A 45,799-nucleotide genomic window follows, 5' to 3' on the forward strand; every position below is an offset into this window, starting at 1 on the left:
GGGCATGGGGCGTGGGGAAGAAGTAATAAAGGTGTACTGAATTTTTTTCAAAAATCAAATATTAGTCCTATAGAGAAATGGTATTAACTATTCAATCCAGTATAAAAATTTTAGATTGCTTAAGGGGACGAAGTACTTTATTAAATCTGTGTCTCATTTTTATTTATGATTTATTTTACCGCGATCGCAGTGAAACAAATCACGGTGTTATACAAATTATGCAAAGCGTCTTCCTAGTTTTTTCGACCCTGCGACAGCACATCTAAAGTCAATATGAAAATTGCATATCTAGTTAATCAGTATCCCAAAGTCAGCCACAGCTTTATCCGGCGCGAAATTGCTGCGATTGAAGCTTGTGGTCTTTCAGTAGCACGCTTTTCAATTCGCTCGTGTGAATCTGAACTGATTGACCCAGAAGACAAACTGGAATTTCAGAAAACTCAAATAGTTTTGAGTGTAGGCTTATTAGGTTTACTGTTTAACCTATTAAGCGTTGCTATTACCAGACTCATTCCTTGGCTAAAAGGTTTACTGTTAGCGATCAAACTTGGCAGATCTTCAGAACAAGGCGTTCTCTACCATATTATCTACTTAGCTGAAGCTTGCATTCTGCTGAATTGGTTTCGTCAATCAGGCGTAACTCACCTACATGCTCACTTTGGAACCAATCCCACTACCGTGGCGATGTTATGTCAGGCCATAGGTGGCCCTCCCTATAGTTTTACAGTTCATGGCCCATACGAATTTGATCGAGCCGAGAGTTTAGCCCTGGCGGAAAAAATCAATCGTGCTGCGTTTGTTGTTACTGTTAGCAACTTCAGCAGAGGTCAGCTTTATCGCTGGTGTAGCTACCAACAGTGGGACAAGATTCATGTAATTCGTTGTGGTCTAGACAATAACTTTTTCAATCAACCAATAGTAGCAATCACATCCGAACCAAATTTAGTCTGTGTTGGCCGCCTTTGTGAAGAAAAAGGTCAACTGCTATTACTAAAAGCAGTTAAGCAACTCAGTTCGGAAAACTTACAGTGTAACTTAACTCTAGTAGGTGACGGGCCTTTGAGACAGACAATAGAAACTCTTATTAAAGACTACGGTTTGGAACAGCAAGTAAAGATTACTGGTTGGGCTAGTGGTGCTGAGGTTCAAAAACATATTATGAATTCTCGTGCTTTAATTCTAGCTAGCTTTGCAGAGGGGCTACCTGTAGTCATCATGGAAGCATTAGCATTAGAGCGTCCGGTAGTTAGTACATATATTGCTGGAATTCCAGAATTGGTAAAACCGGGAGTCAACGGCTGGCTTGTACCATCCGGTTCCGTTGAATCTTTAGCAGCAGCAATACGTGAAGTACTGCAACTTCCAACAGAAAAACTTGAGCAAATGGGTAAAGCCGGAATCACTGCTGTTAAAAAACAGCACAATATTGCACAAGAAGCAAGCCAATTAGCAAATCTATTTCAACATAGCTAAGTTAAATTTTTCATCAATTATGACATCTGTAAAAAAGCTTGCTGTTCGTGGTGCAATCTGGACAATTGCGGGTTATGGAACTGCTCAAATCTTAAGATTTGGGAGTAATTTGATTCTGACTCGCCTGCTAGTACCAGAGTATTTTGGTTTGATGGCTGTGGTTAATACTTTGAGAGCAGGTATTGATCTATTCTCAGACATCGGTATTCCTCAAAGCATCATTCATAATAAACGGGGTGATGAACCAACTTTTCTGAATACTGCTTGGACACTGCAAGTAATACGTGGCTGGGTACTCTGGTTGATCTTTCTATTAATTACCTTGCCTATTGCAAACTTATACAATGACCAACGTCTGCTTTGGCTAATTCCCTTTGTCGGACTGTCGTCAGTTTTTGATGGATTCGGTTCTAATGCCATACATACTCTCTACCGACGCATAGATTTGGGTAAGTTAACCAAATTTGATCTGTGCATACAGGTATTGAGTCTGGCTACTTTAATTTTTTGTGCTTGGTTAAGTCCAAGTATGTTGGCTTTAGCTATTGGAGTAGTAGCAGGATCAATATACAGAATGGTGGGTAGCCATTGGTTGATACCAGGATATTCCAATCGATTCGCTTGGGATCGAGATGCTGTTAAAGAGATAGTATCCTTTGGGAGATGGATGTTTGTCGCCACAGGGGTGACATTTTTGAATGAGCAAGCCGATCGCTTAATTCTTGCTAAGCTGCTAGCTTTTCGACTTTTAGGTGTATACACCATAGCTTATAGTCTGGCAGCGATACCTAGAGAAATTGTGAAAAATCTCAGCTATAAAGTTATTTTTCCGACGATTTCCCAACAAATTGACCTACCACGAGCAAGCTTGCTAAGCAAAATTCTCCGCCAACGTCAGATCATATTGCTTGGGTTTGCGATGTTATTAGCTACTTTGGTGACTGTTGGTGATTTAGTTATTGGAGTACTTTATGACCAAAGGTATGTCGAAGCAACGTGGATGATGCCAATTTTGTGCTGCGGCATTTGGTTTTCAGTATTATATTACACCATCAGTCCGGCTTTATTGGCGATCGGGAAGCCTTTGTATTCAGCCCAAAGTAATCTAGCTGGGTTTGTGATGATTGGCTTGGGATTACCCATAGCATTTTTCCATTTTGGCACCGTTGGAGCAATTGTTGTAATTGCAGTCAGCGATTTGCCTTTGTATCTAGTCAATCTTTATGCGCTTTGGCGAGAACAACTGTTTTGTCTAGTTCAGGATATTCAAAGTACTGCCTTTTTTATCATCATATTGACTCTACTTCTTAGCATCAGGAACCATCTGGGATTTGGGCTACCAATTCAAGCACTCTTTTAGCTAAAGACTTCCCAGTAATCAATTATCCTAAACGATTCATTGATGATTTTATTGATAGCGATCGCCATCAAACAGTTATCAGTTTTAAATATTCACTGAGTTATTGATTATTGAGATGATAAATGTTATTATCTGATTGATGATAAAATCGTTAAAATACCCAAAAAACTTAATACTTACAACGAAATATATGCAGACTCTAAAGCGATCAGTAAAACAACTGTTAGGTCAGTCTTTAGTTAACAATTTTAGGCTCTGGAGGCAAAAACAAACCCACAAAGAGCTAGTTGGTAAGTCTTCAAAAGAAATATTTACTTCATTCTATGAAAAGGATCATTGGGGTGATAGGGAATCAAAATCAGGGCCCGGTTCATCAGAGTTTGAAACTAGACAAATTCGCCGGATTTTACCTGAACTAATACAAGAGCTTAATATTAATGTCCTCTTGGATGTACCCTGTGGGGATTTCAACTGGATGAAATCCATTGATTTGGGAAATTGTAACTATATTGGTGGAGACATTGTTAAAGAACTAATCAAAAACAATCAAAATCAATTTGAAAGTTCAAAACGAGTTTTTTTTGAATGTGACATCACAAAGGATGAACTTCCTAACGCTGATTTGATTCTTTGCCGAGACTGTCTTTTTCACCTGTCATTTGAGGATATCTTCGCAGCAATAGGAAATTTTAAAACAAGTAAATCGAAATACTTACTTACTACCACTCATCCTGACACTGTAGAAAACTTTCCTATACTAACAGGTGGTTATCGTGGTCTTAATATGTGCCTTGAACCCTTTAATTTTCCGACACCATTAAAACTCATTTATGAGAGACGTGATGCAGGTTTTGCCGACATAGATAAATGCTTGGGTCTTTGGAAGCTGAGTGATTTGTGACTTGTACAATAACAAGAGTAGAGACGTAGCAATGCTACGTCTCTACTCTTGTTAGTGCCATTTACGACAGTCGTAATCTGAATTGACGTTACTAAATTACTTTACAGGCTCTCATATAAGCCAACTCTTGCCGTGACCTCTTGAAATCGATGACTTTTTTCACAGCACGAAACGCAGGCGGGGCCTCATTTTTCATCGAACCAATAGAAACGAGCCAATCAGCCACAGGTGGATGAGTTTGAGAGAGACATTCGATAAATGTATCCCAGAATGCAGGCCACATAGCATCATGGTAGTGAACTATCTTGGCTGCTTTGAGTTTTTCTTCAGTGTACCAATCCTTGTGTGTCTTACTACCCATCCCATAGTTGTGAGAATAAGGCAACCCCCGCCAAGGAATTCCCATCTTGACCATAGTCAAACCAAGAGCAACTTGGTCGTTGAAAAAGAACCCACTTTTGTGGGAAGCTAGACAAGCATCAAATAATTGCAGACATGTTTGCAAATAATGCTGAGCAAAATTTGTTGAACGCCGATAAACAAAAATCCCACTATTCCAATATAGACGGATTAGTATGCCTTCCTCCTCTGTTTTAATCCAGGGGAGAGTTTCAATATCAATACCTACACATTTGCAAATCTCTTGCCAATAAGCTTCATAAGGGTCTTGTAGACCTGTAGTGCCAATATTTTTATCGGAAGCACAAGCCAGAAAACTTTCCTCTTGGTTGAGAGTGAGTTGGTCTGGTTCATCTACAATCAGTAAATCGCTATCTAGCCAGCCTATACATTCAGTTTGAGCAAGCTCCTCTACAGCAACTAGAGCTGAAGGTTTATTCAAAAATTTGTTCCAAGCATATTTGTCATTTTTTTGAAAATAGAGATATTTCACTTGGAATTGCTCAAAAATTTGATGTGTCTGCTTCGCAAGAGGAGGGCCAAAGCGAGGAGTTACGGCATATATAGGTGCATCAGCAAACTTTCCTCCCCACCGACGCAGGCTTTCTATCATACGCACTGTTTGCGTCTCCAGCGAGCCTGACTCAACACAGCACACAAAAGTAGTTTGTAAATTTTTAGTCATCATTTTTGTTCTCAATTTTGGTATAGTAAAATCTAATGCCACATAGACTTCGGCTATTATTTGTTAATGGCGATCGCCTAGCTCAATCTATAATTAACTAATGTTACTCACTTAAGTTTTTCGGATTTGTTTATTTTTTCGCAAATTCCATTTACCTACCAAATTACTAGCTGGTCTTGTTTGCTGCACAGAAAGAACAACTGTGATAAATAATGTCCAATATATATTGCTTAAACGCAGCAAATAACTCTCTGTCATGTTATTCATCGCTAAAAAAATTAGAAATCCCAGAGGCCACATATCCTCTGGGTTATTTGTAGCATAAGCTTGTTTTATTGACCTCATAAATGCTGTAAAATAAATAATTATAAAAATGAATAAACCTATGTAACCAACATCAAGTGTTATATCTATGAAACCATTGTGAGCATGAGGTAAAATCAGACCATAGCCAAGTGTTTGACCTGCTTCTGCTGCGTACTTACTTTGATGTGACCAAAATGCGCTACGTCCATAACCTAACCAAGGTTTATCCTCAAGTTTCATAAAAATAAAATTCCAAATTAATGTCCGTCCTGTTAAAGTCGGATCTCTTCCCAAGCTAGTTATGAGAGTTGCCCAATTACTAATAACTAATGTGCCCACACATCCCAGAATTAGAATGCCTATATCTAAAAAAAGTACAGTTACCTTTCCTCGCCAACGAAATTTTCGATAAAAAGACAGAATCAACACCAGAATTGAACAAACAACTAGAGATGTTTTAGACGTACAAAGTAGGATCATTGCTAATGCTATAGCAATACCAATTTTCTGATAAATGCGAGATCTTGGGTTATCAATAGGCAGGAGAAAAAGCGCTAATGAATTTATAATCATCATCGAACCAAAAGTATTTTTATAATCGTATATTCCTCGCCAAGCTCCATTATGATCTCTTTCATGTATGGCGATAGCAGGTATGAATAGAGCAAAAAAAATACTTAATAAGGCTCCGATACTAAAGGTCAATGCTACTAGTTTTACTTGCTCTTTTAAACTAAATCGTGTAGCAAAATATAAGCCAAATGAGGTCATTTGTAAAACCTCGCGGTTATTGCTCAACGTTTCTGAGTAAACATCTGACCAAAGAAACGATAAAAGGATAATTGCTGTCAATATCCAGAGTAACTTTTCTCTGTTGGCTGTACGTAAAGCGCTTTTCCAATCGAGGCAAATTATTAAAAGTGAAGTTACCCAGATAAAATATCTGATTGCTGTTCTAATAAAACTTGGAAGTAACGCTCCGGTGAATAATGTTAAGCCAATGTCAAAAGCTCCTGTAAAAAAAGTTAACCCTACAATTACAAACACCTTTTCAGCAATTTTCCAAAACTGTTTTTTAATCAATTTAGTTTTTAAATTAGTGGTTGAATTATACACAATAAATTCTCTAAAATTTATGTTTTTTTGCCCTTATTTCTATAGTAATACTCTTTTAGTTATGAACACTTCGCAGAGGCTATTAACTGTTTACTGTCAATCCCTAATAGTCAAAGACCAAAACAAAGCACTGACGAATTATTTAGGATTGCTAAAGATATAAAAAATATAAATATTCTGACCAAAATGAGCCAAATAACATGATTATATAAAGGATACTCACACATCTTAACTAGTAGTTATCGTTTTTTTTTAAGAATAAGGTTATTGTTCATCATTCTACGCCTATTCTCTTGATGTTAGATAATTATAGATTCCTGAACTCAATCGGTGTTCAGATAACCAATACTGATTTTCAGGTGAATCATTGAGCCAACGATTAATGAGTTCAGCCCATTTTACAGGAATTTGCAATTGATTCCAAGCATCGTAAGAAGCCTGGGAAAGGCTTTGATAAAGTTGGGGGCTGGAAATAAGTTTTTCAACAGATGCTGCCAATGCTGTTGAGTCGCCAGCAGGAAAAATCATGGCGTTAATACCGTTTTGTAAATTACCTTTAAACATGGGATGATTAGAAGCAACTATAGGCGTATGAACGCAAAAAGCCTCATAAATTGTAAAAGGACATGCCTCTGGATATTCATGTCTGCTTGGTACTATAACAATATCTGCTTCTCTCATCAAGTTCATCACTGTATGATTCGGAATTAACCCGATAAATTTAACACTCTCTTCAATATTTAATTGTTTAGCTCGCTTAGTAAAATAATCAATTTCTCCGCTACCGGCTACTTGCAAATTTACTAATAAATTTCTAGTTTTCAATTTAGCTACGGCTTCTAAAAGGTCGCCAACACCTTTAACTTCAGTAACGGCACCAACATAAACTAAATTCCATGTCTCTACATTTTTTCTAATTTTCTTTAGTGAAAAACAATCAGGTGTGATCTGATGAATCCAATCATAAGGAATAATTTTATCAGGATTTACTCCTATTTCTTTAAGTGATAAACAAGCATTAGTACCGTGATTAGCAACCCATTCAATTTGCTGATTATTTAATAAACTAGCCAATAAATAGTTTTTAACTTTTCGGCGTAATGTGTTATTTAAAAAAGAATCTGCAAACAAACAAATAGTTCGGATTTTATTTTTAATTGCCCAATTAATTATGGCTGGAATTGGTGTATGAATAACCAAATGTGTAGGCTTTTGTTCTTCAATTAATTTTAAAATATCTTGTTTATGTTTATATGGATCAAGTCCTGCTCCAACTGCACGTAATCCATCTTGAAGAACCTCGTTGTAAAAAGTTTTTGTTTGGCAGCATAATAAGGTAGCCTCTCCAATTTGCTTACCAATTTCAGCCATAGAATCAATTACATACTTTTGAGCATGATAGGTTTCAAATCCATTTCTCTCGATACGCTGAAAAGCTTCACGATAATCGCCACCATACTGTACAATCAATAAGCGCATTTAAACATACCTCAATATTGGGGATATCCAAATTAAAAAATGTCCTGATATCTCATAAATATTTTGGGCAAAGCGAAGATATATTGGCGCTGTCATCCTTAGTTTGGGGTAAGAGCTACGGCGGGACTTTTTTTGCCTGTGCATTGGATGGAAAAAGCAAGTTAAGACACAGATTTAAGGATGCGACGTTTTTGGTTAGAACCTGTGATTTTTAAAGCGAAAACTTCAAGTTTTTGGTAAAAAGATTGTGGCAAAACTAACAGAGAATAAGCAGCAGCCAAAGTAATCAGTGTACGACGTGGTTCTTCTAGCAGGATGCGCCAATGAGTTGATAAGGCTTGGTGGATAAGTTCTACAGCTGTTGAACCTGCTTTTAAAGTGACTGCCCTTCTAGCTAAATGGCGTAGTTGATAAGCCATAGCGATGTCTCTCAAATTAGCCATTTCTGTAGGAGCATATTCAGAGGCTTTTTCTAGCATCTTTACCCAGGAATTTAACTTTTTGACTAGTTGTGCTGAATACCCCTGTGAATTTACCCGATAGAGCGTCAGAGGTTCAGGAATACCCTCAATCTTCCATTTTGTTTTAACAGCAATACGTAGCCAACACTCCACATCTTCTGATGGATGTAGTAGCCTATCGTCATCAAAATAAAAGTCTTCTACAACACCATAAAGATTGTCTAAAAATTTAATTTCATCAAAAACTTCCCGCCGAATCACTGCCACCGAGCCATTACCAATTGGGGTGCGACAAAGTAAATCAACTAGACTAATTCCTTCAAGTTTAGTAATTTGATATATACCCAAAGGATTATCAGCCTCATCAATGAATGCAGAGCGACAAAAACTAACTCCTACAGATGGTGAACTATCTAGATGCCAAACATGTTTTGCGAGCTTTTCTGGCAACCACAAGTCATCTGAATCCAAAAAAGCTAAATATTCTCCTGTAGCGTGACGGATGCCAGTGTTTCTAGCCGCTGCAACTCCTAAATTGCTCTGACGAATAATCTGAATTCTGGGGTCTGTAAATTGCTGACAAATTTCAATACTTTTATCAGGAGAGCCGTCATCAATTAGTAAAAGTTGAAAATTTGTATAGGTCTGAGCGAGAACAGATTGCACCGTAGCCGCTATATATTTCTCAACTTTGTAAACGGGAATAATAACAGATACTTTTTTCATTGTAAAAATCTCTAATTATCAAAAGTATTCTTATATTTAATCAAGTTCACCTCTTTTAACATTGATTATTTTTGCAGGTATCCCAACTGCTGTTGCTCTTACTGGAACATCGCATAGTACCACAGCATTAGCACCAATATTTGCACCATCCCCAATAGTGACGTTGCCAAATATTTTCGCACCAGCACCAACATTGACACGTTTACCTAAATTCGGTGCATCAAAAGGACGATTGAGATAACGGTTTCCTAAAGTAACACCTTGGCGAATAATGCAATCATCACCAATCAAACAGTTTCCATGAATTACAATCGCTCCTTGGTGTTCAATAATCACGCGGCGACCAAGTTGGACGGTGTAAGGTAATTCAATACCATAAGTGTTGCGAACTTTACGAAATAACATTCTATAGAGGATGCTGAAGGGTGCGCGAAGAAGTTTAGGTTGAATCTTCATCCTCCATACTCCAAAACGCTGAATCGCTACCGCTCTGAACCCTGGCTTAGTCCAATCCCGTCCATGAGCAATCCAGTCTTCTTTGATTTGTTGCCAAAGACTTAAAGCCGGAACTTCCTCTGCGCTTGCATTTATTTTTAACTCCAGTTGTGTATCCATCACAAGGTTCCTATTTCAGTTTCTTTTGATTAGCTATGCCAACCGAAGTTGTTTAGCAAACTTACGAATTTTTTAAGTTGACATTAGTTAACTGTTACCTATATTTAATATTAAGTAATTAGATAAAGTTTACGATAATGGTGCAGTATCTACCTTTTCAACACTGTTTTCTGATCGCGGACTATTGTAATAAAAATAATTATCAGGTTCCTGCTTGATATTGACAGCATTGGTAACAATGCCTAAGATATTAGCCTCAGAAAGTGACAGCAGAGACTTGGCGGCTGCAACACTAGTTGAATCTACAACACCAGGTCTGACGACAACTAAAACTCCATCCGCCATCTTACCTAAAACTGCTGCTTCAGCAGTTCCCATTAGATGAGGGGTATCAAAAATAATGTAATCATATTGTTGAGACAACTGGTCAATCAGAGTAGTCAGACGCTCTGAGTCAATCAATGCCAAAGGATTAGGTGGTATAACTCCAGCTGTAAGGACAGATAAACAAGGTGTGATTTGTTGCACAATCTGAGAGAATTCATTCTGACCAACCATAACATTGCTCAAACCCACGGAGTTGATTAAACCCCAAAAGTGATGTTGAGATGGCTGACGCATATCTGCATCAACTAACAGTACTCGTCGTCCTGCTTGAGCCATTACCATAGCTAAGTTAGCCGAAATTTCTGATTTTCCCTCTCCAGCCACAGAACTAGTAACAACAATTGTGCGAACTTTTTTATCTAAACTAATAAACTTGAGATTTGCCTGAAGCATTTGGTATGCTTCGTGAATTACTGAGCGAGGAGATGTTGCAACAATAATTCTGCGGGAAAATCTTTCACAGGTTATATCTTCAGTCTCCGATGTATTATTGCTTTCAAAAGCGGGAATGAGCCCCAACAAAGTATAACCAAAAAGCTCCTCTGCTTCCTTAGATGTTTTCACACTCCTATCAATTAAATCAACAAAAAATGCGGCTGCTATACCTAATAATAAACCTACAAATCCCCCGCCTATTAAAATCAGCATCTTACTTTTTGTAGCTGCTGGATTTCTACCAGCTTCAGCATATTGCAACACACGCGCATTACCGATAGTTTGATTTTCTGCTACTTTAATTTCTTGCAATCTTGTCAAGAGATTTTCATAGCTTTTTTGAGATACTAACAGATTACGGCTAAGTTCTCCTTCCTTTTTTTCTAAGTTTGGCATGACATCTGCTCTCTGAGCATACGATTGCCTAATGCTAGAAATAGATGCTATTTTGTTTTCTAATCCCAAGCGTTGTGACTGTAGTTTCACAAAATCTGATGCTAAATCTTGCTTGAGTTTTCCCATTTGTAATTTAGTAGGAGCAAGCTTGATTGGATATCCTAAAGACTCGGTAGTACGCTGCTGTAATAAAGCTTTTAAAGCTACTTCTTGGGTTTTTAGGTTAATTATAGATGGATTTATTTCTGTGTAACGCGCTCTTTGATTTGCTAGCTGTGTTTGAACTTTTTGCAGTTCGGACAGTACTTCTTGTACACCAGATGCTTGACTTAAAGAGGTAATATTTACAGCTTGTCCTTCATCAAGATTTAGTTGACGACGTATTTGTTTCTCCTGAGTACTTAAATCTGCGAGTTGAGAGCGAGCACTATTTAATTCCTCATCAAGAGCAAGAATAGCTTTAACTGTGCCACTCGTTTCTTCTTGCAAATCAATAACTTGATTTTGAGTCTTAAACCGACGCAAAGCTTCAGCAGCCATATCTAACTCTGTTTTCGCCCGTGGTAACTGTTTTTGAATAAATGTACCCGCTGCGATCGCCTCTGAACGGTTAGTTATAATATTATTGGCAATATAAGATTTCATCACCTCATTAACTATCTCTGTGGCCATTTTAGGGTCTTCAGATATATGAGAAATATCAAATCCATCAGTACCGATAATTCTCTCAACCTTGATGACAAGTGACTCAGGCTTAAGAGGATTACCTGTTTGATCTTCAAGCTTGAGAGTATTTATTACCTCTTTCTTAATGGTTTCAGACTGCACTAGCAAGGCTTGTGTGTCTAAAGGATTAGATGCATTATTAGACCCAATTGATTCTAGATGCCCTATTTTTTCTCCAACTCCTGTCAGAGATGAGGTGCGATTTAATTGAAACATCAACTTCCCACTTGCTTCATACGTGGTTGGTTGCATGAAGAAATTAGCCCCACCCAATGCAGCAAAAGCCACAAATACTCCTGAAACTATCAACCAGTGACGTTTAAAAACGAGTAAATATTTTTGAATATTTATTTCATCAGGATAGTTTGTATTATCCATATCAGTTACTTATTTGTAGATGAATGGGTAGTTGGAGCTATTTATAATCTTTGGATATAAATGGCTTAACTTATATGAAGTTATTACAAAAATGAGGGGCAATTTTAGGAACACAGGCAAACAAGAAAATTAACTCTAAAGTTAGAGGATACATAATAGAAGACAGAAGGAATTTATCCTCTTGCTTGAGGCTCAAATTATCTAGTGATTAGTAGAGAGCAAAAGTTTAAGTATATCACTTATTTCAAGTGGTTTCAATTCAGTAAGGATCAAATCTCCTTCGTAATTGTTCTTTTTACTTTTGCTTTCTACTTCCTGCAAGATGCTTTCTTCAATTATTTTCACCTTTACCCAGCTCGTGAAAAGGATTTTTATAAAGCTGCAACTTTTGCTGCATTATTAAAAATAAAAATGGAATGGCATCAAACAGATATCTTTTCCAAAGTCGCTTAGGTTCACTTAAAAGCCGATAGAGCCACTCAAGTCCAACTTCACTCATCCATTTTGGCGATCGCTTGCAATTCTCTGCTTCAAAGTTAATGGTCGCACCAATTGCCAAGAATATTCTAATTTTCTTTAATTGCTTTCTATATTTAGCAATCCACATTTCTTGCTTGGGAGCGCCTACGCCAATTGCCAGAACTGTGGCCTCAGAAGAGTTAATAAGGTTGACAATTTCCTGACACTCTTTCTCACTATTCTCAAATCCAAATGAGGGTGAGTGGGTAGCAACAACTATATCCCGACCAACCTTTGCATTAATTTTCTGCTGAGCAGTATTAACCACTTTTGTTTCAGATCCTAGCAAAAATATTTTTATACTCTTATCATGTTTATAACGATTATAAAAAGCTGGAAATAAATCCGAACCTGAAATTTTTTCCTTAACTCGTATATTGAGAAAACGAGCTACATACATTAATATCTTGCTATCACATACTACATAGTCTGCTTGTTTATACACGTGGTAAAAGTCTTGATTCTTTTGCAATTGCATAATGTGATTCACATTGGGCGTAAATACAACACCACTGTCTTGCAAATTTTCCAATAATTCAGCCATTGTGATGTTATTAATGGCCACATTCAACACTTTTACTTGTCTCATAATCACTGTTAAAACAACCACGCCATAATCAAAAATGTTATTAAAAACTAGCCAAATCAGTGATTTTGTTGAGGGAAAGACACACATCAGGCATAAATAAAAACAGAAAAACTGTTTTTACTTCAATAACTCAGGGAATTTAAAAAGTATAAACTTTAGTCAATTACTTAATCACATACGTGTATTTGCTAGCTTACTTAAGCATATTATACCTTTTTCTTAAAATCACAAATAGTTAATATAAAGTTAATATGTGGAAATATCAGCTTTTGCTGAAGAAAAAGTAAAGTTTATTAGCACAATTGACCAATTAGGCCAAGCGACCTTACGGGTAATCTGAGTTTTAGCGTCAATACACAAAATGTTGTCATTCCTAGCTGCTTCTCACAAAATCTCAGTAATTTTGCTGTATACAGCTATGCCATCTATGTTTATTCTTTCCTTGTAGGATTCCACAAAGTTCCCTTGTTTTGCCCTGTTAATATGACTACCAAGAAAAATCTTAACTTCTGTAACCCTTCCTCGGTTCTTCTTTTAATTTCGACCCTTTTATCTACTCTCTTCTTAAAATCTTGTTGGGTAGACTCTAAATTTTTTGGCACATCCGCTAGTGTAAATGCGGTAGAGGTTTCAGGTAAACTAGCTCTTAATTCAGGAACTAGCTACTACGTTTCACCAAATGGTAGTGATAATAATCCAGGTACAAAAGATAAACCCTGGAAAACCATTAGCTATGCAGTCAGCGAAAAATCTCCTGTCAAGCCAGGTTACACTGTTTTAGTTCAGCCTGGGACTTACACTGAGCTAATCACCCTTGATAAATCGGGTAATAGTGAGTCGGGTAATATTACACTCAAAGCCAACGGTAAGGTTATATTGCGTGACCCTGACTCCATTAATGGTGGCTTTGGGGAAGGAGTTATTCAGTCAAATGGCAAGGGTTATTGGGTTATTGATGGCTTCCGCATTGAAAAGACATCCTGGGCTGGAATCTCTTTGCGTAATGCCAACAACATAACTGTTAAAAACAACTATACTTATGAGACTGGTGCTTCGGGCATTATTATTCTGCCTGGAAACTACTATGGTGGTGGAGATCTCGAAGTCAGCAGTAAAGATATCAAGGTGTTGAATAACACTGTTGAAAGAGCCAATTGGAGATGGCAGGGTAACAGTTCTACAGTTGGTACACAGGAAGCATTGAGTATCTGGGGAGTTAATGGCTTTGAAGTAGGAAATAATACCCTAAAAGAAAGTAATCGCGAAGGGATTGACATCAAAGTGGGTTCTCGGAATGGCTCAGTCCACAACAATAAAGTCAGTGGCGCAGCAAAAATTTCTGGTACACCTAAAGGCTATAAAGGTGGTGCTGCCATTTACATTGATGGCAACCGTGCTGATATCTTTAACATTGATATCTACAACAACACTGTCTTCGGAAATACTGCTGATGCAATTGTCATTGCAGATGAGGTTCCTAATCAAGGCGATGTATCTAATATCCGAGTTTACAACAATGTTATCCATGGGAATGGACGTATGGGAGTGAATGGTGGTCACGGAATTCTCATTGGTCGAAATGTTCGTAACCTTGAGATTGTCAATAATACTATTGCTAAGAATGTTCAAGCCATTTCTATTGATGGTGCGTATTATACTGGCGGCTATAAGCCTCATGACATTTTAGTTCGCAACAATGTTTTTGCCGATAGTACCTATCGAAATGGGTATATTCAAGATGTTAAAAGCCTGAGATGGGATCACAATTTATTCACAAATAAGTTTGCAAATCTTTATGAAGGGGGTAGTAGAATTGAGAACTCGACAGTTTGGAATAATACTAAGGTTCAGTCGATTGGATTTGTCAACTTAAATACAAATGATTTCCGTCTTGCATCTGGTTCATTAGCAATTGATATTGGTTCCTCAGAACTTGGCGTATATGCACAGTTTGATAAGAACGGTGTGCAACGAAATAAAGGTACTGGAATTGATATAGGTGCTTATGAATATTAAAATTCTTCCGTAAGTAAGGGCACAGCAATGCTGTGCCCCTTGTGGTCTATTTACCTGAAAATAGCTGTAAATATAAGATGAACAGAGGACTTTCAGATTCAAGGTGTAACTATCAGAATGGAGTTTGGTAATTTCCTGATAACCTTTATCAGCTCATAAGCTTGTTGATAAAGCTCTCGTTTCCCTGGTAATCTGAATGCTCTTGAGCGAATGAGGATATTTTCTACTTTCCGTACTGTTCGACTACAAAGTCAACAGCACATCTGAGGGGGAACAGCCTAGTGTGGGCGTCACCAACTTGAGAAGCTTTAACATGATTTGCTTGTTCAAAAGCTGCCCCAATTTCAACAAAACAGTCTGTGTCAAACTCAATGTCGCTGTATTGTTTCCACTTTCGCTGCTTTGCTTCCAGAATAGGTGCTCCTTTTAGAACTTGCGTTGCGCCAACAGTGCGGTACTCCGCTAAATGAAAGCAGGTGTTTTGATCATAGGCGACTCCCAATAACAACACCCAAGCGTTCAAGTCATACAGGCGAGCTAAGGGAGATCCTTCACCCAATGAGTTGTCTAGGGAGTGACCTTGGACAATTACGTCTGCGTACTGTCCCCATGCGGCAAACGAAACCGTGGGATGGGAACTCCGCAGCACATCAGGCCAATCGCCTTCATTTTCTTTCCATGCTTTTGGCACTCAAGTAACTACGCCATTTGCCGAGCCATTAACTGGGCAAATAAACCTTCAACAGCAGCTAGTTCCTGAAAAGTTCCCTGTTGTACAACCCTCCCAGCCTCGAATACGTAGATGCGGTGAGCGTTACGGATGGTACTTAGTCTATGGGCGATCGCTATTCTGGTAACTTGTAATTTATCTAAACTTTCACTAACAATCGCCTGAGTTCGATTATCTAGCGCACTAGTAGCCTCATCGAATAATAAAATTCGGGGTTTTAATGCCAAAGCGCGAGCAATCAGCAGTCGCTGGCGTTGTCCCCCAGAAATATTTCCCCCGCCTTCACTAACTACGGTGTGCATTTGCATGGGCATGGCAGTGATATCATCAGCAAAACCGGCAGAACGAGATGCTTCCCAGGCCTCTTCTAGGGTAATCTGTGCGCCTGCGGCTATATTCTCGAAGATGGAAGCTGAAGTCAATTGGCTATTTTGTAAAACCACGCCAAATTGTCGGCGGACTGCATCCACATCTAATCCAGATAGGTCTTGACCATCGTAGTAAATTGCACCTGATTCTGGAGTCTCAAAGCCTAACAGCAACCTTAACATAGTCGATTTACCGCTACCCGAACTACCAACTAGGGCAATAAATTCTCCTGGTTCTGCATAGAGACTAATATCATCCAGTGTGATTTGTCCATCTTGACGGTAGCGGAAAGTAACATGGTCTACAACAATTCGCCCTTGGAGTTTGCCAGGATCAGCTTTGCTAAGGTTGACTTCTGGGATGCTGGCTAAAATTGGCTGGGTACGTTTCCACTGGGGGATGACTTGTAAAACTTCGGTAACTGTGTTGCTGAGGTTTGTAGCGCCTTGAATAAAACTACCAAAAGCCGCATTGAAGGCTAAAAAAGTACCCAATGATAAGCCGATAGTCCCTGCACTTTTGGAATCTTCCAGTAGTTGACTCGTAAACCAGAATAGTACTCCATTGGTAAGTAACGGCATCACTGCGTTAAACAGTGCGACAGCATCTTCTACTTGTTGTGTCTTTAATTCCAGCTTGATTTGTTGACTGTAGTTTTTACTCCAAAAGGCAAAAGCCCGTTCCTGTGCGCCTGCGATATGCAGTTTAGAAATACCGTTGATTAGCTGTACTGTCTGTCCAAAAATATTTCCCCTCACTTCCAGTAGGGGGCGTACCTGACGCAGCAGCAGCAACCCAGAAATTGTGGTAACGGCGATCGCAATTATTGCCACGGCAACGGCAACTAAGGCGAGTTTGGAATTGTAGTAAAATAATTGACCAAGATAAAACAGTGTAAACAAACTGCTGAATAAATTGATCAGGGTTCTACCACCCAACTGGCGGCGAATTGCACTCACGGAAGTCACACGAGAAAGTAAGTCTCCTGTGGTGTATTGACGGAAAAATGATACTGGTAAATTCAGCAGTCTGTCCCAGGTTGCAGCTTGGGTAGAAGCATCGCCAGCACTTTCTATCCGCAGCAACGCAAACCCCTGGGTTATCTGAAATAAACCTGTACCGCCAGCTGCAACCAGTAGCCCTAAGCCAATTTGCATTAATAAGCCGCGATCGCTATCTGGTATAGCATTGTCCATGATCATCGCCGTGGCTTGGGGGGTAAACATTCCTAACAATGTCACCGCAATACCCGTAAACAAAATTGTCAATACATCCTTAGCCCGTCCTTTCAGGGCAAATTGGACTAAAGTTAAAGCTTTAAATGCCTGTTCGGGCAAAGACCGATAAAACATATAAGCTATGGGAGAGACGGTTGAGGCTATGCGCTCATCCACTTGCACACGCGTCTGTGCCACTGGGTCGAATATTTCATAAGCAGTAGCAGAAACTGGTAGTAGTGCTACTGGTTGATTGTCTTGAGTGTAAGCGATCAAAGACCCGCAATCCTTCTCCCACCAATTATCTCGCAACAGCACTTGCCGCATCCGAATTCGGGAGGCGCGGACAATGGCTTCCAATGGTTCTTTGACTCGCTTGAGATTTTCCGAACGCGCCGGCGGACGAATTTTTACTCCCATAGTTCGGCCCACTGCACCAGCCGCTACTAGTAAAGGCGTACCATCTTGGAAAACATCGATCGCTTGCTGATTCAGGGTTGATGCTAGTTCGCCGAGAGCCTCCACTGTAACTTGACGGTTGAGATTTTGGCGATCGCGCCAGCGAATTAGTTCTGCTGCCGTTTCTTGCTGGTCTAAAATATCAATACAGTGTAAAATTTGAATATTAAACTGGGATATTCCTCTGCAAATAATATCTGCGTTGTCAAGATCACAAGTAGTAATAGTGGCAAATTGCACAGTATCTACAGCTTCTAGCCAGATTTGATCGCTGACTGGGAAAGTAGCTGTGGAACTACTTAGGGTAACTTGCTCAAACCCCAGAAAGTTAAGAGTTCCCGCTTTGATTTGTAACCAACTGACAACACCGGCTTCCGGTTGACAAGTTTGACCATTGGAGAGGGAAAATCTTCCACTTGCGCCTGTTTTAATTTGAATTGCAGGGGTGGGGACTTGGGAGAATGTACTACTAACTTGCCTGACCCAAGATTCTACCAAAGCGTTAGTAATTACATCACCGAAAGATTCTCGATGTAGCTGTAGCAACTCTGTCGCACCTATTGGCACTGCTAAAATCTGACGAACAGAACTAGCATCTGTCCCAAACAGTGCTTCACCTGGATGTATACTACACAGATAACGGCGAGTACCTGCAATCACCCCATTGCACAGTGTGACTGCAAACAATGCCACAGAGCCAGACTGAACCACCCAAACCCGAAAAGGGTCATTTAAAAGTATTGGTTCATTACCGTTAACTTGGTAGAGTTGCCCACCCATCGTTCCCTCACTCTGATTAAAAATCAAAAATAGTTATTTGGAATTGTGAATTATAAAAAGGCGTTGCACAAACAAAGTTACCCAGAACCCTTGTAGAGACGTAGCACTGCTACGTCTCTACGTCTCTACTGCTACGTCTCTACTTTTTCGGAGATGTCTAATGCGGGTATTGAAATCTCAAAACCCTCAATCCCTCTGCGACTCTGGGTGAGAAAAATCATCTGACAGATATGCAGCACCTATAAAATCGCCTCCCCTTCTGTCCGAATTAACCGCGAGTAAGCCCCCTCAATCTGCCACAATTGTTGATGAGTACCGCGTTGTACCACCTTTCCGCGCTCTAAAACAATGATTTCATCGCAGTCACGGATAGTACTTAAACGGTGTGCCACAATAATACAAGTGCAACCCCGCCGCCGCAGATTCTCATCAATGATTTTCTCCGTCTCTGCGTCTAAGGCACTAGTAGCTTCATCCATTACCAGGATTGAGGGGTTGTTCACCAAAGCACGAGCAATTTCTAACCTTTGTCGCTGTCCGCCGCTTAAATTGGCTGCACCCTCGATTAATTCGGCATCAAAACCTCCAGACATAGAAAGAACGACATCTTCAATAGCTGCATCTTTACAAGCTTTCATCAAGCTATTGTCTGGGACGGTAGAATCCCAAAGGGTTAAATTGTCTCTCACCGTTCCGCCAAATAGCAGGATATCTTGCTCTACCATAGCGACAGAGTTGGTCAGCAAATGCTGGGGAATCTGTTCTCTAGATGTACCATCAAACAGAATTTCCCCCGTCCATGGTTGGTAGAGTCCACTAATGAGTTTGGCGATGGTAGACTTACCAGAACCACTCCCACCTACCAAAGCAACTCGCTGTCCTGGCTTAATAGATAGGTGAAAGTTTTCTATCAGTGGAGATTCTAGGCGACTGTAGCCAAAGGTAATATCTCGCAATTCCACATACCCCTGCAATTTGCATTGAGAATTGGGGGTTGGGAAAGAATCCTTTTCTCCATTTCCCCTAATCTCCTCAATCGGGTGGTTTAGTACATCATCCAAGCGGACTAAATTACCTTCCAACTCTTGCAGAGTTGTCCCGAAGTTGACAAGATTGTTGACTGGTTCTTGAAAACTGTGGGTTAAAGCTTGAAAGGCTATTAACATACCGATACTCAGATGTCCATCCATCACCCGCAATCCACCAACTACTAATAACAACATTGAGGAAACGGCTGATAAAAGTACGGGTAAGACAGAAAATATTTGGTTTGTTGTCCCCAGTTCCTGCTGGGAATTAATTGCTTTGGTATAATAACCAGACCAGCGAGCAAAGAAATCTGATTCTAAACCAGATGCTTTGATAGTTTCTATACTTTGCAAAGCACCTATAGAAACACCAGCAGCTTTACCATATTCCTGCATGAGTCGCTGATTCGCATCGACGCGCTGGCGGGAAATTGACTGTAGGGTGAGGACGTTGATGGCAGCAAAAATCACCATGATTAAGGTTAGTACCCAGTCATATTGCACCATGACTAAGGCATAAAAAATTACCATGATGGCATCAATGATCGTAGTTGCCAATTTTCCTGAAAGCACATTAGCAACTTCGTCATTGAGATGAGTGCGATCGCTAATTTCTCCAGCAAAGCGTTGGGCGTAGAAACTCGCAGGTAGGCGGAGAATATGCCAGAGAAAGCGGCTAGACATCCCAATAGCCAGCTTAATCTTCAGCCGTCGCAGATACTTTAACCGCAGTAATGTGAGCGCTCCTTGGAGTACAGTTGTAATTGCCATTACTAACAGCAACGGACGTAACCATTGCTGCCTTTGCTGCACTAGAATATCATCTACAAACACCTGGGTTAACACTGGCACTGCCAATCCGACCAGTGTTAAGAGAAAACCCGCAATTAGACAGTAAACTAAAGCACCAAAAGCTCCTCGCAACCGTTCCCACAGAGATACAGCAATACTAGTTTTGCGTCCACCTTTGACGAACTCTTTACCGGGTTCCATGACTAGAACTACCCCAGTGTACCCCTCGTCAAATTCTTGGTGTGACACGGTACGCGGCCCAGTTCCAGGGTCATTGAGATAAACTCGTTTTTTGCCAAATCCTTCTACAACGATGAAGTGGTTGAAATGCCAAAAAACAATATAGGGAGGGCGCAAGGCTTGTAACTGCTTGAGTTCCCTTTTCAAGCCTTTACCTTCGAGTCCGTACCTTCTGGCTGCTTTGATCATATTGGATGCTTTGCTGCCATCGCGGGAGACACCACACTCTCGACGCAGTTCAGTTAAGGGTACAATGCGATCGTAGTAACCAAGAATAATCCCCAAAGCCGCTGCACCGCATTCCACAGCTTCCATTTGCAAAACCGTGGGCGTTTTAAATCGGATATCCCTACTAGGCAGTAGTTTTACTAAGTACTGCCAAGCAGAAATCGGTGTTGCTAAGGTAAAATCAATAGACACCAGTAAAAGACCTCAGAATAGGAAAGACATAGGTGATGGGAGCGCGTTCTTCCACCTTGACCCGCACAACGGTAGTAGTTCCAGAAGAGATTTCCATTCGGGGGCCAGTGGAAGAAGACCACTTGTAGCCGCTAAAAGTTTGAGAATCTAGTTCTAGGTCAGCGTATACTTGGATAACTCCGTCTTGCTTATCGGATACCAAGCCTGATACTAGTTCTGCATTACCCACAACGCTAGCAGCAGCCTCTTTAGTGGTAGGAAATCCAGAGACGCTAGTTGTAGTACCGACAATGCCGCCAAAGCGTTCCCGTTTGACCGTTTGCGGGGTAACTTGCAGGCTCATCCCCGTTTGAATCTTCTTTCCTTCAGCCACTGGAAAATAGGTGATGCTAACTAACTTTCCGGCTGAATTTTCCGCATCGATATTCCCTAAGCGGATACCGGCGTTGATTACTTGTCCAGGAGTCACAGTTATTTCCAGAATTCTTCCTGAATATGGACTGATAATCTCACTGTTATTGCTAAGTTCTAGTTGTAGTCTGGCAATTTCTCGTTTCACTTCTTGAATTTCGTTTTTTCTGCCAGTTGAATCTTGCAAGTTTTGTTTAGCAAGATTTGCTTCTCGGCTATCCAAATCTTTTAAGCTAGCACGCTGTTGGGAAATTTCATTCAGGTTTTTCAGATAAGATTCTTGAGCATTAGTTTCTTCCACTTCTAGTTTTGTTAATTCAGCAATATTGGTCGCGATTTCATTTTGAGTATTGATATATCTTTCTTGTGTATCGCTGTCTTTGACTTTTAGTTCTTTACGCTCAGTTTCTAATTGAGCAATTTCCTCAACTTTTTTGAAATATTCATTTTGAAAATCATAAAATTGGTATTGTGTAATTACTTTTTCTTGTAATAAACCTTTATAAGCTTCTACTTTTTCTTTGAGAACTTTCAATTGAGCTTGAGCCGCTTGAATACGTTTAGTCAGACTTTGAGATTGCTGAGTGAGCGATTCTTGACTTCTTTGTTTGAGTACAGGAGTTAAAGCTTGCAATTCTCTAATTCTTTGCTGAACTTGCAGGCGTTGTTTTTGAATTGATTCTTGACTTCTTTTCCTGAGTACAGGAGTCAAAGCTTGTAGCTCTTGTATGCGTGTAATAGCATTTTGGCGTTGTTGCTGAATAGTATTTTTCTCACTCGCGCTTCCCTGCCCTTGAAGTAAGCTGACTGCTTGGTCTTGTGTCGTCAGTTCTGTAAATTTAGTCTGCTGTTGTTGCAGTTGCTTGCGGAGTTGCGCTTGGTCAAGGGTTCCTAGTATTTGTCCTTTTTTAACTACATCCCCAACTTTAATATTGAGAGCAACTAACTGTCCTGAACTTTTTGATTCTAAGGGTACAACTTTCCGCGGAAAAATGAGTACCCCTTTACCCTCAATAGTCATGGGGATGCGTCCATAAATACTCCAAACCAGACCGATGACGACAAAAGAACCCATAGCAACTAAAGGTAGCCAGCTTCTGGGGCTGACTACCTGCATGAGTTGGTCTAGTCTTTCAGGAGAAGATAGACGTTCTACGGATTCTTTGCGGAAAAGGGCGCGTTTTTGGTCTAACATTATGAGTGCAGTAATGATAGTTTTTGAATCTTTTCAGGCATAGTAATAATTATTTTCATAAGCAGCTTTAAAATATCGGAATCAACATATTTATTACAGTTTTTCCTAAAATAGTAGCGTTTTCAAATGCACATATACACAAATTTTTGCCAACTTAAATTTGCTATGAATTAAGAAAATGCTGTACTTAGTTTTTATTGCAATAATTTAAAAGTTCCTCTTGTTTCAGTAACAGAAATTAAATAAGGAGCCAACCGATGCTTAACAAATTTAACCATAGACTCATGTTCTAGGGGAACAGTCCAGATTCCATTAGGAATATTAGCTTGGAATTGACGTTTAGATGCCTCAGCATATAAGGAAATAATCCGCCCCATTTTTTGCAAATCCTTCCTCACAAAACTACAGGTATAGAGAATGGTGTCTGGAGAAATTCGATGGTTAATAACCCATCCCACTACGTGCGCTTGGTAACGCAAACCTAAGCTGTTTATCGGTTCCAAATTTTCTTCATGTAGAAATGGAATCAAATCCTTCGGAATCCACGGTTCAATTTTTTGTTGTTCTTGGATTGCTTGTCTCTCTTGTGGAGTGATTTCTATCCAAGGAAAGATGCTGTATTCAGAAGGCAAGCGGCTGTATTTTTTCATCCAAGGCGCTTGTATTATTGTCTCTGCTTTCCCTTTGCACACCAACATTCGGGTTTCAGGAGTTGTCCAGTGGCGTTTCTGGAGCATATGTTCCAAAGCCGGTGTTGTGGTTTTTCCACTCATGTACACCAACTCAGCTTGTTTACAACCCCTGACTTGTAACTCTTGTTCTAAACGGGTAAGTAAAGTTGTTCCAATACCAGCACCACGGTGTGGAGGTGCAACAAATATCGAGAGTACCTCAACAAATTCACCTCCTGGAAAAACCTTACCTAAAGCCAAACCAATAGGCTTTTCTTCTTCGCAAGCACCGATAGCAACTAGAGAGTTATTTGAGTTTAAATTATGCAGATTGGGGCGTAGTTTTGGAAAAGTAAATTGCTCATAAGTCAATGCGTTTGAGTCATTTAAAATATCGACTGTATACATAGATACTTAACTCCTAGCTATCTGATTCACCAATATAGTTGCCAAGTTTGACCGCACAAAACACCATGTCCTTGAAGCGTAATTCTTTGATCATCCGATTGAAGATTTTTTCCTGGAGCCATTTGATGAGCTATATGCCCAGAATGCAAAGCAAGCCAACCTAATTTGTAGGGATTAAAAGTTTTTTGGCGAGAGTGAATTAATTGACTCATTGCTGCCGGAGAAAGTCCTATTATTTCTTCATGCCTTATATCCCATACATTCAAACCACCGCCATTCTTCGGCAGTGCAATAGCCAGAGTGAAAGAAATTGGTTGGGATAAATTGATAACTTCCGTTGTTTCCCAATCGACTTCCTGGTACTGCAAATCAAAGTGAATGGGGGCAATTGGCTGTTCAAACATTTTGTGAGATAAGAAAATATGAAAACCCGGTATTGCCAAATTTTTTTGGTAGTTTATGAATGCTTTCAATTGTTCAGCTAGGGCAGATGATAACCGCTCATAAAGCCATCTAAACCGACTGTAAAGTATCAGATTATAGTGCTTCGCCTTGTCATAATAGTCTGCTTTAGATAAGACTGCATCTATATAACTGGCTGCACCTAGCTTATAGGCGGGCATATTCAATTGTGGTTGCAGCCACAACTCTTTCATTTCATGAATTCCTGCTTGTACTTCTAAGCATTCCTGTTCTGTGAGCAATTCAATCTCAGTAATCATAATAATACCTTTTCAATATCACCGATATAGTTTCCAAGAACTTTGGCAGAATAACCCATGTTCTTGTAATGTAATTCATTCTTCATCTGGCTGAATATTTGTTCAAAAAATAACTTATTGAGGTCTATGTCCTCGATACAAAATAATTCTGCCCAGCTTTTATGGGGAAAATATCTTGTTTTGATAACTAAGAAGCTAGGTAGTTTTTAGTTAGAATTAGTCAGGTATTATATCTGAGTAATTTCTGACAAATACCTTTCTTCAAAAGAATTTACAACGTTGGTGTTTTTGAAATCAATTAGTAAGACTATTCTCGGAAAATTACTCTTATTCCAGGCTTCATGCTCAACGGTATCATCAAAAATTAAACATTTACCTTCCTGCCAGTTTAGCGTTTGATTACCTACTCGAATGCCACAGTTATCGGGCACAATTAGACCTAAATGAGAGCGGAGTACAGCTTTTGAGTATCCTATGTGAGGAAGAATATGAGTTCCTGGTGCTAAACAGGAAAAACCTGCTGTAGTCATTCCTGGAATAGACTCTACTAACTCGGCTGTTTCTGGACATAAGTGGCAGTTCCCTTCCAATTTCTTCTCGAAAGCATACAGCCCAAAAACTTCCCAGCCTTTGTTATACAAAAACTTCTCATGCCAAGGAGTAAAATGGTTTTGTTGCAATCGATTTAACTCTTCTTTAATGAGCAGCCAATTTGACTCTAGAGCATCTAGAAATTTAAAATCTGTGGTCTTATAAAACATGATTTCTGAGATTATTTTATTCTCGCGCTTCGACTGTCCTTTGTTCAATAGTCTAGAGTCCAAGCTAACCTTTGACTCTGGACTATTGACAACCTAAGAGCGAAATATACAATTTAAATGCATAACAGCTTATCAGAGCGGGAGAAAAGCCTAGTATAGTGACTTTAACTAGAGATATTCACCCGCTATGATATGCAAATTAGGGAGACTAGTATTTACGACCTACTAACAAATACTACCCCAGCATTTTTTGGTTGCTACACAAACAGTAAAGCCACTAGCTTGACCTCCAGCTACGGCTTCTAATTCAGCGTCATTTAACTCCGATTCTGATTCTTGACGTCTTTGATTAATCAACGCTTCAACCTCATCAGCAGTGAAGCTGTAGCCATTTTCTTGACCTATTCTTACTGCCATTTCACTAAAGTTATCTTTGTTTTCACTAGACCCTAACTGCTGTTGCAGTTGCTCGTTATTTTGAACAAAAATGTAAAACTGCTCTAAATTTTGCTTACTCATGATTCCTCAATCCTCATTGTGAATAATGTCATTTTATAGCTGTGCAGACACCAATATTTTTGAAGCTTGCCTCGCTGTATTTGTTCTGTAAGCTATGTTCAAAGAGTAACTTAGTATAGTTATTTAGTTCAATCACATTTTTTTAGATACAACTAACAATTTTTTAGTTTTTACTTACTAAGTGCGATGAAAAAAATATGTAAATACATTGATATTTATACTAAAGTTTTTATATAGTTAGTTATTTTAAATGACTGCCAAAATCAGATATTTAATCAGCAAAAAATTGGTGGCAAAGCCATATATACCAGACTTATTTTAGAAATCGGGTATCTTACTCTAAGTTAAACAAACAAATAATAACCTTGCGAATAAAATTCACGGTTATTTTACTCAATTGAAAACTGCTATTTTATTCCCAAAGCAGCATGGAAGGCATGGTTTCTGGGTAGGCTAACCGTAGCATCTGGTAGCCAATACCAGCAGTACCTTGGAAGAAACACGGTCTAAACACAGATTTAGGCAAATTATCAAATAGTTCATAACCTCCTGTTTGCACCGCCCGTTGCACTGTCATAGCTGCTAGTTCTTGAGCAGGTTGATACCATTGGGGATTATTAAGCTTTTGTGCCGCTACCAACATGACTTCCACACGCCCCAAATTACCGCAGCAGAGTTGGTCTATATTTTGCCAACCATTATTGACAGTAGTCTGCAATGCTACTTCTATGTCTTTGAGAATTTCTTCTGTCTGATAAATTGGCAAACTACCCAATCGTCCTAAAGCGATACCAGGGGAGCCATGACACCAAGTTGTCCAAAAAACAGGTGGTGAGCCAGGGTTATAAATGGGAGTGATTTCGCGCCAGTTACCAGAGGTAGGGTAGAAAAATTTGTTTTCATAGGCGATCGCATCACGAGCTGCATCTAAATAAGCATTATTCTGCGTCACTGCATAAAGTCGCAACAGTGAATAGGCGATACCAGCCGCACCATGAGAGTAACCAGTCAAAGGTTTAGAAGTTGTAGTTTTTAGGGTATAGGCTTCGTGACAATACTTTAGCAAGTGCTGACCGCAATCCACTGATCGCTGCAAAACTGCTGTATTTTCTGTTTTTTGATACAGTGCTAATAGTCCTAAAATTGCTCCTGCTGCTCCCCCTATAATGTCAAACTTGCGATCAGATGCGATCGTTGTGGATGTCATCAGGCTAGCAACTCGCTCCGCATCTTCACACAGCTGCGGTAACTTCAAGAATTGGCTGATTTTCACCAGACAATAAATGATAGAACCTAGTCCTGTAGCGCCACCAATGCCAATATCTAAAGCAAACTTTTGGGCAGTCACGGCATCAGATGTTTGTAACGATGTTTGTAACGATTGTATGGCTCTCAAGCTTAAATCGCGGAAGTGACTGTTGCCTGTGAGATGAGCTAAAGCTGCTAAAAATAAAGCAATACCGCAATTGCCATCATAAAAAGTATTACCTAAAGGTTGAAGTTGAAACCGCTCGGCGCTGAGAATATAAGTTAAACTAATCCAACTCAGGCTGCCATCAGCGCCACTGATAGCTTGTTTCTGAATTTCGCTGGCTATATTCTGTGCTTGTTGTAGCAACTGTTCAGATGTCAACAAGGAAGCTGGATAGTCTCCCAATTCCTCCAATTCCGAGTTACCCAGAGCAGTTTGCAGAGTCCGCGCCTCTCTGGCATAAAATGCTAACTGGATAATCCCCACTTGTTGTGCCAAGTCTGCGTCATCTAACTTTTGCAGCCTAGCCTGAACTTGACACAAGCAGGAATCCTGAAAATACTCAGGTATAACTTGCCCTTGCCCAATAGGGAGAGCATCACCACTAATAGGAGCGCTAAAGTAGGGAATATCTAACTGCCCCATTGCCCTTAATTCTGCTGACAAAATTGCCCAAGCTAATGGCTTTTCATCTGTCCTTAGAAAATACTTACTTAAAATGTCTATTTTTATGCTCCAGGAAAGCCCGTTTTGCAGACATTCTGGAGTCGTAGCCTTTTCAAGAACCATACCATAAATTTTTGTGGTGCGGAAGATGAATCGCACCTGCTGGGAACCAAATGCAGCTAGAGGATTATCGCTTGTTAGTAGCGCTTCTCTTTGTCTGATGAGGAAGCGATACATTTGCTCAAACCCCATGACTAACTCATCAATGTAGTTATTGGGCGACAAAGTTACCCCGTCCAAAATAGGTATATTTGCTGCAAGAGGTCTGTTACTTTTCTCGTATCCTTTGTGCATATCATCGGTGTTGATAAATCTCCACACTGGCATCGGTACTGGTATAGGTTGAATATCAACACTGCCCAGCCCACTAAGATCGTAGGCAACAGAATTATCGTTAGCAAATTCCCACATCGGCAGTAGCCCTGTGCGAAGGACTGAATCAAAGAGTTGATTTGTTGCCACTGAAGCAGCTGTTTCGTCTGTAATATTTGCCATCAATTTTGCTTCGTGGTGCATGACAGTTTCCATATCAATCAGCACCAAATGTTCGCCACAGGCAATTAAATTTTCATGGTGACAATCATTTCCTCCCAAAACATATAGCAGACATAACAACATCCCTGCCCGTATATAAAAACGCTGTGCTGCTGCCTCATCCTCGCAGGGCAAATGTTCAGCATATTCCACCCACCCGTAGCTTTCTCGATTCAAGATTTTCAGGACTTTAAAGGGTAAGTGAGGATTGTCAATACCCTGTTCTCTTGCAAAGGTGAATTGTTGATTACACCATTCTAAAAAATCACAAAACTTTACTTCAAATCCTAAACTTTTTGGTTTGTATATTAGCTTGAAACCAAATTCAAAAATTAGAGCAATAACTGAGCGGTTTTGATTATGTGGATCAGATAAATTAAATTCAATTTCTACTACGTTGCCTAGTTGATTACTTGAAATAGCTTGTGTTTCTAGAGATTGTATATCCGAAAACACATGATTAATTTTTAATAAATCATTATTTAATCTCTCTATGAATTCTCCAGACGCTTCTACCCAGAAATCAATAATTGTGGTTATAAATCTAGCTAATACAGGATATTTTTGGAAAAATTCTAGTAATCCATCAGACAAGAGCTTATCTACAAAAGCATTGTATTGGGATTTGCTAGATGTGCCTGTTTTCTTTTTTATGACTAAGTTTAGTAAGTTTTGTCCCAAAGGACGAGAATGAGAAAATTCAAACTCTAAAGTTTTCGCAGTAATATTAAACAGTCTATCCAGTAAAGCTTTCTCTAAATTGAGATAGGCTGATTCACTGAGTTGGTATAATAATAAATTTTCAGCAGATATTGAGGATAAACCCAGAAGTTTGAGTAATTTCTGTCGCGCTACAGAAACCAGAGGGAGTAGTATATCTTCAAAAGGATAAGGATTTGCTACATCAATCGGACTTGGTGATATATTTTCGCAGTTAAATGATGATGCAGTTTGGATAATTTCAGTTAAAGTACTTGCCCATTTTGGTAAAGATTCTTCATCCAAATTTGGTTCTGTTCCGAGTATCTGACGCACCTTTTGAAGAGTTAAATCATCCCACTCTAGACGCTGCTGAAATTTTTCCCAATCGCCCTGTGCAATAACTTTACACCAATCGGACAAACGTTTGTCTACTTCCTGTTCATTGACTGGATGTGTATGACTTATATGGTTATCGCTGAGTCGTTCAAATATAAACGTGGCTTTGTTAACAATTTCCTTGACATCAGCTTCTGTTACTGCTTTTTGAGATTGAGTTGCTATCATGTTATCAATTTCCATCAAATATTTTACTACAACTCGAAAGATACAAAAATGCGCCACTTACCGTCAGCGATCGCTTCTAATTCAGCGTCGTTGAGTTCCTCTTATATAGAAATTGTTTCTAAAATCTCAGCAGTAGTAGCTTCCGATTATTCTTGAGTGAAAGAATATCTTGCTGTTGGTAATAAAGTTCCACATTCTTCAATCGGACAGCTTGATCTGTAGTTACTTGCTAAGAGAAATCTCTGGCGCTTTTAAGAGACATATAATTTTATCCGATTAATACCTAATACATTAGGCTAAACCAGCGCCAACTACACTGCACTATTTTTGTGTTAGACTCACAAATTTTTAGTTGCTTGCTTGAGCAGTCTATGAGAAAGTAGAGTGACTAGCCCTTTCAAGGTGATTCGTAAAATAAGATTGTTTTTTCTCAGCGCTCTCCGTGTCTGGGGCGGTTCAAAGTAATTTATCTAACCGCAGAGGCGCAGAGAACACAGAGGTAAGAAATAAAAAGGGGATTTTTTGAGCCATATTTAGCTTCAGGAATTTCAATTTCTATTTTGTTTGCTGGTAAAATTTTGGTCGTGATGTGTAAAGCTGATTGCATTATTTTTCATCTTATGCTGTTAGTACATCTTCATAAATATCTGACATTGTGAGGGTTAACCCTACGGAATTTAGTTCTAGATAATCCCCCTTACCTAAAGTTTGCATTGACCAATTTTCTTGATTATCTTGATGATAAACTTCTACTTTGATTTCATCTTGGGAAACTAATACATATTCCTGTAAAGTTTCTAAAGTTCGGTAATTAACAAGTTTTTCTCGTCTGTCTGTTGTTTCTGTACTGGGTGATAGTACCTCTACAATTAAGCAAGGATAATTTAATAAAAAGCGGTCTTGGTCTTGGGGGTTGCAGGTGACAATGACATCAGGATAGTAAAATATATTCTTGGCTTGATTAGCTAGTTCTATCCTCACTTTCATGTCAGCCATGAAGGCGCTACAGGAACCACCCCGCAAATGAGAACGTAAGCGTGAGTAAATATTCCCAGCTATCAAATTGTGTTCCTTACTACCACCGGACATTGCGAAAATTTGACCACTGAGGTATTCATGGCGAATCTCACTCTTATTTTCTAATTGGAGGTATTCTTCAATAGTGAGAAAGTTTACAGGGGATTGCATGATTTTTCCCTCAACAATTATTAATACTAAGAGCGAGATTTGTTCTCTTCTCTATTCTCCTATAGTCCATAAAGGGCGGTGAGGCGATCGCCTATGTTTTTTACCTTATGCAAAGGCGAAGAGACGCAAATTCTAACATGCAATCAAATCTCTTTAATAGCGATCGCCACCCCATCTAAAACGCTATCATTTAACTCACCGTCATATTCCGCTCTCTCAGCCAACAGAGAATTCCTTGTAGTCTATGAGAAATTAAAATAGCGATCGCTCCACTATCTAAAACCTTATATTAAGAATACAACCCCGTGCCCGCCAAAGACCTCTATCACGATGCTGTAAAAAATGCTCTGATTAAAGACGGGTGGCTGATAATTGCTGACCCTTACATAATTAAATATGAAGACGCTCAACTGTATGCTGATTTAGCCGCAGAAAAACCAATCGCCGCAGAACGCCAGGGGGATAAAATTGTTGTAGAAATTAAAAGCTTCGTTGGTAAATCTCAGATGTACGACTTCCACAACGCCCTCGGACAGTACATCGTCTATCGCAACCTCATCCAAGCCAGCGAACCTGAATATAATTTGTACCTAGCAATTGACGACATTGTTTATTTAAACTTTTTTCAACGTCCATCAGTTCAACTCATTGTCAATCACAATAATCTGCAATTAATTATCGTAGATATGCAACAGGAGCAAATCGTGCAATGGATACACTAACTCACTATCGCCATACTGTCCAAGAAACTATTAAAAAATACTATAACTTGACCAATTCTCAACCCACTAATACCACAGACACTACAACTAGCGATCGCGTTCCGCCCAGCATAGCTGATCGCCTGATTTTAGACGAACAACGTGACCAATATCTGTGGTTGCGGTGCGGTTGGGATGGTAAAAAACGAGTGCAGCACATTATTTTATATATCCAGATTCAAAATGGTAAAATCTGGGTGGAAGAAGACAATACTGACTTGGGGATTGTTGATGACCTGTTGACAGCAGGTATCCCCAAAACCGATATGATTTTAGGCTTTCATCACCCTAGTAAAAGGGCATTAACTGAATTCGCCATTGCGTAAAACATTATAACCAGCGATTTAACTCACACTTAACCGCCTCAATATCTAATCTTTTACCCTGCGATCGCCACACCATCTAAAACGCTATCATTCAATTCATCGTCATATTTCGCCCTCTCAACCAACAGATAATTCGTTGTAGTATATGAGAAATTAAAATAGCGATCGCACCATAAAAAACGAGATAAAAATCCTATATCTTGGTGTAACTTTGCCGCATAATGGCGATCGCTTTTCTTGTTCTAGTCTTTCTTTGCCCTTGCAATGAACCAACTGCTAGGAAACAAAGCATTACAATGCTATTTCTTGGGTTTTAGAAGTAGCTTCCTTAATTGGCGGTAGACCAACAAGGGGACATGCTAGTGCAGCAGGGTCAAGGGTTTCTATACCACGTACCCAAGGAGCAAGACGACCTGGTATTAACTTGAGTGTTCCATCTGAGTGTAGAGTAGCGATTTTATTACGTTCATCGTTAAGAGCAACTGTACACTTTGCTACATCACCATTCGAGCGAATTACTAAAGAATTGGGCTTTGAAGCATAACAGACATCATCCACCTGAGATAAACTTGATGATGATTCAATACTTTCGCCACATAATTTTATTTTTAGTAATTTAATTGCCTCTATTTTCTCTATGTCAGATAATATTTTTATTGATTCATCGTTCAGTCCACCTAGACGTTCAATCGCCTTGAATAAAACAGAAAACCTTGAATCATGAATAAATTCTTTTTTTATATCCTCAAGAAGCGGATCAATAAGTTTAAGAGTATCGGCGGTAAAGTGGATACGCAACATAACCGATACTGGTAAGGAACTATCACGAATTGCTAGCAAATTATTCCAAATTCGGTCATATGTGTCGCTACCATTTGCACGAATTCGGCTTTTGTTATGAACATCACGGGGACCATCAAGGGAAATTTGATAATGTTTAACCCCAACATCTGCTAAGTCCGCAGCAACATTATAATCTAGCAAGTATCCATTTGTAGTTATATCTCCTTTATAATGCAATTTAGGATACTTACTAACTAGTGTACTAGCATATTCAGAAATTTCCAAAACAATATCTTTAGCAGTTAGAGGTTCACCACCAAACCATGAAATCTGCAAAACATCTAAAGAAGGACTACGTTTATCAAGTAATGCTTTAATGCCGATAATTGTCTCTTTATTCATACGTCCTGCTAAAAAATCTTCGTAGCAGTAAGTACAGCGTAAATTACATCGCTCTGTTGGCAAAATCATAAGCTGGAAGTACTTATTTGTTACTATTCTTGCACGGCGAATATTATCGTTGTAATTTTTTGTCTGGTTAGCAATTGTTACAATCATGGAATCAATCTCCAAAATTTATCAGTAAGAATTCATGTGTTATTTTAAGGCAAAAAATATAGCTAAAATTCACAACAGATAGGTTCTAATATCAAAGTTCGACTGAAAAATTAGTGAAAGTTCTATTAAGTGAAAAATATTCTCAAATTTGTCAAGAGAGTAGAACTAGCCTTTTTAATTAGTATACTCGTGTCTTACTGGTAAAAAATTGACTTTTAACCAGAAACATAACAAAGGTACTAAGGTGAAGTTAAAAGCTCAGAAATAAGCAGAGTTTTTCAGAATTTTTCCTTCCCTTTAAAGGGCTAGTTCTACAGAGTATGATAGCTACTGAGCCAAAACTTTATTATGACTAAGATTAGCAATCACTATTCAACTTTATTTTGGAAAAAATAAATTATTCTAGCGTATCTTCAGCTAGCCTTCCACAATTACAGTTACCACAATTGCCGTTCCCTCCAGCTATTGCATCAAGTTCTTCCGGGCTTAACTCCAGGAGTACCTCTGCTAGTTTTGGATCTTTAATTACTACTTCTCCGTTTTCATTAATGGAAATAGCATCATTAACTTGTTGATTTTCATTTTCGGGGTTTTCATTTGGATTTGACATTATTTACTCCTTATCTGTTGGCTAAACTCAGTTTTACTAGAGTCAAGAAACTCAAATCGTTATCTGCATTAATTAAGAAAAACCTAATTTTGACTATAAATCTGCCTACCATAACCAAGCTAACTCAGCAGCATTCCCCATAGTCTATGAGAAAGCATAATTGCGATCGCTCAATAAAAGCGCGATGCAAAACTTAGTTACTATAAGTAGTTTGCTGGAAAACCTCTTTTGAACACAATGCACAATTTTTAGGTAAGACTATGATTTTTTTAGTTAAAACTCATCGACTTTTTCTCTTCACAAAAAAACGGTTATGTAATTAGATATCAAAATATGAATTGTCTAATTAAAATTATTGTCGATAGCATGATTTTGCAATTTTATCAATATATAAGTCCTAGGAGCAAAATCAATAGTAATAGTTATGAATAAGCCAATTCCTGAGAAATTATCTAGCCAAATCGATGCAGGGGTTAAACTTGCTATTGCTAAAGCTATCGAAAGACACCGCCGTTTAGGAGAATCTATTAGTATTTGGCAAGATGGTCAAGTTGTTACATTAACCGCCGAACAAATTCCTCCTCTCAAATCAGATGACTAGAAATAGGAGGGGTGATCTTCCTAAAAGACCTCTTAAATCCACTACTGAATGGCACTAAGAAAAGCCCAAAGGCTTGTGTCGTCTCGTTCCCAGCCTGGGGGCTGGGAATGTGTTTAAAGAGGCTCTGCCTCTTGTCAAGCTAGTGGAGGCGGAGCCTCCCAGAATGGTTTCCCAGCCCCCAGGCTGGGAACCAGTCAGAGCAAGGGCTGTATCTTTTCTTAGTGCCATTAAATCCACTACTCCAAACAACTTCCATCATCATCTCCTAGTAAATCAGCGATCGCACCATAAAAAACGAGATACAAATCCTATCTCTTGGTGTAACTTTGCCGCATAATGGCGATCGCTTTTCTTGTTCTAGTCTTTGTCCTTGTAGTGAACCCACCGCTTGGTGTTGTGACTCTAGTTGCGTGAGTTTCGCTTGTTGCTGTTGTGGTTGCTTGCGGAGTTCAGCTTGGTCAATAGTTGCGAGTACTTGCCCTTTTTTGATGACACCCCCAACTTTTTTTTAGATTTTTTATCAAGTTTTACAAAAGACATGACGTAAAACAGCTTTGACATTTTATATTAAAATTAGAAAATATAGATACAGCTACTTTGACAAAATTTAGTCCTCCAGCGAATAACAGCACATCCACTATGAAAGAGATCATCGCTGGCAACCTGATTCGCTACCGCAAAAGTCTAGGCTTGTCTCAAGAGCAACTTGCTGCAACTACTGGCGTAACTCGCCAGAGCATCAATAACTACGAGAACGCCAAAACTTTACCAGACAGCAAAATCCTCTCTGCTCTGGCGAATGTTTTGGGCATTACACTCGATGACTTGCTACGCTCACAAGGTGAAGGACTACCCAACTTCCGGTTCCGCGCTCATGTAACATTGGACACGGCAGTTGCTACAACTTTGGGAACTAAAGCAACGCACTGCCTCAAAAATGCCCAGTTTGCAGCCCACGTGCTACGAATGCTGCAAACTTATAACGCTCTAGAACAAGCCATTGGCTTACCAAGCTACACGCCAGAAAGTACACCTTGCCATCAAATAGAAGGCAATGAAAAGCACATTCAGACAATAGCTGCTTTGTTTCGTCATCGCCTGGGCTTGGGAGATGCTCCCATTGCCAACCTGTTTCAGTCTGTAGAAGAAATCGGTTTAAAAGTTTTACGCTCCTCCATTCCCATTAAAGATTTCTTTGGTTTGAGTGCTTGTAGTGATGTTGAAGGTGCTTTTGTCTTGGTAAATACCCATAACATCACCATTGAACGTCAATTGTTTACCCTTGCACATGAAATTGCACATCTAATCTTTCACCGTGTAGAGTATCAAGACACTCTAATTGAAGAAGGAATTTCATCTGAAGAAAAAGCACGAGAAAAAGTGGCTGATTACTTTGCCAGTCACCTACTTGTTCCCCAAGCTGAATTTGAGCGGATCTACACACTTACCAAAGATATTGTCAAACTGAAACGGCATTTTCGAGTGAGTTACCTAGTCATTTTGAATCGTTTAGCAGAAATGGGAATCATTGATTTTGCTAAAGAGAAAGCCAAAATATGTGCAATTTATAAAAAGCAACATGATGGTGCATCTTTGCAAAATTTTATGGAATTACCACCAGCACTGATTGCAGAGGATTATCTAGAAAATGAACGTTATGAATTTCTAATTTGGCAGTCCTTAAAATTTGGCAAGATTTCCGAGATGAAAGCGGCAGAACTTCTCAATTTAACTGTTGAAAAACTGCGGGTGCGTCGTCAAGAAAATGAGGTTTATGCAGTCGCTTAACGGAACAATTCTTGACGCAACTGCACTCATTGATTTTCGCTGATACCTTAATCAAGGAGCGGTGTAAATACATTTCTCCCAGAGTTTTGGCAGATTGGACAACAAGTTTACACAGCGATCGCCACACCATCATTTAACTCATCGTCATATTCCGCACTCTCACCTAACAGAGAATTACTTGTAGTCTATGAAAAATTAAAAGCGATCGCACGGTCAAACTGCCATTGAACACAATGCACAATTTTTAGGTAAGACTATAATTTTTTTAGTTAAAATTAATCGACCTTATATGTTAACCAATAAATGGTTATATAATTAGATATCACAATATGAATGCTATAAATGAAAATGGAACGTGAAGCAGTCACAATCCGGTTTCCTATTCCTTTATTAAACAAAGCAAAACATCTTAAAGATGGCTCAGAGTCATTCAATGAGCTAGTAGTTGAAGCAGTAGAACGAGAGGTTAAACGACGACAGGCTATTGCTACTCATCAGAGCATCGTAGCCAGACGTGCCAAGATCAAGGCTAGAACTGGCGTACACCCAGACGTGAATGTTCTCATCCATAGCCTCAGAGAAGGGGATATGCGAAGTGAATAAAGTCCTATGCCTGGATACAAGCGTTCTTATTGCCTATCTTGTGCCTGATGAAAATGAACCATTAGCAGATAATCTGGTGCTGGAAGCAGTTGTGGGACATACACGTTTAGTTATTCCCAGCTTTGCTTGGGCAGAAGTAGGCTCAGTATTACGTAAAAAAGTCAGGATGGGTTTACTGACAATAGAAGAAGCAGAAGGCTGTTATCAAGATTTTTGCAATCTACCCATAGATTACATTAATGAGCAGTTACTCAGAGTCAGAGCTTGGGAAATTGCAGAGCAATATCAACTACCAACACTCTATGATGCTGCATTTTTAGCTTGTGCTGAGGGCGAACAAGCACAGTTCTGGACGGCTGACAAGGTGCTATTAAATAAACTATTGCCACTGCCAGCTTATGTCAATCAGCTAGGAGTCTAGCAAGTACCAATATTGCCAGTTATATCAAGTAGTGGGCTGCCATAACCAGCGATTCAACCTACTTTTAATACTCTCCTAAAGCAGCGTGAAAAACTTGTTCAGCAGTTAAATTTAGTTCTGGAAAAGTGAGTGATTGAATGCGGTCATTTCCCCGAAACTGAGTGATTTGATACTCACCCTCAACTAAAATATAAACTGAGATTACAGGCTGTTTAGGATTTCCAATAAACCGCTTTCCGCCAAAAGCAGCATAGTCAACAATCCAATATTCGGGAATCCCAATTTCCTCGTATTCAGCAAATTTCAGGAAATAATCATCCCGCCAATTTGTACTGACAACCTCTATTGCTAATGGAATTGATTTTGCTTGAGTAACTGTTGATGATTTTTTCCAAAATTGTTCATTGACCAAGTTAGGAAGATTCAATACTAATACATCTGGAATATAACCAGATTTCTGATCAACTGATTTGACTAATGCTTGATTAGGAATCGAATAAGCTAAATTAAATCTACGAATCTCAAAATTGAGTTCTCTAATCAAAAATGCTCTGACTAACTCATGTTCCCCCGTCGGCTGCATTTCGAGTATGATTCCTTTATGTAATTCATATCGACCATTTTCTGGTTGACATTCGATGAATTCTTCAAATTTTATCCGTTCTACTAAAGGTTGAAACATAATGCTGTTTCCTTCAATACTTGAATCATACTTCAAAGCTGATACTATATTTTTGTAACGCTCTTCTGTTATTTTACGTTCCTAATGAGGTGCTAGAAGCGATCGCCTTTAGGCATTTTTGCAGGGTAGCCGGCGCTTTAACTTTTTGCTGAATCTGAAGCGGTTCGTTTAAAACATAAAAGGTTTTCGGCTCTAACCCAAGTGTATTGCTCCATAACCAGCAATTTAACTTACTTTTAACCTCTCCAGCATCCAATCAAATCTTTTACCTGCGATCGCAATACCATATCAAACGCTATCATGCAACTCATCCTCATAATCTTTAGCCAACGATAGACCTTGACAATTATGCCGTGCTGTACTGTCAGTAGTATGTAAAAATTATTTTGATGGTTGGAGAGACGCGATAAATCGCAGTCTCTACAGCAAATCTATTCGTCAATTATTTATTGACACACTATTAGCTAGATTTTGCACAACCTTGTCGATAACCATCGAGCGTCGTCTAAAGATGTTTACTGTATAACTCAGTTATTGTTAGACATAACATCTTGTTTTTAAATTTAGTTCAATAATTTACCAGTACCTCTGGTTTCATCAACAGAATTTAAATAAGGAAACCAGCGTTTTTTAACAAAATTCACCATCGATTCATGTTCGATTGGCACAGTCCAAATACCATTAAGAATATTAGCCTCGTATTGACGTTTAGCAGCTTCAGCGTATAGAGAAATGATCCGCCCCATTTTCTGCAAATCCTTCCTGACAAAACTACAGGTATACCTGATAGTATCTGAAGTAAGGCGATGGTTAATCACCCATCCTACTACCTGTCCTTGGTAACGCAAACCCAAACTGTTTAAAGGTTCTAAATTATTTTCGTATTGAAAGGGAATCAAGTCTTCAGGAATCCACGCTTGAGTCTCTTGTTGCTTTTGGATAGTTTGTCGTTCTTGAGCGGTAATTTCCACCCAAGGAAATATGTTATACGCAGAAGGAAGGCGGCTGTATTTGTGTATCCAAGTTGCTTCCAGAACTGTCTGTACACTACCTTTGCACAGCAGCATTCGGGTTTTCGGAGTTGTCCAGTTGCATTTGTAGAGCAGACGCTCTAAAGCAGGTGTTGTAGGCTTGCTAGTAGTGTATATCATCTCAATTTTTGTACACCCTCTTTTACCTACTTCTGTTTCTAAACGGGTAAGTAAAGCTGTTCCAATTCCAGCACTACGATGTGTTGCTTCAACAAATATGGAGTGAACCTGCGCCAATTGATCATCTTGATGAATTCCAGCTAGAACTAAACCAAGTGGTTTATCTAGATCAGAAGCTGCGATCGCAATAACAGATTTTTCTATTTCTATATTTTGCAACACATACCGGAAAGCAGGAAAGGTAAACCTTTCATAGTTAGCTGCTGTTGAATCTTGTAAAATATTGACGGTGTACATTTTCCACCTCTTCAGTTTTTTTTGAAGTCAATTAGCATTTTAGATTTAAACTCACATTTTTTTAGTTTTTGCTTATTACTTATAAATTTTATGGTGCGCTAAATGGCATAGGACTTAGACAAGGGTCAGATTTTTTTCGTAAAAGTTGTCAAGAGTCCAAAAAACTTTGATTATTGACTCTTGACTCTTTAACAGAAGGTATGTGTGCCAGTTGCATAAATCCTGACCATGACTGCTATTCTTGGCTAGAGAGCAAGTGCTTTTGTTTGCAAATTAGTCGCTATTTCATCACTTGTTGGCAGAGAAACGAGAGGACAACCTAACACATCAGGATCAAGGGTTTGAATTCCACGAACCCAAGGAGCAAAACGACCTGGTATGAGATCAAGCCGACCATCTGGCCGTAAAGTGCCAATATTGTTGCGTTCATCCGAAAGGGCTACTGTGCATTTCCCAACAGAACCGTTGGCACGAATTACTAAAGAGTTGGGGCGTGAGGCATAACAAACATAGTCGTCTGGAACGCTAACATTCTCTGGTGCTTGCAAATTCTTACCAAACAACTTTGCTTCGAGAGTTTTGATAGCTGCCTCTTTTTCAGTCTCTGAAAAAATTCTGATTGCAGCATCATTAGGACTACCGAGATGCTCAATAGATTTGAAGTAAACAGAAAACCTGGAATCAGGCAAAAATTCTTTTTTTATATCCTCTAACAGTGGGTCAATTAGTTGGAATGTCTCTACAGTGAAATGCAAACGTAGGTTTATATCAATTGGTAATGAACTATCTCGAATTGCCAATAAATTAGTCCAAATACGTTCAAATGTACTTTTTCCATCGGCACGAATACGACTTTGATCATGAACTTCTCTAGGGCCATCAAGAGAAATTTGATATTGTGTCACTCCCACATTGGCTAACGCAGAAGCTGTATTGAGATCCAATAAGTAACCATTTGTGGTCATGCTACCTGAATAATGGAGATGGGCATACTTGGATGCCAGAGACAGGGCATATTCAGAAATATCTAATACAATATTTTTGGCAACAAGTGGCTCTCCACCAAACCAAGATAGATTTAAATAACTTAAATTTGGGCATCGTTTATCAAGGATAGCTTTAATACCTGCTATCGTCTCTGGCTGCATCCGCCCTATTGAAAAATCTTCATAGCAGTAGATACAACGAAAGTTACACTGCTCTGTTGGTAAGATGATTAATTCTAGCAACTTGTCGGATATTAATCGCGCACGCCTGAGACGATCAGTATCAATAGCATTAGCTTCGTGCAAAACTGTTACAGTCATAATAAAAACCTCTCCACTCCAGAAAGTATTCTTTATAGCAACTTGAGTTATTATTTGGAACTTTAGCGATGCTGGACTAGCTTTCAAGCAAATAATACTATAGGATTACTATTTGATTTTTGAACAACAGAAAGTGGACTGACCAAACCAATTTAGTGCATAAATATAATCATTGTGGAGTGGGCTTCTAGCCCGCTCAGAATAGGCAAGATGCCTGTTCCACAAAAAAAGCATAATGCAACATTTTAGCCTGGTCATGCCACTAAAAATACTTAACTTTTTTCAGAAATCACACCTGATTCCTATAGATATAGGAATCCTATTTGATTTTTGAACAACTAATCTGCCTAAAAGCTTGACATACAAAACTTTTCTTCTGAATATACTAAGGAAGATTCAAGTAAGATTCCCATCGCACAACTCAGCAATTCTGCTAAAATCCAACTTTCAATAGGGTTTGAGACGCGCTAACCCTGGCAATTCTGATTAGTACTATTACACCTTCTATTCTTACCACCAGCAATCCGCTCAAGTTCTTCAGGACTTAACTCTTGAAGTAAATCTGCTAATTGAGGATCTGTAACCACTAATTCTCCACTTTCATTGATTTCGAGATAGTCACTAGCCTGTTTAGGATTTTGGTTTTCGTTTGGCGTAGACATAATTTCTCCTAACTGATTTGAAAACAAGGATTACAAGCACAAGAAATGAATATTTTGATGTTCTTTCTCTGGTTAATTCATTGTTGATAACCAACAATGAATACTATATTTTTTGTGCTCTTAACTACAAGAATAACGTCTTTAAAATTTAGATGTAATGCATTATTTTTAGCTAAGACTCTGATTTTTTTATTTTTTACCATGAATTCACTATCTAATCTAATAAGGAGCAAAATCGATAGTAATACTTATGAATAAGCCAATTACTGACAAATTATCTAGCCAAATCGCATCATAAAAGTGCCAGGCTTATCAAGTCCCTTTTGAATACAATGCACAATTTTTAGCTAAGACTATGATTTTTTTTAGTTAAAATTCATAGATTATGATTAAGTAAGAAGATTATTGCTACTATTTGGTAAGACTATGCAAGTTGAAAAACTATCAATTTCCTTACCAGCATCCCTGGTGCAATTTGTTGAAGGTTACAAAGTAGCTCATGACTGTAAATCTCGCTCCCAAGTTATTGAAATGGCATTGCAATTGTTGCGAAAACAGGAACTAGAGTCAGCTTACAGAGAGGCATCTGCCGAAATTGACAATGATTGGGATGTAACGATTACAGACGGATTAACTGATGAAGCGTGGTGATATTTATTACGCAAATCTTAGTCCGGCTGTAGGTTCAGAAATGGATAAACGCCGCCCAGTGCTGATAGTCAGTAATGATGCAAATAATCGTGCTGCTAGCACAGTAACAATTTTACCGCTTACATCAAATGTCAGCCGTGTTTATCCGTTCGAGGTTTTACTTAATCTAGAGGATAGTGGTTTACCATTAGCTTCCAAAGTACAGGCGCAGCAGGTGCGAACAATTTCTAAGCAAAGAATTGTGTCAGAGGTAGTAAATAGTTTAAGTGAAGAGTTGATGCAATTAGTAGATGCTGCTCTCAAACTACATTTAGGTTTGGAGTGAGTACTTTTTAGCGCAAACCTCTCAACAATCCCCAGGGGGTTCAGCTACTAAAAAAGGTAACTTATTCGTGCTGGGTTACTTAGGCATTTTTGCAGGGTAGCCAGCGCTTTAACTTTTCGCTGCGTCTGGAGCGGTTCGTTTAAAACATAAAAGGTTTTCGGCTCTAACCCAAGTGTATTGCTCCATAACCAGCGATTCAACTTACTTTTAACCTCTCCAGCATCCAATCAAATCTTTTCCCGGCGATCGCCACACGATCTAAAACGCTATCATTTAACTCATCCTCATATTCCACATTGTTATTCAACGGTAAACCTTGACTATAAACCCGTCTACCATAACCCAGGCGAGTGAGCATACCTTGTAATCTCTGGGAAAGTAAAATCGCAATCACCCGATAAAAACGAGAGGAAAAACCCACATCTTGCTGTAATTTGGCCGCTAATTCCTGTCGGGAAATCGCCAAGATAACTGAATCTTCCATCGCCTTAACTGTCATAGAAGGTAAGCGGCCATCAATGAAGGCTGTTTCTCCCATAATTTCACCTTTGGATAATCTGGCTAGTTCTCTACCAGCGATTTCACTTCCCTCAATGGCTGCAAAAGCACGAGTTAAAGGATTGCGCTCATTCAAACACACAGACACAGACATACCACCATCTAGGAGAATGTACAGCGCATCTACTGGCCCTTGTTCGCGGATGAGTGTAGTATCGGCGGGAATTTTTTGCGATTTTCCATAAGCAATTATCCAATCGATGTCACTATCGTGCAGTTCTCCAAACATAAACAGCACATCTCTGAGAGGTTGGCCTTGTACTAGATTGCTATATCCCAGTTGATTGACAGTAGTTTGGACTCTATCTGCTAACATAATGGCGATCGCTCGATAAAAGCGCGAAGCAAAACCAATATCTTGCTGCAATTTATCCGCCAATTGCTGTTGAGGAATTGACATTACTAAAGACTTTTCGGCAGCTTTCACAGTCGTAATTGTTGGACGATTACTGACGAAGGGAATTTCTCCCACCACCTCGCCACTAGATAAAATCGCAATCTCACGGTCTAAGATTTCATCTCCTTCGATGGCTGAAAAAGCACGAGTGAGAGGATTAATATCTGGTTGATGAATACTAACTGTTAATATCCCCTCTAGTAAAATATGTAAAGCATCAGCAACTTTCCCTGGTTGGATGAGTAAAGTACCAGCAGCTATTTCTATTTGATGACCAGTAGCAATCATCCAATCAATATCACTGTTAGTTAATTCTTTAAGTAAAACTTCTGTCATCAGTAATACCTTGTTATTTAATATTGGGAATTTCTGATTATTGATGCTGCAATCTGTCTAAAGTTTGTTGAATACGAAAGTGCGCCTCTTGAGAGGCTAATTCTTCCAATGTTAAATGAGTCAATGCCATTAACATCAAAAGTTGAATATTAGTATCTGCTAAATTACCTGCATATTTAGTCTGAAAATTCTGCAAATTTTCCGAAGCTACTTTCACCAATGCTTGTAAAACTCCAAAAGCACCATCGGAAAGTGGCGGTTGACCTCGGTAATTTTGTAGTCTACCTCCTTCTCGATAATTGGGAAATGATTCTAACCCTAAAAAACGCAAGAACCAGTCGGCACGATAATACCCAATAGCAGCTACAATCCCCCTGTAGTCGGCAATTAACTCGTCAAATATATTGTTTTGCATGGAGTCAAACAAGCGACGTGTAAAATAGTGAGTGCATTCATGTTCCAGGCGAATTGTCACAGATAGTTGTTGCCATTGAGATTCGTCAAGTCCCATTTCATTAGCTGAAGAATTGCTATAGAAACCATCACTCAAAATAATGAATTTATCCTGATAAAGTTGTTTTTGTGGTATTAGCCGCCTAAATTCTGCCAGCCAACTACTATCTGAGGAATTAGTAGGATTTTCATCTGCCCATAATTGGCGATACTGGTGAACTCTATCCCAGTTATTAAACCCGCTAACTATACAAGCTCCCATAGAGTCCGGGACTAACTGGGGTTCATTTCGCATTGTTAGAGCTTGTACCAGAAAAACAAAGTCTTCTCGGTTTCCAGTCAATAACACCGGGATAGTTCCAGCTAAACTTTGATGTAGTATTAATTGAAGTTTTTCAGGTTGTTGCAAAATCAAACCAGTTGCTTCGATCATGCCATCCACGGTTACACCCCTACGAGTGGCAGCCTGATACGCTTGTGTCTGACTGATACCCTCTAGGATGGGAAATCGGAACTGAACCAAGCGTTGTTTAAGTACCTCAAATGCTCCGACAACTTTTGCTGCAAGAGCGTATTCTTCCCAAGTGGTTACATGAGGCTCAGGGGTAAGAGGAAAGTTGACAGGAGCAGTTAATCTGTTGTGATTAAATATATTTTGGTTGTACGCCAATAGTTCCTCTATCTGTGCAGGAGTAGCTTGGAAAGAGGCAAGGATATCAGTACGAAATGATTGGGAAGCAATCATAGACGATTAGAGAGTAACGAAGATGAAAAAGATAAGGAAGATAAAGAGGATGAGGGAGTGAGAGAGACTACTAAACCGAATGGCACTAAGAAAAGCCCAAAGGCTTGTGTCGTCTCGTTCCCAGCCTGGGGGCTGGGAATGTGTTTAAAGAGGCTCTGCCTCTTGTCAAGCTAGTGGAGGCGGAGCCTCCCAGAATGGGTTCCCAGCCTCCAGGCTGGGAACCAGTCAGAGCAAGGGCTGTATCTTTTCTTAGTGCCATTCACTACTAAACCCAATGCCCCATGCCCCATCCCTAATGACTAATAACTAAACCAGCAATCTCATCAGTAATCTTTGTGATTGTCTGACTGATGGGATGCTCAGAATAACGTAGAGAGAAAAGACCAATGCTTGCTAGCTGCATCATTTCTTCTGAAAGAGGTAAAATTCCGGCTACTGGTACGTTGTAAATTTTCTCTACCTGTTGTTGCAAATCTGCCAAATTCAAGCTTGGTAGCACCTTATTAATTACTAATAGCATTTTTGGCACTCTCAGCTTGCGAGCTACATCCACTGTCACCGCAGTACCTTGAAAGTCTTGATTATCTGGACGTAAGAGAATCACTAAAACATTAGAAATACCAATGGAAAGTAAGGTTTCTTCATTTAGCCCTGGGTGTGTATCAATTAATAAATAATCCAGTTTTAGACTGCGGATAAGTTCTTGAAAGCCATCATTGAGTCGGACTACATCATAACCCTCACGGAGAATTCTGGCGATTTCACCAGCTTTAATACTAGAAGGTACTAGATATAGACTGCCTTTGACTTTACCTATATTTCCTTGTTCTGCAATTAAAGTATTAGTAACGTCGTAGGCAGCATCTTTAATATCACATCGCCCCCACAAATAATCATTGAGGGTGCGTTCCATTTTGTCCTCTTTCAGACCAAAAATAACGTGAATTCCTGGGGATTGAATGTCAGTATCGATAATACCCACACGTTGCCCTTGAAGTGCTATGTTAGCTGCTATATTGGCAATCAAGTTTGATTTGCCAGTGCCACCACGGAATGAATGAATTGCAATAATTTGTGCCATAAATTACCTCTTAATTAATAGTATTTGGGGATGGGGGATGGGGGATGG

Annotated in this window: 43 protein-coding genes; 14 read left to right on the forward strand and 29 right to left on the reverse strand. The window is 39.2% G+C overall.

The window, feature by feature from the left end; genetic code table 11:
* Window positions 1-273: 273 nt before the first annotated feature.
* The 3 genes from IQ246_RS11390 to IQ246_RS11400 all read left to right on the forward strand — a co-directional run bounded on the left by IQ246_RS11390 (window position 274) and on the right by IQ246_RS11400 (window position 3,734).
* Window positions 274-1,473, forward strand: a complete 1,200-nt coding sequence (locus IQ246_RS11390) for a glycosyltransferase (RefSeq protein ID WP_194003028.1) — start codon at window positions 274-276, stop codon at window positions 1,471-1,473.
* A 19-nt stretch (window positions 1,474-1,492) separates the two neighbouring features.
* On the forward strand, window positions 1,493-2,833 hold the full coding sequence (locus tag IQ246_RS11395; RefSeq protein ID WP_194003030.1) for an oligosaccharide flippase family protein: 1,341 nt from the start codon (window positions 1,493-1,495) through the stop codon (window positions 2,831-2,833).
* Window positions 2,834-3,023: 190 nt separating this feature from the next.
* Window positions 3,024-3,734 carry a class I SAM-dependent methyltransferase gene (locus tag IQ246_RS11400; protein ID WP_194003032.1) on the forward strand — a complete coding sequence of 237 codons (711 nt, stop codon included), beginning with the start codon at window positions 3,024-3,026 and terminating at the stop codon, window positions 3,732-3,734.
* A gap of 91 nt (window positions 3,735-3,825) precedes the next feature.
* Here the strand turns inward: IQ246_RS11400 and IQ246_RS11405 are convergent, their stop codons facing one another.
* The 7 genes from IQ246_RS11405 to IQ246_RS11435 all read right to left on the reverse strand — a co-directional run bounded on the left by IQ246_RS11405 (window position 3,826) and on the right by IQ246_RS11435 (window position 12,951).
* Window positions 3,826-4,821 (reverse strand): hypothetical protein, encoded by a 996-nt coding sequence (locus tag IQ246_RS11405; protein WP_244141998.1) that lies wholly within the window; start codon window positions 4,819-4,821, stop codon window positions 3,826-3,828.
* A gap of 108 nt (window positions 4,822-4,929) precedes the next feature.
* Window positions 4,930-6,240, reverse strand: coding sequence for an O-antigen ligase (locus IQ246_RS11410; RefSeq protein WP_339379259.1), 1,311 nt, complete (start codon window positions 6,238-6,240; stop codon window positions 4,930-4,932).
* A 285-nt stretch (window positions 6,241-6,525) separates the two neighbouring features.
* Window positions 6,526-7,719 carry a glycosyltransferase family 4 protein gene (locus IQ246_RS11415; RefSeq protein ID WP_194003034.1) on the reverse strand — a complete coding sequence of 398 codons (1,194 nt, stop codon included), beginning with the start codon at window positions 7,717-7,719 and terminating at the stop codon, window positions 6,526-6,528.
* Between the two features lie 161 nt (window positions 7,720-7,880).
* On the reverse strand, window positions 7,881-8,906 hold the full coding sequence (locus IQ246_RS11420) for a glycosyltransferase family A protein (RefSeq protein ID WP_194003036.1): 1,026 nt from the start codon (window positions 8,904-8,906) through the stop codon (window positions 7,881-7,883).
* Between the two features lie 36 nt (window positions 8,907-8,942).
* A complete protein-coding gene (locus IQ246_RS11425; RefSeq protein WP_194003038.1) occupies window positions 8,943-9,521 on the reverse strand; it encodes a serine O-acetyltransferase in 579 nt (192 codons plus the stop codon).
* Between the two features lie 129 nt (window positions 9,522-9,650).
* Complete coding sequence (locus IQ246_RS11430) at window positions 9,651-11,843, reverse strand: polysaccharide biosynthesis tyrosine autokinase (RefSeq protein WP_194003040.1); 2,193 nt, start codon at window positions 11,841-11,843, stop codon at window positions 9,651-9,653.
* Between the two features lie 331 nt (window positions 11,844-12,174).
* Complete coding sequence (locus tag IQ246_RS11435; RefSeq protein WP_194003102.1) at window positions 12,175-12,951, reverse strand: WecB/TagA/CpsF family glycosyltransferase; 777 nt, start codon at window positions 12,949-12,951, stop codon at window positions 12,175-12,177.
* A 483-nt stretch (window positions 12,952-13,434) separates the two neighbouring features.
* On the opposite strand from IQ246_RS11435, the gene IQ246_RS11440 reads away from it, so the two are divergent.
* The gene (locus tag IQ246_RS11440; RefSeq protein ID WP_194003042.1) at window positions 13,435-14,967 is read left to right on the forward strand and encodes a right-handed parallel beta-helix repeat-containing protein; all 1,533 of its coding nucleotides are present in this window, start codon (window positions 13,435-13,437) and stop codon (window positions 14,965-14,967) included.
* 223 nt (window positions 14,968-15,190) lie between these two features.
* On the opposite strand, the gene IQ246_RS11445 is transcribed toward IQ246_RS11440, so the two are convergent.
* The 10 genes from IQ246_RS11445 to IQ246_RS11490 all read right to left on the reverse strand — a co-directional run bounded on the left by IQ246_RS11445 (window position 15,191) and on the right by IQ246_RS11490 (window position 30,655).
* Window positions 15,191-15,658 (reverse strand): AAC(3) family N-acetyltransferase, encoded by a 468-nt coding sequence (locus IQ246_RS11445; protein WP_194003044.1) that lies wholly within the window; start codon window positions 15,656-15,658, stop codon window positions 15,191-15,193.
* 8 nt (window positions 15,659-15,666) lie between these two features.
* Entirely contained in the window at window positions 15,667-18,522 is a 2,856-nt protein-coding gene (locus IQ246_RS11450) for an NHLP bacteriocin export ABC transporter permease/ATPase subunit (RefSeq protein ID WP_194003104.1), read from the reverse strand.
* Between the two features lie 239 nt (window positions 18,523-18,761).
* A complete protein-coding gene (locus IQ246_RS11455; RefSeq protein ID WP_194003106.1) occupies window positions 18,762-21,005 on the reverse strand; it encodes an NHLP family bacteriocin export ABC transporter peptidase/permease/ATPase subunit in 2,244 nt (747 codons plus the stop codon).
* Window positions 20,992-22,608, reverse strand: coding sequence for an NHLP bacteriocin system secretion protein (locus tag IQ246_RS11460; RefSeq protein ID WP_194003046.1), 1,617 nt, complete (start codon window positions 22,606-22,608; stop codon window positions 20,992-20,994). The genes IQ246_RS11455 and IQ246_RS11460 overlap by 14 nt, the downstream gene beginning before the upstream one ends.
* A 194-nt stretch (window positions 22,609-22,802) precedes the next feature.
* Window positions 22,803-23,687 (reverse strand): GNAT family N-acetyltransferase, encoded by an 885-nt coding sequence (locus tag IQ246_RS11465; RefSeq protein ID WP_194003048.1) that lies wholly within the window; start codon window positions 23,685-23,687, stop codon window positions 22,803-22,805.
* 26 nt (window positions 23,688-23,713) lie between these two features.
* Window positions 23,714-24,409, reverse strand: coding sequence for a hypothetical protein (locus IQ246_RS11470; protein ID WP_194003050.1), 696 nt, complete (start codon window positions 24,407-24,409; stop codon window positions 23,714-23,716).
* A 227-nt stretch (window positions 24,410-24,636) separates the two neighbouring features.
* The gene (locus IQ246_RS11475; protein ID WP_194003052.1) at window positions 24,637-25,170 is read right to left on the reverse strand and encodes an aspartyl/asparaginyl beta-hydroxylase domain-containing protein; all 534 of its coding nucleotides are present in this window, start codon (window positions 25,168-25,170) and stop codon (window positions 24,637-24,639) included.
* 225 nt (window positions 25,171-25,395) lie between these two features.
* Window positions 25,396-25,689, reverse strand: a complete 294-nt coding sequence (locus tag IQ246_RS11480; protein ID WP_194003054.1) for a Nif11-like leader peptide family RiPP precursor — start codon at window positions 25,687-25,689, stop codon at window positions 25,396-25,398.
* A gap of 412 nt (window positions 25,690-26,101) precedes the next feature.
* Window positions 26,102-29,467 carry a type 2 lanthipeptide synthetase LanM family protein gene (locus IQ246_RS11485; protein WP_244141999.1) on the reverse strand — a complete coding sequence of 1,122 codons (3,366 nt, stop codon included), beginning with the start codon at window positions 29,465-29,467 and terminating at the stop codon, window positions 26,102-26,104.
* A gap of 618 nt (window positions 29,468-30,085) precedes the next feature.
* The gene (locus IQ246_RS11490) at window positions 30,086-30,655 is read right to left on the reverse strand and encodes a Uma2 family endonuclease (RefSeq protein WP_194003058.1); all 570 of its coding nucleotides are present in this window, start codon (window positions 30,653-30,655) and stop codon (window positions 30,086-30,088) included.
* Between the two features lie 305 nt (window positions 30,656-30,960).
* Between IQ246_RS11490 and IQ246_RS11495 the strand changes: the two genes are divergently transcribed.
* Window positions 30,961-31,377 (forward strand): XisH family protein, encoded by a 417-nt coding sequence (locus tag IQ246_RS11495; protein ID WP_194003060.1) that lies wholly within the window; start codon window positions 30,961-30,963, stop codon window positions 31,375-31,377.
* Entirely contained in the window at window positions 31,365-31,742 is a 378-nt protein-coding gene (locus IQ246_RS11500; protein ID WP_194003062.1) for a XisI protein, read from the forward strand. The genes IQ246_RS11495 and IQ246_RS11500 overlap by 13 nt, the downstream gene beginning before the upstream one ends.
* Before the next feature lie 291 nt (window positions 31,743-32,033).
* On the opposite strand, the gene IQ246_RS11505 is transcribed toward IQ246_RS11500, so the two are convergent.
* Together IQ246_RS11505 and IQ246_RS11510 are read right to left on the reverse strand one after the other, a co-directional pair.
* Complete coding sequence (locus IQ246_RS11505; protein ID WP_194003064.1) at window positions 32,034-33,083, reverse strand: radical SAM protein; 1,050 nt, start codon at window positions 33,081-33,083, stop codon at window positions 32,034-32,036.
* Window positions 33,084-33,480: 397 nt separating this feature from the next.
* Window positions 33,481-33,693, reverse strand: coding sequence for a type A2 lantipeptide (locus IQ246_RS11510; protein ID WP_194003066.1), 213 nt, complete (start codon window positions 33,691-33,693; stop codon window positions 33,481-33,483).
* 424 nt (window positions 33,694-34,117) lie between these two features.
* Here IQ246_RS11510 and IQ246_RS11515 point away from each other — a divergent pair, with 424 nt between their 5' ends.
* Both IQ246_RS11515 and IQ246_RS11520 read left to right on the forward strand, forming a co-directional pair.
* On the forward strand, window positions 34,118-34,294 hold the full coding sequence (locus IQ246_RS11515) for a hypothetical protein (protein WP_194003068.1): 177 nt from the start codon (window positions 34,118-34,120) through the stop codon (window positions 34,292-34,294).
* Window positions 34,295-34,457: 163 nt separating this feature from the next.
* Window positions 34,458-34,631 (forward strand): hypothetical protein, encoded by a 174-nt coding sequence (locus IQ246_RS11520; protein ID WP_194003070.1) that lies wholly within the window; start codon window positions 34,458-34,460, stop codon window positions 34,629-34,631.
* On the opposite strand, the gene IQ246_RS30330 is transcribed toward IQ246_RS11520, so the two are convergent.
* The gene (locus tag IQ246_RS30330; RefSeq protein WP_339379260.1) at window positions 34,560-34,784 is read right to left on the reverse strand and encodes a biotin/lipoyl-binding protein; all 225 of its coding nucleotides are present in this window, start codon (window positions 34,782-34,784) and stop codon (window positions 34,560-34,562) included. The genes IQ246_RS11520 and IQ246_RS30330 overlap by 72 nt on opposite strands.
* A gap of 149 nt (window positions 34,785-34,933) precedes the next feature.
* Here IQ246_RS30330 and IQ246_RS11530 point away from each other — a divergent pair, with 149 nt between their 5' ends.
* From IQ246_RS11530 to IQ246_RS11540, 4 genes are all read left to right on the forward strand, one after another.
* On the forward strand, window positions 34,934-36,082 hold the full coding sequence (locus IQ246_RS11530) for an ImmA/IrrE family metallo-endopeptidase (RefSeq protein ID WP_194003072.1): 1,149 nt from the start codon (window positions 34,934-34,936) through the stop codon (window positions 36,080-36,082).
* A gap of 11 nt (window positions 36,083-36,093) precedes the next feature.
* Window positions 36,094-36,219 (forward strand): hypothetical protein, encoded by a 126-nt coding sequence (locus tag IQ246_RS30840; RefSeq protein ID WP_255515526.1) that lies wholly within the window; start codon window positions 36,094-36,096, stop codon window positions 36,217-36,219.
* 205 nt (window positions 36,220-36,424) lie between these two features.
* Window positions 36,425-36,685 carry a YlcI/YnfO family protein gene (locus tag IQ246_RS11535; protein WP_244142000.1) on the forward strand — a complete coding sequence of 87 codons (261 nt, stop codon included), beginning with the start codon at window positions 36,425-36,427 and terminating at the stop codon, window positions 36,683-36,685.
* Window positions 36,678-37,106 (forward strand): type II toxin-antitoxin system VapC family toxin, encoded by a 429-nt coding sequence (locus IQ246_RS11540; protein ID WP_194003074.1) that lies wholly within the window; start codon window positions 36,678-36,680, stop codon window positions 37,104-37,106. Before IQ246_RS11535 ends, IQ246_RS11540 begins: the two co-directional genes overlap by 8 nt.
* A gap of 64 nt (window positions 37,107-37,170) precedes the next feature.
* Here the strand turns inward: IQ246_RS11540 and IQ246_RS11545 are convergent, their stop codons facing one another.
* The 5 genes from IQ246_RS11545 to IQ246_RS11565 form a co-directional block, all read right to left on the reverse strand.
* Window positions 37,171-37,788 carry a Uma2 family endonuclease gene (locus IQ246_RS11545; RefSeq protein WP_194003076.1) on the reverse strand — a complete coding sequence of 206 codons (618 nt, stop codon included), beginning with the start codon at window positions 37,786-37,788 and terminating at the stop codon, window positions 37,171-37,173.
* A gap of 73 nt (window positions 37,789-37,861) precedes the next feature.
* On the reverse strand, window positions 37,862-38,044 hold the full coding sequence (locus tag IQ246_RS11550; RefSeq protein ID WP_194003078.1) for a hypothetical protein: 183 nt from the start codon (window positions 38,042-38,044) through the stop codon (window positions 37,862-37,864).
* A gap of 307 nt (window positions 38,045-38,351) precedes the next feature.
* Entirely contained in the window at window positions 38,352-39,236 is an 885-nt protein-coding gene (locus tag IQ246_RS11555; protein ID WP_194003080.1) for a GNAT family N-acetyltransferase, read from the reverse strand.
* A 245-nt stretch (window positions 39,237-39,481) separates the two neighbouring features.
* A complete protein-coding gene (locus IQ246_RS11560) occupies window positions 39,482-40,543 on the reverse strand; it encodes a radical SAM protein (RefSeq protein WP_194003082.1) in 1,062 nt (353 codons plus the stop codon).
* A 467-nt stretch (window positions 40,544-41,010) separates the two neighbouring features.
* A complete protein-coding gene (locus IQ246_RS11565) occupies window positions 41,011-41,205 on the reverse strand; it encodes a type A2 lantipeptide (RefSeq protein ID WP_194003084.1) in 195 nt (64 codons plus the stop codon).
* Between the two features lie 426 nt (window positions 41,206-41,631).
* Here IQ246_RS11565 and IQ246_RS11570 point away from each other — a divergent pair, with 426 nt between their 5' ends.
* Together IQ246_RS11570 and IQ246_RS11575 are read left to right on the forward strand one after the other, a co-directional pair.
* Window positions 41,632-41,856 carry a CopG family transcriptional regulator gene (locus IQ246_RS11570; protein ID WP_194003086.1) on the forward strand — a complete coding sequence of 75 codons (225 nt, stop codon included), beginning with the start codon at window positions 41,632-41,634 and terminating at the stop codon, window positions 41,854-41,856.
* Window positions 41,843-42,181: a type II toxin-antitoxin system PemK/MazF family toxin gene (locus tag IQ246_RS11575; RefSeq protein ID WP_194003088.1), complete on the forward strand. Its 339-nt coding sequence runs from the start codon at window positions 41,843-41,845 to the stop codon at window positions 42,179-42,181. Before IQ246_RS11570 ends, IQ246_RS11575 begins: the two co-directional genes overlap by 14 nt.
* A gap of 196 nt (window positions 42,182-42,377) precedes the next feature.
* Here IQ246_RS11575 and IQ246_RS11580 read toward each other — a convergent pair whose 3' ends face one another.
* The 4 genes from IQ246_RS11580 to IQ246_RS11595 form a co-directional block, all read right to left on the reverse strand.
* Window positions 42,378-43,472 (reverse strand): cyclic nucleotide-binding domain-containing protein, encoded by a 1,095-nt coding sequence (locus IQ246_RS11580; protein ID WP_194003090.1) that lies wholly within the window; start codon window positions 43,470-43,472, stop codon window positions 42,378-42,380.
* Between the two features lie 37 nt (window positions 43,473-43,509).
* Window positions 43,510-44,670, reverse strand: coding sequence for a hypothetical protein (locus IQ246_RS11585; protein WP_194003092.1), 1,161 nt, complete (start codon window positions 44,668-44,670; stop codon window positions 43,510-43,512).
* Between the two features lie 85 nt (window positions 44,671-44,755).
* Window positions 44,756-44,929 carry a hypothetical protein gene (locus IQ246_RS11590; RefSeq protein WP_194003094.1) on the reverse strand — a complete coding sequence of 58 codons (174 nt, stop codon included), beginning with the start codon at window positions 44,927-44,929 and terminating at the stop codon, window positions 44,756-44,758.
* A 33-nt stretch (window positions 44,930-44,962) separates the two neighbouring features.
* Entirely contained in the window at window positions 44,963-45,751 is a 789-nt protein-coding gene (locus IQ246_RS11595; RefSeq protein ID WP_194003096.1) for a MinD/ParA family protein, read from the reverse strand.
* Between the last annotated feature and the right edge of the window lie 48 nt (window positions 45,752-45,799).

Origin of the sequence: aff. Roholtiella sp. LEGE 12411 (assembly GCF_015206995.1) — a bacterium.
Taxonomy (GTDB): domain Bacteria; phylum Cyanobacteriota; class Cyanobacteriia; order Cyanobacteriales; family Nostocaceae; genus Komarekiella.

Excerpts from the sequence above, each read along its gene's own strand:
- IQ246_RS11390 (WP_194003028.1), top strand. The coding sequence starts at position 274 with ATGAAAATTGCATATCTAGTTAATCAGTATCCCAAAGTCAGCCACAGC.
- IQ246_RS11395 (WP_194003030.1), top strand. The coding sequence starts at position 1,493 with ATGACATCTGTAAAAAAGCTTGCTGTTCGTGGTGCAATCTGGACAATT.
- IQ246_RS11400 (WP_194003032.1), top strand. The coding sequence starts at position 3,024 with ATGCAGACTCTAAAGCGATCAGTAAAACAACTGTTAGGTCAGTCTTTA.
- IQ246_RS11405 (WP_244141998.1), bottom strand. The coding sequence starts at position 4,821 with ATGATGACTAAAAATTTACAAACTACTTTTGTGTGCTGTGTTGAGTCA.
- IQ246_RS11415 (WP_194003034.1), bottom strand. The coding sequence starts at position 7,719 with ATGCGCTTATTGATTGTACAGTATGGTGGCGATTATCGTGAAGCTTTT.
- IQ246_RS11420 (WP_194003036.1), bottom strand. The coding sequence starts at position 8,906 with ATGAAAAAAGTATCTGTTATTATTCCCGTTTACAAAGTTGAGAAATAT.
- IQ246_RS11425 (WP_194003038.1), bottom strand. The coding sequence starts at position 9,521 with ATGGATACACAACTGGAGTTAAAAATAAATGCAAGCGCAGAGGAAGTT.
- IQ246_RS11430 (WP_194003040.1), bottom strand. The coding sequence starts at position 11,843 with ATGGATAATACAAACTATCCTGATGAAATAAATATTCAAAAATATTTA.
- IQ246_RS11435 (WP_194003102.1), bottom strand. The coding sequence starts at position 12,951 with ATGAGACAAGTAAAAGTGTTGAATGTGGCCATTAATAACATCACAATG.
- IQ246_RS11440 (WP_194003042.1), top strand. The coding sequence starts at position 13,435 with ATGACTACCAAGAAAAATCTTAACTTCTGTAACCCTTCCTCGGTTCTT.
- IQ246_RS11450 (WP_194003104.1), bottom strand. The coding sequence starts at position 18,522 with ATGGGTGGGCAACTCTACCAAGTTAACGGTAATGAACCAATACTTTTA.
- IQ246_RS11460 (WP_194003046.1), bottom strand. The coding sequence starts at position 22,608 with ATGTTAGACCAAAAACGCGCCCTTTTCCGCAAAGAATCCGTAGAACGT.
- IQ246_RS11465 (WP_194003048.1), bottom strand. The coding sequence starts at position 23,687 with ATGTATACAGTCGATATTTTAAATGACTCAAACGCATTGACTTATGAG.
- IQ246_RS11470 (WP_194003050.1), bottom strand. The coding sequence starts at position 24,409 with ATGATTACTGAGATTGAATTGCTCACAGAACAGGAATGCTTAGAAGTA.
- IQ246_RS11475 (WP_194003052.1), bottom strand. The coding sequence starts at position 25,170 with ATGTTTTATAAGACCACAGATTTTAAATTTCTAGATGCTCTAGAGTCA.
- IQ246_RS11480 (WP_194003054.1), bottom strand. The coding sequence starts at position 25,689 with ATGAGTAAGCAAAATTTAGAGCAGTTTTACATTTTTGTTCAAAATAAC.
- IQ246_RS11485 (WP_244141999.1), bottom strand. The coding sequence starts at position 29,467 with ATGATAGCAACTCAATCTCAAAAAGCAGTAACAGAAGCTGATGTCAAG.
- IQ246_RS11490 (WP_194003058.1), bottom strand. The coding sequence starts at position 30,655 with ATGCAATCCCCTGTAAACTTTCTCACTATTGAAGAATACCTCCAATTA.
- IQ246_RS11500 (WP_194003062.1), top strand. The coding sequence starts at position 31,365 with ATGGATACACTAACTCACTATCGCCATACTGTCCAAGAAACTATTAAA.
- IQ246_RS11505 (WP_194003064.1), bottom strand. The coding sequence starts at position 33,083 with ATGATTGTAACAATTGCTAACCAGACAAAAAATTACAACGATAATATT.
- IQ246_RS11510 (WP_194003066.1), bottom strand. The coding sequence starts at position 33,693 with ATGTCAAATCCAAATGAAAACCCCGAAAATGAAAATCAACAAGTTAAT.
- IQ246_RS11515 (WP_194003068.1), top strand. The coding sequence starts at position 34,118 with ATGAATAAGCCAATTCCTGAGAAATTATCTAGCCAAATCGATGCAGGG.
- IQ246_RS11520 (WP_194003070.1), top strand. The coding sequence starts at position 34,458 with ATGGTTTCCCAGCCCCCAGGCTGGGAACCAGTCAGAGCAAGGGCTGTA.
- IQ246_RS11530 (WP_194003072.1), top strand. The coding sequence starts at position 34,934 with ATGAAAGAGATCATCGCTGGCAACCTGATTCGCTACCGCAAAAGTCTA.
- IQ246_RS11535 (WP_244142000.1), top strand. The coding sequence starts at position 36,425 with ATGAAAATGGAACGTGAAGCAGTCACAATCCGGTTTCCTATTCCTTTA.
- IQ246_RS11545 (WP_194003076.1), bottom strand. The coding sequence starts at position 37,788 with ATGTTTCAACCTTTAGTAGAACGGATAAAATTTGAAGAATTCATCGAA.
- IQ246_RS11555 (WP_194003080.1), bottom strand. The coding sequence starts at position 39,236 with ATGTACACCGTCAATATTTTACAAGATTCAACAGCAGCTAACTATGAA.
- IQ246_RS11560 (WP_194003082.1), bottom strand. The coding sequence starts at position 40,543 with ATGACTGTAACAGTTTTGCACGAAGCTAATGCTATTGATACTGATCGT.
- IQ246_RS11565 (WP_194003084.1), bottom strand. The coding sequence starts at position 41,205 with ATGTCTACGCCAAACGAAAACCAAAATCCTAAACAGGCTAGTGACTAT.
- IQ246_RS11570 (WP_194003086.1), top strand. The coding sequence starts at position 41,632 with ATGCAAGTTGAAAAACTATCAATTTCCTTACCAGCATCCCTGGTGCAA.
- IQ246_RS11575 (WP_194003088.1), top strand. The coding sequence starts at position 41,843 with ATGAAGCGTGGTGATATTTATTACGCAAATCTTAGTCCGGCTGTAGGT.
- IQ246_RS11580 (WP_194003090.1), bottom strand. The coding sequence starts at position 43,472 with ATGACAGAAGTTTTACTTAAAGAATTAACTAACAGTGATATTGATTGG.
- IQ246_RS11585 (WP_194003092.1), bottom strand. The coding sequence starts at position 44,670 with ATGATTGCTTCCCAATCATTTCGTACTGATATCCTTGCCTCTTTCCAA.
- IQ246_RS11590 (WP_194003094.1), bottom strand. The coding sequence starts at position 44,929 with ATGGCACTAAGAAAAGATACAGCCCTTGCTCTGACTGGTTCCCAGCCT.
- IQ246_RS11595 (WP_194003096.1), bottom strand. The coding sequence starts at position 45,751 with ATGGCACAAATTATTGCAATTCATTCATTCCGTGGTGGCACTGGCAAA.